This window comes from Geodermatophilus amargosae (assembly GCF_900116515.1).
GTDB classification, from domain to species: domain Bacteria; phylum Actinomycetota; class Actinomycetes; order Mycobacteriales; family Geodermatophilaceae; genus Geodermatophilus; species Geodermatophilus amargosae.
In genome coordinates, this window is sequence record NZ_FPBA01000002.1 from 54187 (window position 1) to 110353 (window position 56167).

Annotated in this window: 56 protein-coding genes and 2 tRNA genes (1 of these 58 cut by a window edge); 19 read left to right on the top strand and 39 right to left on the bottom strand. The window is 75.8% G+C overall.

Annotation, left to right across the window (positions count from 1 at the left end; translation table 11 throughout):
• Positions 1 to 172, top strand: the 3' portion of a protein-coding gene (locus tag BM414_RS02895) for a DUF2795 domain-containing protein (RefSeq protein ID WP_093577965.1). 5 nt of this gene lie to the left of the window's left edge; 172 of the gene's 177 nt are visible here — the last part of the coding sequence; its start codon lies off the left edge, out of view; it ends in the stop codon at positions 170 to 172.
• A gap of 22 nt (positions 173 to 194) precedes the next feature.
• Positions 195 to 1001, top strand: a complete 807-nt coding sequence (locus BM414_RS02900; RefSeq protein ID WP_093577966.1) for an inositol monophosphatase family protein — start codon at positions 195 to 197, stop codon at positions 999 to 1001.
• 79 nt (positions 1002 to 1080) lie between these two features.
• Here BM414_RS02900 and BM414_RS02905 read toward each other — a convergent pair whose 3' ends face one another.
• The 5 genes from BM414_RS02905 to BM414_RS02925 all read right to left on the bottom strand — a co-directional run bounded on the left by BM414_RS02905 (position 1081) and on the right by BM414_RS02925 (position 5030).
• The gene (locus tag BM414_RS02905) at positions 1081 to 1278 is read right to left on the bottom strand and encodes a hypothetical protein (RefSeq protein WP_093577967.1); all 198 of its coding nucleotides are present in this window, start codon (positions 1276 to 1278) and stop codon (positions 1081 to 1083) included.
• A gap of 92 nt (positions 1279 to 1370) precedes the next feature.
• Positions 1371 to 2714, bottom strand: coding sequence for an FGGY family carbohydrate kinase (locus tag BM414_RS02910; RefSeq protein ID WP_093577968.1), 1344 nt, complete (start codon positions 2712 to 2714; stop codon positions 1371 to 1373).
• 2 nt (positions 2715 to 2716) lie between these two features.
• Positions 2717 to 3214, bottom strand: a complete 498-nt coding sequence (locus BM414_RS02915; RefSeq protein ID WP_093577969.1) for an XdhC family protein — start codon at positions 3212 to 3214, stop codon at positions 2717 to 2719.
• On the bottom strand, positions 3211 to 3996 hold the full coding sequence (locus BM414_RS02920; protein WP_093577970.1) for an alpha/beta fold hydrolase: 786 nt from the start codon (positions 3994 to 3996) through the stop codon (positions 3211 to 3213). The genes BM414_RS02915 and BM414_RS02920 overlap by 4 nt, the downstream gene beginning before the upstream one ends.
• Positions 3993 to 5030, bottom strand: a complete 1038-nt coding sequence (locus tag BM414_RS02925; protein WP_093577971.1) for an aldo/keto reductase — start codon at positions 5028 to 5030, stop codon at positions 3993 to 3995. Before BM414_RS02925 ends, BM414_RS02920 begins: the two co-directional genes overlap by 4 nt.
• 99 nt (positions 5031 to 5129) lie before the next feature.
• Here BM414_RS02925 and BM414_RS29045 point away from each other — a divergent pair, with 99 nt between their 5' ends.
• On the top strand, positions 5130 to 5849 hold the full coding sequence (locus BM414_RS29045) for a hypothetical protein (RefSeq protein WP_093577972.1): 720 nt from the start codon (positions 5130 to 5132) through the stop codon (positions 5847 to 5849).
• On the opposite strand, the gene BM414_RS30020 is transcribed toward BM414_RS29045, so the two are convergent.
• On the bottom strand, positions 5842 to 6075 hold the full coding sequence (locus tag BM414_RS30020) for an alpha/beta fold hydrolase family protein (RefSeq protein ID WP_217644513.1): 234 nt from the start codon (positions 6073 to 6075) through the stop codon (positions 5842 to 5844). The two genes, BM414_RS29045 and BM414_RS30020, sit on opposite strands and share 8 nt — an antisense overlap.
• Positions 6076 to 6084: 9 nt before the next feature.
• The gene (locus BM414_RS02935; RefSeq protein ID WP_217644518.1) at positions 6085 to 6642 is read right to left on the bottom strand and encodes an alpha/beta fold hydrolase; all 558 of its coding nucleotides are present in this window, start codon (positions 6640 to 6642) and stop codon (positions 6085 to 6087) included.
• A 46-nt stretch (positions 6643 to 6688) separates the two neighbouring features.
• On the opposite strand from BM414_RS02935, the gene BM414_RS02940 reads away from it, so the two are divergent.
• Together BM414_RS02940 and BM414_RS02945 are read left to right on the top strand one after the other, a co-directional pair.
• The gene (locus BM414_RS02940; RefSeq protein WP_217644520.1) at positions 6689 to 8131 is read left to right on the top strand and encodes a cystathionine beta-synthase; all 1443 of its coding nucleotides are present in this window, start codon (positions 6689 to 6691) and stop codon (positions 8129 to 8131) included.
• On the top strand, positions 8128 to 9279 hold the full coding sequence (locus tag BM414_RS02945; RefSeq protein WP_093577973.1) for a cystathionine gamma-synthase: 1152 nt from the start codon (positions 8128 to 8130) through the stop codon (positions 9277 to 9279). The genes BM414_RS02940 and BM414_RS02945 overlap by 4 nt, the downstream gene beginning before the upstream one ends.
• 3 nt (positions 9280 to 9282) lie before the next feature.
• On the opposite strand, the gene BM414_RS02950 is transcribed toward BM414_RS02945, so the two are convergent.
• From BM414_RS02950 to BM414_RS02965, 4 genes are all read right to left on the bottom strand, one after another.
• Positions 9283 to 9468 carry a ferredoxin gene (locus BM414_RS02950; protein ID WP_093577974.1) on the bottom strand — a complete coding sequence of 62 codons (186 nt, stop codon included), beginning with the start codon at positions 9466 to 9468 and terminating at the stop codon, positions 9283 to 9285.
• A complete protein-coding gene (locus tag BM414_RS02955) occupies positions 9468 to 10757 on the bottom strand; it encodes a cytochrome P450 (protein WP_245784434.1) in 1290 nt (429 codons plus the stop codon). The genes BM414_RS02950 and BM414_RS02955 overlap by 1 nt, the downstream gene beginning before the upstream one ends.
• Positions 10758 to 10853: 96 nt before the next feature.
• A complete protein-coding gene (locus tag BM414_RS02960; protein WP_175551395.1) occupies positions 10854 to 11132 on the bottom strand; it encodes a GNAT family N-acetyltransferase in 279 nt (92 codons plus the stop codon).
• Between the two features lie 98 nt (positions 11133 to 11230).
• Positions 11231 to 11304: transfer RNA gene (locus BM414_RS02965), tRNA-Met, on the bottom strand.
• 128 nt (positions 11305 to 11432) lie between these two features.
• Here BM414_RS02965 and BM414_RS02970 point away from each other — a divergent pair.
• Both BM414_RS02970 and BM414_RS02975 read left to right on the top strand, forming a co-directional pair.
• Positions 11433 to 11999 carry a hemerythrin domain-containing protein gene (locus BM414_RS02970; RefSeq protein ID WP_175551396.1) on the top strand — a complete coding sequence of 189 codons (567 nt, stop codon included), beginning with the start codon at positions 11433 to 11435 and terminating at the stop codon, positions 11997 to 11999.
• 155 nt (positions 12000 to 12154) lie between these two features.
• Entirely contained in the window at positions 12155 to 12916 is a 762-nt protein-coding gene (locus BM414_RS02975; protein ID WP_245784435.1) for an aspartate/glutamate racemase family protein, read from the top strand.
• A gap of 62 nt (positions 12917 to 12978) precedes the next feature.
• On the opposite strand, the gene BM414_RS02980 is transcribed toward BM414_RS02975, so the two are convergent.
• The 4 genes from BM414_RS02980 to BM414_RS02995 form a co-directional block, all read right to left on the bottom strand.
• A tRNA-Met gene (locus tag BM414_RS02980) sits at positions 12979 to 13055 on the bottom strand.
• A gap of 89 nt (positions 13056 to 13144) precedes the next feature.
• Complete coding sequence (gene pgi / locus BM414_RS02985) at positions 13145 to 14809, bottom strand: glucose-6-phosphate isomerase (protein WP_093578335.1); 1665 nt, start codon at positions 14807 to 14809, stop codon at positions 13145 to 13147.
• Between the two features lie 139 nt (positions 14810 to 14948).
• On the bottom strand, positions 14949 to 17918 hold the full coding sequence (locus tag BM414_RS02990; RefSeq protein WP_245784436.1) for a UPF0182 family membrane protein: 2970 nt from the start codon (positions 17916 to 17918) through the stop codon (positions 14949 to 14951).
• Positions 17919 to 18167: 249 nt separating this feature from the next.
• On the bottom strand, positions 18168 to 19193 hold the full coding sequence (locus BM414_RS02995) for a YlbL family protein (RefSeq protein ID WP_093577978.1): 1026 nt from the start codon (positions 19191 to 19193) through the stop codon (positions 18168 to 18170).
• Positions 19194 to 19299: 106 nt separating this feature from the next.
• On the opposite strand from BM414_RS02995, the gene BM414_RS03000 reads away from it, so the two are divergent.
• Positions 19300 to 20679: a zinc-dependent metalloprotease gene (locus tag BM414_RS03000; RefSeq protein ID WP_093577979.1), complete on the top strand. Its 1380-nt coding sequence runs from the start codon at positions 19300 to 19302 to the stop codon at positions 20677 to 20679.
• A 133-nt stretch (positions 20680 to 20812) separates the two neighbouring features.
• Here the strand turns inward: BM414_RS03000 and BM414_RS03005 are convergent, their stop codons facing one another.
• Positions 20813 to 21394: a M48 metallopeptidase family protein gene (locus BM414_RS03005; RefSeq protein WP_175551397.1), complete on the bottom strand. Its 582-nt coding sequence runs from the start codon at positions 21392 to 21394 to the stop codon at positions 20813 to 20815.
• Between the two features lie 370 nt (positions 21395 to 21764).
• Between BM414_RS03005 and BM414_RS29050 the strand changes: the two genes are divergently transcribed.
• From BM414_RS29050 to BM414_RS03015, 4 genes are all read left to right on the top strand, one after another.
• Positions 21765 to 21917, top strand: coding sequence for a DUF5679 domain-containing protein (locus BM414_RS29050; protein ID WP_012950213.1), 153 nt, complete (start codon positions 21765 to 21767; stop codon positions 21915 to 21917).
• 167 nt (positions 21918 to 22084) lie between these two features.
• Complete coding sequence (locus tag BM414_RS03010) at positions 22085 to 22846, top strand: ThiF family adenylyltransferase (RefSeq protein WP_245784437.1); 762 nt, start codon at positions 22085 to 22087, stop codon at positions 22844 to 22846.
• Positions 22843 to 23136, top strand: a complete 294-nt coding sequence (locus tag BM414_RS30550) for a hypothetical protein (RefSeq protein WP_245784438.1) — start codon at positions 22843 to 22845, stop codon at positions 23134 to 23136. The genes BM414_RS03010 and BM414_RS30550 overlap by 4 nt, the downstream gene beginning before the upstream one ends.
• A 54-nt stretch (positions 23137 to 23190) precedes the next feature.
• Positions 23191 to 24513 (top strand): ABC1 kinase family protein, encoded by a 1323-nt coding sequence (locus BM414_RS03015; RefSeq protein WP_093577980.1) that lies wholly within the window; start codon positions 23191 to 23193, stop codon positions 24511 to 24513.
• Positions 24514 to 24664: 151 nt separating this feature from the next.
• Here BM414_RS03015 and BM414_RS29055 read toward each other — a convergent pair whose 3' ends face one another.
• The 4 genes from BM414_RS29055 to BM414_RS03030 all read right to left on the bottom strand — a co-directional run bounded on the left by BM414_RS29055 (position 24665) and on the right by BM414_RS03030 (position 27943).
• On the bottom strand, positions 24665 to 24829 hold the full coding sequence (locus tag BM414_RS29055) for a hypothetical protein (RefSeq protein WP_175551398.1): 165 nt from the start codon (positions 24827 to 24829) through the stop codon (positions 24665 to 24667).
• A gap of 92 nt (positions 24830 to 24921) precedes the next feature.
• Entirely contained in the window at positions 24922 to 25269 is a 348-nt protein-coding gene (locus tag BM414_RS03020; RefSeq protein ID WP_093577981.1) for a WhiB family transcriptional regulator, read from the bottom strand.
• 144 nt (positions 25270 to 25413) lie between these two features.
• Positions 25414 to 25719 (bottom strand): hypothetical protein, encoded by a 306-nt coding sequence (locus BM414_RS03025; RefSeq protein WP_093577982.1) that lies wholly within the window; start codon positions 25717 to 25719, stop codon positions 25414 to 25416.
• A gap of 193 nt (positions 25720 to 25912) precedes the next feature.
• Positions 25913 to 27943: an ATP-dependent helicase gene (locus BM414_RS03030; RefSeq protein WP_093577983.1), complete on the bottom strand. Its 2031-nt coding sequence runs from the start codon at positions 27941 to 27943 to the stop codon at positions 25913 to 25915.
• Positions 27944 to 28162: 219 nt separating this feature from the next.
• On the opposite strand from BM414_RS03030, the gene BM414_RS03035 reads away from it, so the two are divergent.
• The 3 genes from BM414_RS03035 to BM414_RS03045 all read left to right on the top strand — a co-directional run bounded on the left by BM414_RS03035 (position 28163) and on the right by BM414_RS03045 (position 29800).
• Positions 28163 to 28426 carry a mycoredoxin gene (locus tag BM414_RS03035; RefSeq protein WP_217644524.1) on the top strand — a complete coding sequence of 88 codons (264 nt, stop codon included), beginning with the start codon at positions 28163 to 28165 and terminating at the stop codon, positions 28424 to 28426.
• Between the two features lie 121 nt (positions 28427 to 28547).
• Entirely contained in the window at positions 28548 to 29153 is a 606-nt protein-coding gene (locus BM414_RS03040) for an ANTAR domain-containing protein (RefSeq protein WP_245784439.1), read from the top strand.
• A 146-nt stretch (positions 29154 to 29299) separates the two neighbouring features.
• Entirely contained in the window at positions 29300 to 29800 is a 501-nt protein-coding gene (locus BM414_RS03045; RefSeq protein ID WP_245784440.1) for a nucleoside/nucleotide kinase family protein, read from the top strand.
• Between the two features lie 13 nt (positions 29801 to 29813).
• On the opposite strand, the gene nudC is transcribed toward BM414_RS03045, so the two are convergent.
• The 6 genes from nudC to BM414_RS03075 are packed head-to-tail and all read right to left on the bottom strand — an operon-like array spanning position 29814 to position 37496.
• A complete protein-coding gene (gene nudC / locus BM414_RS03050; RefSeq protein ID WP_093577985.1) occupies positions 29814 to 30779 on the bottom strand; it encodes an NAD(+) diphosphatase in 966 nt (321 codons plus the stop codon).
• Positions 30776 to 32155 (bottom strand): M16 family metallopeptidase, encoded by a 1380-nt coding sequence (locus BM414_RS03055; protein ID WP_093577986.1) that lies wholly within the window; start codon positions 32153 to 32155, stop codon positions 30776 to 30778. The genes nudC and BM414_RS03055 overlap by 4 nt, the downstream gene beginning before the upstream one ends.
• On the bottom strand, positions 32152 to 33465 hold the full coding sequence (locus BM414_RS03060; protein WP_093577987.1) for a M16 family metallopeptidase: 1314 nt from the start codon (positions 33463 to 33465) through the stop codon (positions 32152 to 32154). Before BM414_RS03060 ends, BM414_RS03055 begins: the two co-directional genes overlap by 4 nt.
• 41 nt (positions 33466 to 33506) lie before the next feature.
• Positions 33507 to 34418 carry a DUF2510 domain-containing protein gene (locus BM414_RS03065; RefSeq protein WP_093577988.1) on the bottom strand — a complete coding sequence of 304 codons (912 nt, stop codon included), beginning with the start codon at positions 34416 to 34418 and terminating at the stop codon, positions 33507 to 33509.
• A gap of 55 nt (positions 34419 to 34473) precedes the next feature.
• Entirely contained in the window at positions 34474 to 36096 is a 1623-nt protein-coding gene (locus tag BM414_RS03070; protein ID WP_093577989.1) for a serine/threonine-protein kinase, read from the bottom strand.
• Entirely contained in the window at positions 36093 to 37496 is a 1404-nt protein-coding gene (locus BM414_RS03075) for a M20/M25/M40 family metallo-hydrolase (RefSeq protein WP_093577990.1), read from the bottom strand. Before BM414_RS03075 ends, BM414_RS03070 begins: the two co-directional genes overlap by 4 nt.
• A gap of 60 nt (positions 37497 to 37556) precedes the next feature.
• Between BM414_RS03075 and BM414_RS03080 the strand changes: the two genes are divergently transcribed.
• Positions 37557 to 38393 (top strand): alpha/beta fold hydrolase, encoded by an 837-nt coding sequence (locus BM414_RS03080; RefSeq protein ID WP_093577991.1) that lies wholly within the window; start codon positions 37557 to 37559, stop codon positions 38391 to 38393.
• A gap of 107 nt (positions 38394 to 38500) precedes the next feature.
• Here the strand turns inward: BM414_RS03080 and BM414_RS03085 are convergent, their stop codons facing one another.
• The 5 genes from BM414_RS03085 to BM414_RS03105 are packed head-to-tail and all read right to left on the bottom strand — an operon-like array spanning position 38501 to position 46957.
• Positions 38501 to 38995 (bottom strand): GNAT family N-acetyltransferase, encoded by a 495-nt coding sequence (locus BM414_RS03085; RefSeq protein WP_093577992.1) that lies wholly within the window; start codon positions 38993 to 38995, stop codon positions 38501 to 38503.
• Positions 38996 to 39016: 21 nt separating this feature from the next.
• The gene (locus BM414_RS03090) at positions 39017 to 42415 is read right to left on the bottom strand and encodes an ATP-dependent helicase (protein ID WP_093578339.1); all 3399 of its coding nucleotides are present in this window, start codon (positions 42413 to 42415) and stop codon (positions 39017 to 39019) included.
• Positions 42412 to 45600, bottom strand: coding sequence for an ATP-dependent helicase (locus tag BM414_RS03095; protein WP_093577993.1), 3189 nt, complete (start codon positions 45598 to 45600; stop codon positions 42412 to 42414). The genes BM414_RS03090 and BM414_RS03095 overlap by 4 nt, the downstream gene beginning before the upstream one ends.
• Before the next feature lie 41 nt (positions 45601 to 45641).
• Positions 45642 to 46106: an anthrone oxygenase family protein gene (locus BM414_RS03100; protein ID WP_217644526.1), complete on the bottom strand. Its 465-nt coding sequence runs from the start codon at positions 46104 to 46106 to the stop codon at positions 45642 to 45644.
• Positions 46103 to 46957 (bottom strand): Rossmann-fold NAD(P)-binding domain-containing protein, encoded by an 855-nt coding sequence (locus tag BM414_RS03105; protein WP_093577994.1) that lies wholly within the window; start codon positions 46955 to 46957, stop codon positions 46103 to 46105. Before BM414_RS03105 ends, BM414_RS03100 begins: the two co-directional genes overlap by 4 nt.
• 81 nt (positions 46958 to 47038) lie before the next feature.
• Here BM414_RS03105 and BM414_RS03110 point away from each other — a divergent pair, with 81 nt between their 5' ends.
• Complete coding sequence (locus tag BM414_RS03110; RefSeq protein WP_093577995.1) at positions 47039 to 47974, top strand: AraC family transcriptional regulator; 936 nt, start codon at positions 47039 to 47041, stop codon at positions 47972 to 47974.
• Here the strand turns inward: BM414_RS03110 and BM414_RS03115 are convergent.
• From BM414_RS03115 to BM414_RS03145, 7 genes are all read right to left on the bottom strand, one after another.
• Positions 47902 to 48510: a dihydrofolate reductase family protein gene (locus BM414_RS03115; protein WP_175551399.1), complete on the bottom strand. Its 609-nt coding sequence runs from the start codon at positions 48508 to 48510 to the stop codon at positions 47902 to 47904. The genes BM414_RS03110 and BM414_RS03115 overlap by 73 nt on opposite strands.
• A gap of 16 nt (positions 48511 to 48526) precedes the next feature.
• Entirely contained in the window at positions 48527 to 48865 is a 339-nt protein-coding gene (locus tag BM414_RS03120; RefSeq protein ID WP_245784441.1) for an MGMT family protein, read from the bottom strand.
• Positions 48862 to 49773, bottom strand: coding sequence for a hypothetical protein (locus BM414_RS29060; protein ID WP_175551400.1), 912 nt, complete (start codon positions 49771 to 49773; stop codon positions 48862 to 48864). Before BM414_RS29060 ends, BM414_RS03120 begins: the two co-directional genes overlap by 4 nt.
• Positions 49774 to 49860: 87 nt before the next feature.
• Positions 49861 to 50451 carry a TIGR03086 family metal-binding protein gene (locus BM414_RS03130; protein WP_093577997.1) on the bottom strand — a complete coding sequence of 197 codons (591 nt, stop codon included), beginning with the start codon at positions 50449 to 50451 and terminating at the stop codon, positions 49861 to 49863.
• Positions 50452 to 50581: 130 nt separating this feature from the next.
• The gene (gene moeZ / locus BM414_RS03135; RefSeq protein WP_093577998.1) at positions 50582 to 51742 is read right to left on the bottom strand and encodes an adenylyltransferase/sulfurtransferase MoeZ; all 1161 of its coding nucleotides are present in this window, start codon (positions 51740 to 51742) and stop codon (positions 50582 to 50584) included.
• 109 nt (positions 51743 to 51851) lie between these two features.
• Positions 51852 to 52823: a DUF3152 domain-containing protein gene (locus BM414_RS03140; RefSeq protein ID WP_093577999.1), complete on the bottom strand. Its 972-nt coding sequence runs from the start codon at positions 52821 to 52823 to the stop codon at positions 51852 to 51854.
• A 162-nt stretch (positions 52824 to 52985) separates the two neighbouring features.
• A complete protein-coding gene (locus BM414_RS03145; protein WP_245784442.1) occupies positions 52986 to 54113 on the bottom strand; it encodes an alpha/beta fold hydrolase in 1128 nt (375 codons plus the stop codon).
• A 68-nt stretch (positions 54114 to 54181) separates the two neighbouring features.
• On the opposite strand from BM414_RS03145, the gene BM414_RS03150 reads away from it, so the two are divergent.
• Together BM414_RS03150 and BM414_RS03155 are read left to right on the top strand one after the other, a co-directional pair.
• Complete coding sequence (locus BM414_RS03150) at positions 54182 to 54832, top strand: TetR/AcrR family transcriptional regulator (RefSeq protein ID WP_093578000.1); 651 nt, start codon at positions 54182 to 54184, stop codon at positions 54830 to 54832.
• 82 nt (positions 54833 to 54914) lie between these two features.
• Positions 54915 to 55151, top strand: a complete 237-nt coding sequence (locus BM414_RS03155; protein WP_093578001.1) for a DUF3107 domain-containing protein — start codon at positions 54915 to 54917, stop codon at positions 55149 to 55151.
• Positions 55152 to 55454: 303 nt separating this feature from the next.
• Here the strand turns inward: BM414_RS03155 and BM414_RS03160 are convergent, their stop codons facing one another.
• Positions 55455 to 56105, bottom strand: a complete 651-nt coding sequence (locus BM414_RS03160) for a ferritin-like fold-containing protein (RefSeq protein ID WP_093578002.1) — start codon at positions 56103 to 56105, stop codon at positions 55455 to 55457.
• Between the last annotated feature and the right edge of the window lie 62 nt (positions 56106 to 56167).

The following is a 56167-nucleotide window of genomic DNA, read 5'->3' on the forward strand; positions in this document are numbered from 1 at the left end:
GAGCCCGATCGACATCCAGAAGGCCCTCAAGGGCATGGAGTACCCGGCGACGAAGGAGAAGATCCTCGAGCACGCCAAGGGCGGCGACGAGGACGTCGTCACCGCGCTGCAGAAGATCGACGACCGGGAGTACGAGGGGCCCAGCGGCGTGAGTGCCGCGGTCTTCGACTGACGCCCGGCTAGGTTCGGTGCCCATGACACCGGGCCGGGACTTCACGGGGGACATGCACCTCGCGCACGTGCTCGCCGACCAGGCGGACTCCATCAGCATGGAGCGCTTCCGGGCCCTCGACCTGGAGGTCGAGACCAAGCCGGACCTCACGCCGGTCACCGACGCCGACCGCGCCGTCGAGGAGCAGTTGCGGATCACCCTCTCCCGGGCCCGCACGCGCGACGCCGTGCTGGGCGAGGAGTTCGGGGTGACCGGCCACGGGCCGCGCCGCTGGGTGCTCGACCCGATCGACGGGACGAAGAACTTCGTCCGCGGCGTGCCGGTGTGGGCGACCCTCATCGCGCTGTTCGACGGCGACGAGGCGGTCGTCGGCCTGGTCTCGGCGCCGGCGCTGAACCGGCGCTGGTGGGCGGCGAAGGACGTCGGCGCCTGGACCGGCCGGCGGCTGGAGTCGGCCAGCCGCTGCCGCGTCTCCGGCGTCACCGACCTGGGCGACGCGAGCCTGTCCTACTCGAGTCTGTCGGGCTGGGAGGAGCGCGGCCTGCTCGACGGTTTCCTCGACCTGACCCGGTCGGTGTGGCGCACCCGCGCCTACGGCGACTTCTGGAGCTACGTGCTCCTCGCCGAGGGAGCGGTCGACGTCGCCTGCGAGCCCGAGGTGTCGCTGTGGGACCTGGCCGCCCTCGACGTCATCGTGCGCGAGGCCGGCGGGCGCTTCACCGACCTGACCGGCGCCGCCGGCCCGGCCGGTGGGAGCGCGCTGGCCACCAACGGCGCGCTGCACGACGCGGCACTGAGCCACCTCCGGCTCCCCGACCCCGCGGTGTAGGACGCAGACGGTGTAGGACGCAGACGACGACGGCCGCTCCCCGGCTCGGGAGGGGCCGCCGTCGGCCTGCCGTACGGGACTAGACCGCCGGGGGCGTGGTCCCGCCCGTCCCCGTGCCGCCACGGCCACCGGAGAACCGGCGGCGCGCGTCGTCGATCCGCGCCCGCGTCTTCGGGTCCTTCGCCATCTGCTGCGCCTTCGCGGACACCTGCCGCAGGGCCTGCTGGCCCTTGGGGCTGCGGGCGAACTGGGCCACCTTGTCGAACACCGACGCCATCTCGTGCGCCTCCTCTCGCCGGGACCCCGGGATGGGCCCCTCACCGGGATCAACGGTGCCCGGACCGGCGCCGTTCCATGCGGCTGGACCGGTCACGCCCGCGGCGTCACCGGCGGCTGGGGCGCCCGCCGCGGCTCCACGGGCAGGCCGACGCCCCGTCCGGCCAGCACCGCCGCGCCGACGGCCGACGCGCTGCGCAGCGGCAGGTACGCGACCGGCCGGCCGAGGGAGTCGGCGAGCACCTGCCGCACCAGTGGCGAGCGTCCCCCACCGCCGGTCAGCACGACGGGCCCGCCGGGCACCTCCCCGAGCAGCCCGGCCGCGGCGGCCACCGCGGACAGCACGCCCTCGACGGCGGCACGGGCGAGATCGGCGCGGGTCGTGCCGGCGCCCAGGCCGCTCCAGCCGGCGCGGTCACCGGGACCGGCCACGCCGCCGCGCTCGCCAGTGAGGAACGGCCGGAACACCGCTCCCCCGGCCCCGGGCGGCGACGTCGCGGCGAGCTCGAGCAGTTCTGCGGACCCGACGCCGAGCACGCCGGCCACCCACGTCCAGGCCGAGCCGCCGTTCCGCAGCGCGGCCATCGCGTACCAGCCGCACTCGGCGTCGGCGTAGCCGTGCACCGGCGGGTCGTCGGCGGGCGCGGGCGCCCACCCGGGGCGCAGCACCTGCGCCCCGGTGCCGAGGTTGACCTGCAGCCCGCCGGACGTCCCGGCCGCGAGCAGCGCCAGCGGGGTGTCCGCGCCGCCGACGACGACCGGCACCTCCGCGCCGCCGAGCACCGCCGTCCCGGCGACCTCCGCCGAGGGCCGCACCGCGGGCAGCAGCTCCGCCCGCACCCGCGCCGCGGCCCGCGCGGCGTCCGACCAGCCGTCGGCGACGACGTCCCAGAGCAGCGTGGCCGAGGCGTCGCTGCGGTCGGTGACCCGCGGGTCGGCGCCGGGCAGCAGCGTGGCCCGGAACGCGTCCTTGGGGAGCAGCACCGCGGCGGCGCGGTCGACGAGATCGGGACGGTGCGTGGCCAGCCAGGCCAGCACCGGCCCGGTCATCCCGGGGACCAGCGGGTTGGCCAGCGCGGCGCGCTCGCCGGCCGGCAGCGCCCGCCACCGGGCGACCTCCGCGGCGGCGCGCCCGTCGGGCCACAGCACCGCGGGCGCCAGGGCGGCGCCGGCGTCGTCGACGAGCACCGTGCCGTGCATCTGGCCCGACAGACCCAGCCCGGCCACCGGCCGACCGCCCAGCGCGGGCAGCAGCCGGGCCAGCGCGTCGTCGAACGCCGCGCGCCAGGTGCCGACCGCGCACTCGGCCCAGCCCTCCCGCGGGCTGTCCACCGCGTAGCCGGCCTCGGTCCCGGCGACCGTGCCGCCGTCCTCCCCCAGCGCGACGAGCTTGAGTCCGCTGGTGCCCAGGTCCGCGCCGAGCAGGACGCCGGACACCGTCAGCGGCCGTGCGGGGCGCCGGACCGGCCGTTGCGGTCGGCCAGCAGCCCGGCGAGTGTGCTCAGCGCGATCTCGGCCGGAGTGCGCGAGCCGATGTCCAGCCCGATCGGCCGGTGCACCCGGGCCACCTCCTCGGGCGGGACGCCGAGCGCGGCCAGCGCCGCCACGTGCGGGCCCTCGTGCCGCGGGTTGCCCATGACGCCCACCCAGCGCACCGGCCGGGCCAGCGCGTCGCGCAGCACCTCGCCGAGCTCCGGCCGGTGGTGGTCGGTGACCACGACGTCGGCGTCGGACAGGTCCTCGGGGAGGTCGTCGAACGCCAGGACACCGGCTCCGCGGGCGGGGTCGGGGTCGAGCAGCACGATGCGGAAGCCGAGCTCGGGCGAACACCGCAGCAGCACCCCGGCCACCGGGGAGTCGAACACCGCCACCAGCACCCGGCCGGCCGGCTGCTCGGCGGCCAGCCCGTGCGCGACGCCGCAGGCCGGGTCGGTCACGGCTCCCCCAGGAAGTCGACGAGCGCCGCGGCGAAAGCCGGCGCCCGGAGCGCGGTCGTGTGGTCACCGGGGACGACGGCCACCCGGGCACCCGGGATGGCAGCGGCGAGCGTCTCGGGGCGGGCCGCGAGCGGATCGGCATCGCCGGCGAGGACCAGGGTGGGCGCCGTGACGGCGGCCAGGTCGGCACTCCTGGTGTGCACCGCGCGGGCGTGCGCGGCCAGGGCGCGCCGGTCGGCGCCGAGCGCGTCGGCGATCCGGCGGAAGGCGAGTGCGGTGGGGTGGCGCACGCCGGCGACGTCGGCCGCCTCGAGCGCGGCGGCCAGCTCGGCCATCAGGACGGCGTGGTGGCGGGCACCGCCGGGCTCGACGAACGCGGCACCGGCGCCACCGACGACCAGCCGGCGCACCCTCCGGTCGGCGACCGCGACCAGCATCGCGACCGTCGCGCCCATCGAGTAGCCGGCCAGGTCGAAGGAGTCGTGGCCCAGCGCGTCGGCCACCCGGCGCAGGTCGTCGGCCATCCGGAGCTCGCCGTAGGCGGCGGGGTCGTGCGGCTTGTCCGACCTCCCGTGCCCGCGGGCGTCGACGCCGACGACCTGCCGCCCGGCCGACAGCAGGACCGCGACCGTCCCGGTGCCCACCCAGTTGAGCCGGGTGTCCGCGACGAAGCCGTGCTGGAGGTAGACCGGTGGGAGCTCCCCGGGGTCCCCCCACCGGTGGACCGCGACCTCGACGCCGTCGGCGCCGGGCACCCGCAGGGCCGCCAGGGACGCGGTCACGAGGTGCGCTCGGGGCTGTCGCCGTAGGCATAGCCGGCGTCGGCGTACCGGCCACCGACGGCGACCCCCGGCGGGGCGATCTCGCCCAGCCGGGTCAGGTCCTCCGCGGTGAGCTCCACGGCGAGCGCGCCGGCGTTCTCCTCCAGGTAGGACCGCCGCTTGGTGCCGGGGATGGGGACGACGTCGTCGCCCTGGGCGAGCACCCAGGCCAGCGCGAGCTGCCCGGGCGTGCAGCCCTTCCCGGCCGCCAGGTCCCGGACGGCCTCGACCAGGCGCAGGTTCGCCGCGAACGCCTCGCCGGTGAAGCGCGGGTGGGTGCGCCGCCAGTCGTCCTCGGCGATGTCCTCGGGGCCGGTGATGGCGCCGGTGAGGAAGCCGCGGCCGAGCGGGCTGAACGGCACGATCCCGATCCCGGCCTCCCGTGCGGCGCCGAGGACGGCGTCTCCGCCCGCCCCACCACCCCCGCTGCCCTCCAGGTCCCGGGTCCACAGCGACCACTCACTCTGCAGCGCCGCGATCGGGTGCACGGCCACCGCCCGCCGGACGGAGGCGGCCGAGGCCTCGGACAGCCCCAGGTACCGGACCTTGCCCTGCTGCACGAGCTCGGCCATCGCGCCGACGGTGTCCTCGATCGGCACCCGCGGGTCGACCCGGTGCTGGTAGTAGAGGTCGATGACGTCGACCCCGAGCCGGCGCAGGCTGGCCTCGGCGCATGCCCGCACGTTCTCGGGCCGGCCGTCGATGTCCATGCCCCCGCGGTCGTTGCTGCGCAGCGAGAACTTCGTCGCGAGCTGGACCTCGTCGCGCCGGGCGCGGATCGCCTCGCCGACCAGTTCCTCGTTGTGGCCGTCGCCGTAGACGTCGGAGGTGTCGAGGAAGGTCACGCCGAGGTCGAGAGCCCGGTGCACGGTGGCGATCGACTCGTCGCGGTCGGCGGCGCCGTACATCTGGCTCATGCCCATGCAGCCCAGGCCGAGCGCGGAGACCGTCAGGCCGTTCCGGCCGAGCGTGCGGGTAGCGGCGGGAGAGGTCATGTCGGCATCCTCGTCCCGGCGGGAGCGGACCCGCCACCGGCCGTTTCCGGACCGCAGGCCCGGGTAGCCGCCCCGGGCAGCAACCCTCCTGGAGGACCCATGAGCGCGCGCCCCGCCCGCCGCACGGCCCGACTGCTCGGCCTCACCAGTCTCGGTCTCGGGACCTCGATGCTGGTGTCCCCCACCGGCGTCGCCCGCTTCGCCGGGGTCGACGACTCCCCGGTCGCCGTGCCCGTCATCACCGCCGTCGGGGCGCGGGAGCTGGCGCACGCCGCCGGCCTGCTCGCCGGCCGGCCCGGCTGGGCGTGGACCCGCGTCCTCGGCGACGCGGTCGACCTCACCGCCATGAGCGTCGCGCTGTCCAACCGCCGGGGCGCGCGGGAGCAGCAGCTGCGCAACGTCCTCGTCGGCGCCTCCGCGCTGGCCCTGCTCGACCTGCTGACGGCGCTGCGCTCGCGGCGCCGGAGGACCCCGGTGCCGTCCAGTGACGCCCGCCCGGGCGGCACCGGCCTGGTGGCGCCGCTCATCGACGTCCGCCCGGCGCTGGCCGGCGAGCCCCGGCGTCCGGTCGTCCCGGCGTCGGTCGCCGCCACCTCGGACGTGCGTGCGTCGGACGCCCTGGCCCCGGAGGACGCGACGCGGGAGACCGCGACCCCCGACACCCTGACCTCGGACATCCTGACCCCGGGCACCACGGCCCCGGCCACCCCGGTCCCGGCCACCCCGGTCCCGGCCACCACAACGCCGGACACCACGACGCCGGACACCACGACGTCCGACATCGCCGCGGGCGAGCGAGGCGGCCCCGCCGTCAGCTGACGGGGAGGAAGCCGTCCACGACGGTCGCCAGCTCCGGAGCCGAGGCGATGTCGTAGTGGGTGCGCCCGGGCAGGATGGCCAGCTGCGACGCCGGCCGGCCCGATCCGTCCCACCCGGCGTCGCGCAGCCCGCCGCCCAGCAGTGCGAAGAACTCCGCGGCGTGCGCCGACGGGATGCTGTCGGCGTCGCCGTAGACCAGGAGCACCGGCGCCGAGATCGCGCGCACGTCCTCGCGTCAGTCGTACGGGGTGCGCAGCAGGTGGCCGGTCTTGTCCATCAGTGCGGGGAACGCCCCGACGTCGGGCGCCACGGCGGCGTAGGCGGCGTACATCGGGGACTGGCGCATCCACTCGAACCCGGCGCTGCTGACGCCGGCCATCCCCTCGAGGACGTCGGGCAGCCACCCCTCGCGGCGGCACGGCGCGGAGACGACGACCAGCCGGCGCACGACCTCCGGGTGCCGCACCGTCGCACGCTGCACGACGCCGCCGCCGAGGGAGTAGCCCAGCAGGTCGGCCGGCCCGAGGTCGAGGTGGCCGATCAGCGCCGCGACGTCGTCGCCGAGGGGCCGGTCGACGTCGGCGGTGTGCCCGTGGCCCTGCAACTCGACGGCGACCACCCGGCGGCGCGCAGCCAGCCGCTCGAGGACGTCGCCGAACACCGTCGTCACGCCGAAGCCGCCGTGGACGACGACCAGCGGCGTGCCGCCCTCCCCCATGCTGCGCCAGTACATCCGCACGCCCCCGGTCACCGGCGCGTGCCCCTCGTCGACCCGCAGGTCCGTCGTCGTCATGCGGGTAGGACGGCGCGGGCGACCGGAACTCACCGGTGGTGGTGGGATGGGACGGAACACGGCGCCCACCCCGGGTGCCGGCGAGGAGGTCCGCGTGCAGTACGCCGAGTCCGTCGTCGACCTGATCGGCGGCACCCCGCTGGTCCGGCTGTCGAGCGTCACCGCCGACCTCGGCCCGGACGCACCCCTGGTGCTGGCCAAGGTCGAGTACATGAACCCGGGTGGGTCGGTGAAGGACCGCATCGCCGTGCGCATGGTCGACGACGCCGAGGCCAGCGGGGCCCTGCGGCCGGGCGGGACCATCGTGGAGCCGACCAGCGGCAACACCGGCGTCGGCCTGGCGCTGGTCGCCCAGCAGCGCGGTTACTCGTGCGTCTTCGTGTGCCCCGACAAGGTCAGCCAGGACAAGGTCAACACGCTGCGGGCCTACGGCGCCGAGGTCGTGGTCTGCCCCACCGCCGTCGACCCGGCCGACCCGCGGTCCTACTACTCGGTGTCCGACCGGCTGGCCCGCGAGACCCCGGGCGGCTGGAAGCCCGACCAGTACGCCAACCCGGCCAACCCGCGCTCGCACTACGAGACCACCGGCCCGGAGATCTGGGAGCAGACCGAGGGCCGGGTGACCTGCTTCGTCACCGGCGTCGGCACCGGCGGCACGATCAGCGGCATCGGCCGCTACCTCAAGGAGGTGAGCGACGGCCGGGTGCGGGTGGTCGGCGTCGACCCCGAGGGCTCGGTCTACTCCGGCGGCACCGGCCGGCCCTACCTCGTCGAGGGCGTCGGCGAGGACTTCTGGCCCGACGCCTACGACCGCTCGGTCGCCGACGACATCGTCGCCGTCACCGACGCCGACTCCTTCCGCATGACCCGGCGGCTGGCCCGCGAGGAGGGCCTGCTGGTCGGCGGCTCCTGCGGCATGGCCGTCGTCGGCGCGCTGCGCGCGGCCGAGCAGCTCGGTCCCGACGACGTCGTGGTGGTGCTGCTGCCCGACGGCGGCCGCGGCTACCTGAACAAGATCTTCAACGACCGCTGGATGGCCGACTACGGCTTCCTCGACGTCACCACGGGCGAGACCGTGGGCGAGCTGCTGGAGGCCAAGTCACGCGAGGGGGCCGGCGCGACACCGGTGCTCGTGCACACCCACCCCAACGAGACGGTCCGCGACGCCATCGACATCCTGCGCGAGTACGGGGTCAGCCAGATGCCCGTCGTCCGCGCCGAACCGCCGGTGACCGCCGGGGAGGTGGTCGGGTCGGTCGACGAGAAGGTGCTGCTCGACGCGCTGTTCGCCGGCCGGGCCTCGCTGTCCGACCGCGTGGAGAAGCACATGTCGGATCCGCTGCCGATCATCGGCTCGGGTGAGCCGGTGAGCGCCGCGGTGGCCGAGTTCGGCGAGGCCGACGCACTCGTCGTGCACGTCGACGGCAAGCCCGCCGGGGTCGTCACCCGGCAGGACGTCCTCGGCCACCTCGCGGGGGTGACCCGGTGAGCGGCCCCTCCTCCTCCGGCTTCGACACCCGGGCGATCCACGCCGGGCAGGACCCGAACCCGGCCACCGGCGACGTCGTCGTCCCGCTGCACCTGGCCACGACGTTCAAGCAGGACGGCGTCGGCGGGCTGCGCGACGGCTACGAGTACGCCCGCAGCGGCAACCCGACGCGCACCGCGCTGCAGGACCTGCTCGCCTCGCTCGAGGAGGGAGTCGCGGGCCTGGCGTTCGCCTCCGGACTGGCCGCCGAGGACACGCTGCTGCGCACCGTCTGCGAGCCGGGCAGCCACGTCGTCCTCGGCGGGGACGCCTACGGCGGCACGTTCCGGCTCATCTCGCGGGTGGCGTCGCGCTGGGGCGTCGAGCACACGCCGGCCGACCTCAACGACGCCGACGCCCTCCGCGCGGCGATCCGGCCGGAGACGCGGGTCGTGTGGTGCGAGACGCCGACCAACCCGCTGCTCAACATCGCCGACATCGCACGCACCGCCGAGATCGCGCACGACGCCGGCGCGCTGCTCGTCGTCGACAACACCTTCGCCTCGCCGTACCTGCAGCGGCCGCTGACCCTGGGCGCCGACGTCGTCGTGCACTCCACGACGAAGTACCTCGGCGGGCACTCCGACGTCGTGGGCGGGGCGCTGGTCGTCGGCGACGGGGACCTCGCCGAGCAGCTGGCCTACCACCAGAACGCGATGGGGGCGGTCTCCGGCCCGCTGTCGGACTGGCTGGTGGTGCGCGGCATCAAGACCCTCGGCGTGCGGATGGACCGGCACCAGGCCAACGCCGCCCGGATCGCGGAGTACCTCCTCGCCTCGCCCGCGGTCTCGCGCGTCCTCTACCCCGGCCTGCCCGAGCACCCCGGCCACGAGATCGCGATGAAGCAGATGTCCGGCTTCGGCGGGATGCTGTCGTTCCGGCTGGCCGATGGCGAGGAGGCCGCGCTGCGGGCGTGCGAGCGCTTCGGGCTGTTCACGCTGGCCGAGTCGCTCGGCGGCGTCGAGTCGCTGGTGGAGCACCCGCACCGGATGACCCACGCCAGCGCCGCGGGCTCGCCGTTGGAGGTCCCGGCCGACCTGGTCCGGCTCTCGGTGGGCATCGAGGACGTCGACGACCTGCTCGCCGACCTGGAGCAGGCCCTGGGCTGACCCTCAGTCCTCCAGCGACAAAGCCCGGGTCGGGCACTGCTGCGCGGCCTGCCGGACGGCGTCCTCGTCGTCCGGCTCGGCCTGGAGCACCCGCACCGCGCCGTCGTCGTCGACCTCGAAGACGTCGGGAGCGAGCACCTCGCACGCGCCCGAGCCGACGCACAGCTCGCGGTCGACGGTGACCCGCATCAGCGGGTCCCGCCGATCCGGGCCGGCAGCCGCTTGAGGCCGTTGACGAACGACGACGCCAGCCGGTGCGGTGGGCCGGTCACCTCGAGGTCGGGCAGCTGCTCGAAGACCGCGCGGAAGGTGACCTGCAGCTCGCGGCGGGCCAGGTGCGCGCCCAGGCAGAAGTGTGGGCCCTTGGAGCCGAAGCCGACGTGCGGGTTGGGGTCGCGGCCGACGTCGAAGCGCTGCGGGTCGGCGAAGACCTCGGGGTCGCGGTTGGCGGCGTTGTAGAAGAGCAGGAACTTCTCGCCCGCGGTGAAGCGGTGGCCGCCGACCTCGCCGTCCTGCGTCGCGGTGCGGCGCATCCAGGTGACCGGGCTGACCCAGCGCACGACCTCCTCGACGCCGGTGCGGTCCAGGGACGGGTCGGCGGCCCACCGCGCCCGCTCCTGCGGCCACTCCTCGAGCGCCAGCAGGCCCTGCGAGATGGCGTTGCGGGTGGTCTCGTTGCCGGCCACCAGCAGCAGGATGAAGAACGACGCGATCTCCTGGTGCGAGAGGCGCTCGCCGTCGACCTCGTACCGGACCAGCGCCGTGGTCAGGTCGTCCCGCGGGTCGGCCAGCCGCTCGGCCGCCAGCCGCTCCATCAGCGTGGCCATCTCCATGCCGGCGGTGAGGAAGGCGGTGAGCGGGTCGTCGTTCTCGATCAGCTCCGGGTCGCCGCCGCTGAGGACGATGTTCGAGTTGGCCAGCACGCCCGGCCGGTCGGCCTCGGGGACGCCCATCATGTCGCAGATGACCCGCAGCGGGATCGGCGCGGCGAGGTCGGCGACGACGTCGATCGCACCGTCGTCCGCCTCCGCCGTGGCCCGGGCCCGCGCCAGGACGTCGTCGACGATCGTGCGCACCGAGTCCAGCGTCCGCTCGAGCATCCGCGGGGTGAAGGTCTTCGAGACGATCCGGCGGATCTTGGCGTGCCGCGGGTCGTCCATGCTGATCAGCGAACCGTAGAACTCGTGGAGCTCGGCCGGGACGTCCTGCATCGACACCGCGCCCTTGCCGGAGCAGAACACCGCCGGCTGCGAGCTGATCGCCTCGAGGTCGGCGTAGCGGGTGACCGCGTGGTAGCCGGGGCCGGCCGGGATGCCGGGGATCTCGGGCTCGGCGAAGAAGGCGAAGGGCCGCTCCGCCCGCAGCCGGTCCAGCGCCGCGTGCCGCTCGGCCGGCGGGCGCACCCACCACTCACGGTCGGACAGGTCCACGGTCGCCAGATCGACGTCCGCCGGCGGGATCGGGGCCTCGACGCTCACGGTCGACCTCCTCGTCAACGGTCAGCTGTGACCGTCAACCTAGAGAGGCCGCCGTGTGGTGGGCAACACACCCCGGGCGCGTCGCCGGCCGGCCGGTCACACGTCGCTGCGGTCGACCAGGTCGCCGTACTCGGGGTGGCGCTCGATCCAGCCACGCACGAACGAGCAGCGGGGCACCACCCGCTCCCCGCGCGACCGGACGTCGTCCAGAGCGGCGCGCACGAGCTTCCCGCCCAGCCCGGAACCCTCGGCGTCGGGGTCGATCTCGGTGTGGGTGAACACCACCTGGTCGCCGCGACGGCTGTAGGCGGCCAACCCCAGGAGGCGGTCGCCGTCGCGGATCTCGTAACGCTCGGCCTCGGGGGCGTCCTGCACGGTCGGCTCCATGACGTCGGCCAACGGCAGGAGACGCCGGAGTGTTCCACCGGCACGACGAGGGCCCCGGAGCATGTGCTCCGGGGCCCTCGTGCCAGTAGCGGGGACAGGATTCGAACCTGTGACCTCTGGGTTATGAGCCCAGCGAGCTACCGAGCTGCTCCACCCCGCGTCGGTAACTCCGACTGTACACGCCCGCACCGGGGTGCTGCCGCGGGGGTGGGCGGCCGGTCGCCCGGGTACGACAGGCCGTGCCGGGGAGCAGGTCCCGGCGGCACCTCGTACCCCGGGGAGCGACCGATGACCGCGAGCACCGACGACCGGGACGTCGTCGACGTCCTGACCACCGACCACCACGAGGTCCTCGACCTGGTCGGCCGGATACCGACCGCCGAAGCCGCCGCGCGGCGCGACATGGCCGACACCGTGATCGCCGAGCTGATGCGGCACTCCGTGGCCGAGGAGATGTACGTCTACCCGGCGATGCGCGAGCACCTGCCCGGCGGCGAGGCCGCCGTCCAGGACGACATCGAGGAGCACCAGCAGCTCGTCGAGGTGATGAAGGAGCTGGAGGACGTCGACTCGGCCGACCCCCGCTTCCTCGAGGTCCTCGGCCGGCTCGAGGGGGTGCTCCGCCACCACGTCTCCGACGAGGAGACCGAGCAGTTCCCCCAGCTGCGGGCCAGGCTGCCGCGCGAGCAGCTGGTCGAGATCGGCCGGAAGGTGGAGACGGCGAAGAAGGCCGCCCCCACCCGCCCGCACCCGTCCGCACCGCACAGCGCGCTGTTCCACAAGACGCTGGGCCCCGGCGTCGGGATGGTCGACCGCCTGCGCGACGCGCTGACCGGCCGGTCGCGCAACACCTGACCGCCGGGGCGGGGACGCACCGGACCCGGCCCTCCCGTGGGAGGACCGGGTCCGATCCCTGCGCGGCGTCGCGGCAGCACCCCTCGACCTCCGGCCTGCGGGACACGATGATCACCGGCGCCGAGTCCGCCCCTGCCCCTCCGGAGGACGCCCCCGTGTCGCACCCGTCCCCGCCCGCCGGCCACGGCCCGGACCAGAGCCCGGCGCCCCGTCAGCGGGTGGTCGGCATGCTCGGCGGGATGAGCTGGGAGTCCACCGCCGAGTACTACCGGCTGGCCAACGAGCTGGTCCGCGAGCGGCTCGGTGGACTGCACTCGGCACGGCTGCTGCTCGCCTCCGTGGACTTCGCCGAGATCGAACGCCTGCAGGTCGCCGGCGAGTGGGACCGCGCCGGGCAGGTCCTGGCTGCGGAGGCGGCGCGGCTGCAGGCGGCCGGGGCCGAGCTCCTGGTGCTCTGCACCAACACGATGCACCGCGTGGCCGACCAGGTGCAGGCCGCGGTGGACGTCCCGCTGCTGCACCTGGCCGACGCGACCGCTGCCGCCGTGCACGCCGCCGGGCTGTCCACGGTCGGACTGCTGGGCACCGCGTTCACGATGGAGCAGGCGTTCTACCGGGACCGGCTGGCCGGGCGCGGCCTGCGCGTGCTGGTGCCCGACGCCGCCGACCGGGCCGAGGTCCACCGGGTGATCTACGACGAGCTGTGCCTCGGCGTCGTGCGGCCGGAGTCCCGCGAGGCGTACCGGCAGGTCATCGGGCGGCTCGTGGACGCCGGCGCGCAGGGTGTGGTCCTCGGCTGCACCGAGATCGAGCTCCTCGTCGGCGCCGAGGACAGTCCCGTCCCGGTCTTCCCGACCACGAGGCTGCACGTGGAGGCGGCGGTCACCGCCGCGCTCGAGGGTGTGCCGGTCGGCTGACCCGAGTCCTCCCCGGGAGACGACGATGGCCCCCACAGGGATCTGTGAGGGCCATCGTCCGGTGGTAGCGGGGGCAGGATTCGAACCTGCGACCTCTGGGTTATGAGCCCAGCGAGCTACCGAGCTGCTCCACCCCGCGTCGGTGAAGCCGACTCTACACGCCTCCCGCGCGGCGTCGACGCGGGGCCGCGGTCCGACGCGGTCCGACGGGGTCCGCGGCGGCGCTGCCTAGGCCGGGCGGCCGCGGCCCTCCCGCAGCAGCCGCACCAGCGCGTTGGTCGAGGAGTCCGAGTCGTAGTCCGGCGCGCCCTCGCTCTGCAGCTTCGGCGCCAGCTCGTTGGCCATCACCTTGCCCAGCTCGACGCCCCACTGGTCGAAGCTGTTGATCCCCCAGACGACGCCCTGGGTGAAGACGCGGTGCTCGTAGGCGGCGACCAGCTGGCCCAGCGTCGACGGGGTCAGCTCCGGGGCCACGATCGCGTTGGACGGGTGGTTGCCCGGCATGACCTTGTGCGGCACCACGTCCGGCGCCGTCCCGTCGGCGGCCACCTCCTCGGCCGTCCGCCCGAAGGCCAGCGCCCGGGGCTGGGCGAGGAAGTTCGACAGGAACAGGTCGTGCATGCCGTCGAGGTCCCTGTCATGGGCGAGATCGTTGGGCCGGACGAAGGCGAGGAAGTCCGCCGGTACGAGCACCGTGCCCTGGTGCAGCAGCTGGTAGAAGGCGTGCTGACCGTTGGTGCCCGGCTCGCCCCAGACGATCTCCCCCGTCGCGACGTCGACCGGTGACCCGTCCAGCCGCACCGACTTGCCGTTGGACTCCATGCACAGCTGCTGCAGGTAGGCCGGGAAGCGGGCGAGGTACTGCGCGTAGGGCAGCACCGCCTGGGTCCGGGTCCCGAAGAAGTCGATGTACCAGACGCTGATCAGCCCGAGCAGCGCCGGCAGGTTCTCCTCCCACGGCGCGGTCCGGAAGTGCTCGTCCACGGTGTGGAACCCGTCGAGCATCTCGCGGTAGCGCTCCGGCCCGATGGCGACCATCAGGGAGAGGCCGATCGCGGCCGTGAACGAGTACCGCCCGCCGACCCAGTCCCAGAACCCGAACATGTTCTCGGTGTCGATGCCGAAGTCGGCGACCTTCTCCGCGTTGGTCGACACGGCGGCGAAGTGCTTGGCGACCGCGGCCTCGTCGCCGCCCAGCCCCTCCAGCAGCCAGCGCCGGGCCTCGCGGGCGTTGGTGAGGGTCTCCTGGGTGGTGAAGGTCTTCGACGCGACGATGAACAGCGTGCTGGCCGGGTCCAGGTCGCGGGTGGCCTCGGCGAGGTCGGTGGGGTCGATGTTGGAGACGAACCGGAAGGTGATCGACCGGTCGGAGTAGTCGCGCAGGGCCTGGTAGGCCATCGCCGGGCCGAGGTCGGAGCCGCCGATGCCGATGTTGACCACCGCCCGGATCCGCTCGCCGGTGTGCCCGGTCCAGTGGCCGCCGCGGACCCGGTCGGCGAACGACGCCATCCGGTCCAGCACCTCGTGCACCTCGGCGTTGACGTCGCGTCCGTCGACGACCAGCCCGCTGGTGGCCGGGTCACGCAGCGCGACGTGCAGGACGGCGCGGTCCTCCGTGGTGTTGACGTGCTCCCCGCGGAACATCGCCTCCGTGCGCTCGCGCAGCCCCGCGGCGTCGGCGAGCGCGGCCAGCAGCCGGACCGTCTCGCGGGTCAGCCGGTTCTTCGAGTAGTCGAGGCGGAGGTCGCCGGCGGTGACCACCAGGTCGGTGCCCCGCTCCGGGTCCTCCGCAAAAAGATCCCGCAGGTGGCGGTCCCTGATCTGGCCGTGGTGCTCGGCCAGGGCCTGCCACTGCGGGGTCTCGCTGATCCGCTGGTCTCCTCCTGCGCGCATCCGCCCACCCTGGCGCACGGGCGGCTCCGCGGCCACGGAAGCCCGGAGCTCCCCTCCGCCGGGCCGCTGGACCTCGGTCGCAGCGGACCCCGGCCCTCCTCGAGGAGGGTCGGGGTCCGGACTGCTGTGCCCTCGGGCTTCAACCGGTGGGCTCGGCCGGTGCCGCGGCGCCACCCTTGGCCGCCTCGTAGGCCTCGGCGGCCCGCTGCAGGTCCTCCAGCGCCTGACCCTGCGCTGCGAAGTCGCCGTTGCGCTGCGCGTCCTCCAGCCGCTGCAGGGCGGCGTCGAGGTCCTGGACGGCCTGGTCCAGCGTCGGATCGGACCCGGTGCCGCCGTCGGCCGGCGGCGGGGTCGGCTCCGTGGGCGTGGTCGGCTCCGTCGGCGGCGTCGGCTCCTCGGTGTCCGGGGTGGTGCCGGCGTCGTCGGAGTCGGTGGCGGTGGCGCCCGCCCCGGCCCCGAAGACCAGGTCCAGCGCCTCGGACAGGGTGTCGGCGTAGCCGACCCGGCCGCCGTAGTTGACCAGCACCTTGCGCAGCAGCGGGAAGGAGTTCTCCCCCGTCCCCTGCACGTACAGCGGTTGCACGTACAGCAGGCCGTTGCCGCCGATCGGCAGGGTCAGCAGGTTCCCGAACACCGCCCGGGAGTCCCTGCTGTTGAACAGCGTCAGGTCCTGCGCGACCTCGTCGTCGGTGTTGAACGACTGCTGCACCTGCTGCGGCCCGCGGAAGGGCGTGTTCCCCGGCAGGCGGAGCACCTGGATCTGGCCGTAGGTGTCCGGGTCGCTCGACGCGGAGATGAACGCCGAGAGGTTCTGCCGCCGGAACGCGTTGAGCGCGCTGGTCAGCTGGAACGTCGCGCCTGCCTCGTTCGGACGCGCGGCGAGGATGTAGTACGGCGGCTGCGCCTCCTCGGTCTGCGTGTCCTGCGTCGGGTCCGACGGCACCGCCCAGCGGTCGTTCTGGCTGTAGAAGTCGCTGGGGTTGGCCACGTGATAGCGGGTGAGGATGTCGCGCTGCAGCTTGAACAGGTCCTCGGGGTAGCGCACGTGGGCGATGAGCTCGTCGCTCATGTCGGACTTCGGCTGGACGGTCCCGGGGAACGCGGCCTGGTAGGCCTGCAGCACCGGGTCCTCCACGTCCCACTCGTACAGGGTCACGGTGCCGTCCTCGGCATCCACCGTGGCCTTGACCGAGTTGCGGATGTAGTTGAACTGCTCGTTGGGCAGCGCCGAGGTCCCCTGCCCGGTGAGCGCGTCGGCCGCGGCCTCGCCGAGCTCCATCCGCTCGCTGTAGGGATAGGCGTCCGACGTCGTGTAGCCGTCGAGGATCCAGGTCACCCGGCCGCCGATGACCGCCGGGTACGGGTCGCCGTCGACCTCGAGGAACGGTGCGGCCTTCTCCACCCGCTCGCGCGGGTCGCGGACGTAGAGCACCTTCGAGGCGTCGTTGACCGCACCGGAGAGCAGGAAGTTGCGCTCCCGGTAGTAGATGGCGAACGTCAACTGCCGGAAGAAGCTGCCGATCGCGACGCCGCCCTCGCCGTCGTAGGTGTTGTTGACCTCGCCCTCGGAGCCGTCCTCGGGCCGGTCGAACTCGCGCGCGTCGGCGCCCTCGGGCGCCCCGACGACGGAGTAGTTGTCGTTGCCGATCAGCTCGCCGTAGTAGATGCGGCCCTGCTCGACCTCGATGTCGCCGGTGGTGGGCAGGTCGCGGCTGGTGAAGTTCGGCTCGCCACCCTCCGCGCCGGTGACCACCTGGTTGGCCGGCGCGGCCACGAAGCCGTTGCCGTGCGTGTAGACGGTGTGCCGGTTGATCCAGGTGTCCTGGTTCTCCGACAGGCTGTCGCTGTCGAGCTCACGGACGGCGACGACGTAGTCGCGGGTCTCGCCGTTGATCGTGTAGCGGTCGATGTCGAGCTTCTCCGGGAAGCCGTAGACGTTGCGGATCTGCTGGCGCGCGGTGAACGTCCCGGCCAGCACGTTGGGGTCGAGCAGCCGGGCGTTCGGGATCGTCGCGTCGTCGGCCCGCAGCTGGGCGAGCGCGGCGTCGGTGTCGACGTCGTCGCCGGTGGCCTCCTCGGCGAAGTCGGTGTACTCGACCTCGCTGAGGCCGTAGGCGTCGCGGGTCGAGGCGATGGCCCGCTCGATGTAGTCGGCCTCGCGCTCGTTGGCGCTCGGGCGCACGACGAACTGCTGCACGATGGCCGGGTAGGCGACGCCGATGACCAGGCTGGACAGCAGCAGCAGGACCAGTGCGGCGGCCGGCAGCCGGAAGTTGCGGACGACGACGTTGGCGAAGAACGCGACGGCACAGAAGGCCGCGGCGAACACCAGGATCGTCTTGGCCGGTAGCAGCGCGTTGACGTCGGTGTAGCTCGCGCCGCTGAACAGCTCGCCGCGGTCGGAGTAGACCAGCTCGTAGCGGTCGAACCAGTAGGCGAGCGCCTTGAGCGCCACGAACAGGCCCAGCAGCACCGACAGCTGGACCATCGCCGCGCCGGTGAGCTTCTGCCCCGGCGTCTGCAGCCGCAGCCCGCCGAACACGTAGTGGGTGAGCAGCGAGCCGATCAGCGACAGCAGCACGATCGCGAAGCCGAAGCTCAGCAGCAGCCGGTAGAAGGGGTACTCGAAGACGAAGAAGGACAGGTCCAGGCCGAACTGCGGATCGGTGTCCCCGAAGGGCACCGAGTTCCGGAAGGTCAGCCAGGTCTGCCAGCTGCCCTGCGCGGTGAACCCGGCGAACAGGCCGACGACGACGGCGACGGCGCTGAGCACCAGCGTGCGGCGGGGCTCCAGCGACTGCCGGTAGCGCTCCAGGTTCTGCTGTTCCAGCGACATCGGCCGGAACGCCGGCCGGAACCGGTAGGCGAGGTAGATCGCCAGCGCGGTCAGTCCGCCGGTGGCCACGCCGGCCACCGCGAACAGCAGCGCGCGCGTCTGGAGCTCGGTCCAGAACACCTCGGTGTAGCCGGTCTCGTCGAACCAGAGGTAGTCGACGTAGACGTTGGTCAGCGTCCCGATGGCCGTGAACAGCACCAGCAGCACGGCGATGGACCCGATGACCACCTTCGCGCGCCGCGACAGCGTCGGCACGGACACGGGGGGCCTCATGGCCACGAGCGGTCTCCTTCAGTTGCAGGTGCGGCGGGCACCGGGGTGCGCCGTCGCGGTATGGCGACCGCGGGCGGTCGTACGTGAGCGCGGGACGGTCTGCGTCGGCTCGGGCGCCGGGCCGGCACAGGACCATCCGGTGTCGCCCTTGCCAACGCTCGGCACGGCACCGGGTTCCCCGGCGACCCGGTGCTGGCCGACAGCTTCCTCCAAGCCGACGGGTGTGCGCCCGCACGGCCCCCCGGGCGGTCAGCAGCCGGCAGGGGTGCGGCCCTCCCGGACGTCCTCCAGCGCGGTCAGCGCGTCGTCGAGCGTGCCCACCCGGGCGAGGGTCAGCCCGGTGGCCGGTGAGCCGAGGGCGTCGGCGCAGTTGTCGGCCGGGACGAGGAAGAGCTCGGCGCCGATCTCCTGGGCGGCGACCATCTTCAGCTGGATGCCGCCGACCGGGCCGACCGTGCCCTCGGGGGCGATCGTGCCGCTGCCGGCCACCACGGCGCCCTCGGTCAGGTCGGTGTCGCCGACCAGGTCGAGGATGCCGAGCGAGAGCATGAGCCCGGCCGAGGGGCCTCCGACGTCGGCCACGTCGATGTCGACGTCGAAGGGCGCCGAGGGCTGCTCGCGGACCGTGACGCCGAGCACGGAGCCCTCCCGGTCCGGGGCGTCCCCGGCGGTGACGGTGGCTGTGCCCGGCTGCCCGAGCCGGGTGTAGGCCACCTGCACGGACGAGCCGGCCGGGATGGCGGTGAGGACGGCGGCCAGCGTGGCCGAGTCCGGTGTCGGCTGCCCGTCCACGGACTCGATCGCGTCGTTCTCCTCGAGCAGCCCGTCCGAGGGCGAGTCGTCGCCGGCGATGCCGCGGACGACGACCTTCACCGGGTAGCCGAGCTCGCCGAGTGCCGCGGCCTCGGCCGACTCCTCGGAGGTGAGGAAGGCCTGCCGGTTGGCCTGCTCGATCTCCTCCTCGGTCCGGTCCGGCGGGTACACCGACTCCTCGGGCACCACGCTCACCTCGTCGTCGAACCAGCCGCGGACCGCCTCCACCAGGCTCAGCCCCGCCCGGCCGACGCCGACCGTGGTCAGGTTCAGGTTCCCGTCGACGTCGTTGCGGTCGCGGCCGCGGACGGTGATGACGGGGTCGCCGTCGATGTCGCCGAGGGTGTTGAAGGTGGGGCCGGGCACCTGGGCGACGTAGGGCACGGGCAGGGCCGCGCCGAGGATCCCGGCGACCAGGAGCAGCACCACACCGACGGCGAGGACGGCGATCCGACGGGTCACGACCGGCCACTCTAGGTGGGGTCGGGGCCCGGCACGTCCGCCGAGAGCGGACAGGACCGGCCCCGATCCGTCCGCTCCGGCGTGATCACGCGTCTACCGTGGGGGCATGAGCGACGTGCCGTTCGGCTTCGGGCCTCCCGACCGCGACCCGGAGCGCCGGGACCAGCCGGGCTCGGGTGACCCGTTCGGCTTCGGGGCCCTGTTCGGGTTCGGTGGCCCGGGCGGCGCCGGGGGCGGCAGCCCGGAGGACCTGCTGGGCAAGATGCCGCTGTTCGCCGAGCTGCAGAAGCTCATGAACTGGTCGGGCGGACCGGTCAACTGGGACCTCGCCCGCCAGGGCGCGATCAGCTCGCTGGCCACCGGCACGCAGCCGACGTCGGAGGCCGAGCGGGGCGCCGTCGCCGAGGCGCTGCGCCTGGCCGACCTGTGGCTCGACCAGGTCACCGACCTGCCCTCCGGCGCCGACCGGCCGCTGGCCTGGTCGCGGGTCGAGTGGATCGAGCAGACGCTGCCGGCCTGGAGCGCGCTCATCGACCCGCTGGCCGAGAAGGTCGTGGCCGCGATGACCGCCGCGCTGCCGCAGGAGGCCATGGCGATGGCCGGCCCGCTGGCCGGGATCATGGGCCAGATGGGCGGGCTGATGTTCGGCGCCCAGGTCGGCCAGGCCCTCGGCCGGCTGGCCGGTGAGGTGGTCACCGGCACCGAGGTCGGCCTGCCGCTGGCGCCGGCCGGGTCGGCGGTGCTCGTCCCGCAGAACGTCGCGAGCTTCGCCGAGGGCCTCGACCGCCCCGCCGACGAGGTCCGCCTCTTCCTCGCGCTGCGCGAGGCCGCCTCGCTGCGGCTGTTCGCGCACGTGCCGTGGCTGCGCCAGCAGCTGCACGACGCCGTCCACGCCTACGCCCGCGGCATCACCATCGACCGCGAGGCGATCGAGCGCGGCCTCACCGACGCCATGGGCTCGATGGAGGGCGGTTTCGACCCGTCCAACCCCGAGGCCATCCAGGAGCTGCTCGGCAGCGGCCTGCTGGAGCCGGAGGAGACCCCGGAGCAGCAGATGGCGCTGCGCCGGCTGGAGACCCTGCTCGCGCTGGTCGAGGGCTGGATCGACGCCGTCGTGGCCGCGGCCGCCGGTGAGCGGCTGCCCGGGCACGGGGCGCTGGCCGAGACCATGCGCCGCCGTCGCGCCTCCGGCGGGCCGGCCGAGCAGACCTTCGCCACGCTGGTGGGCCTGCAGCTGCGCCCGCGCCGGCTGCGCGACGCCGCGACCGTCTGGGGCGCGATGGCGCAGCGCTACGGCACGGCCGAGCGCGACCGCCTGTGGTCGCACCCGGACCTGCTGCCGACGTCGGACGACCTCGACGAGCCGATGGACTTCGTGGCCCGCCAGGGTGTCGACGACGAGCTGCGTGCGCTCACCGCCGAGGCGGAGGACGCCGGCACGGACACGGACACCACCCCGCCGGACGACGACTCCCCGGCTCGCTGAGGACGCCCTGCGAGGCGCCGCGAGGAGTGGGGGCCGGAGGCTCCCGCGATCGAGTGGCGGGAACGGCTCCGTGCACGTCGGGGACGGCACCTGGCCGCGGTGTCGGCCGGTAGGCCGACGAGGTGAGCAGTGCTCAGTCCACGAGGTCGCCGTCGTCCCCGCCGGCGCCGTCGGCGCGGACGGACTCCACGCCCTCGAGGAAGCCGCGGGCCCGCTCGGCGCGCGGGTAGCGGGCGACCAGCGCCCAGAAGCGGGCGTCGTGGCTGGGCTCGATCAGGTGCGCCAGCTCGTGGACGAGCACGTAGTCGACGACGTACTCCGGCATCGACCGCAGCCGGCTCGACAGCCGGATGCTGCCGTCGGCCGGGGTGCACGAGCCCCAGCGGCGCTGCTGGTTGCCCACCCACCGCACGCTGGCCGGCTGCGGGACGCCGTCGAGGTGGGCGGCCGACAGCGCCCGCGCCCGGCCCATGAGCTCCTCGTCGCCGCCCAGCGACCTGCGGCGGCGCTCCTCTCGGGTCTGCAGCTTGGCCACCATCTGGGCCACCCAGCGCCGCTCCTCGGCGGGGGTGAAGGCCGCCGGGATGAGCACGACCGTCCGCCCGGACTCCTGGTACGCGGTCACCGTCCGACGGCGGCGCGCACTGCGGCGCACCTCCACCGGCCCGCTCGTCGAGAGGGGGCCGCGCGAGGAGTCGGAGGTCGAACCGGGCACGGGACGACCGTAGCCACCGGCGGTCGCCGACGCGCCCGGGGGCGCCACCCGCTCGGGTACGAGTCGCACGGACGGTGGACAGCCGGCGCGCGCGCCGGGGGGCGGTCCGTCCACAACCGCCCGGGGAGCATCCCCGCAGGTGACGGCCGTGCGACGTGCGCATGACGGCCGGGTGGCCGACGGCCCCTCCCCCGGCTGCGCACAGGGACACGCCGACGGGTCCCCACCGTCTCCACAGGCCTGTCCACAGGCTGTGGGAACCACGTCCCCGGAGGTCCCCCGGCCGCTCCGAGCGGACGGCACGGTCCGGGTAGCGTTCCGCGAAGGACGGCGCTCGCAGGGGTGCCGAGCAGCCGAGGGAGGAGGCACCGTGGCGGAGAGCTACAACGGTTACTGCGTGAAGTGCAAGGAGAAGCGGGACTTCGACGGCGAGGTCAAGGTCAGCGAGTCCGGCCGCCGTATGGCCCAGGGCACCTGCCCGGTCTGCGGCACCAAGATGAACCGGATCCTCGGCAAGGCCTGAACGAGAACCCTCCTGCCCCCACCGCTCGGGCACCCGCGGCGGGACCCTGCAGGAGCCAGAACGCCCGACGGCGGCGTCCCCCACGGCGGGGCGCCGCCGTCGTGGTCCCCGGGTACGCCTGTGGACGACGACAGCGGGGCCGGGTGCGCTGCTGCCACCCTGCCCGGGTGTCCGACACCGCCCACCCCCTCCTGCCCCCGGGCACGCCGCTGCTGCGCCGCGCCACCGACGCCGTCCAGGTCGGCGGGGTCGACGGCGGGGACGGAGTCCTGGTGGGGCCGGCCCCGGGCGCGGTGACCGAGCTGCTGCGGGGCCTCGACGGCCGGCGCACGCAGGGGGCCGTGCTCGCCGACGCCGCCGGTGCCGGCCTGGAGCCCCGCTCGGTCGCCGCCCTGCTCGACCACCTGCGGGTGACCGGAGCGCTGGTGGACCTCGACGCCGCCGACCTGCTGGCCGCCGACGCCGGACCGGCTGCTGCGGCCCGCACCGCCGCCGAGGTGCCTGCCGCCCGCGATCCGGACGGCGCGGTGCGCTGGCACGCCCGGCGCCGCGCGTGCGTGGTGGTCGAGGGCGCGACCCGGGTCGGTGTCCCCGTGGCCACGCTGCTCGCCGCCAGCGGCGTGGGCCGGGTCAGCGTCCGCGACGAGGGCGTGGCCACCGCGGGCGACACCGTCGCCGGAGGGCTGACCGCGGCCGACGAGGGCCGCCCCAGGACGCTCGCCGCCGCCGACGCCGTCCGCCGCGCGAGCCCGCTCACCGACCTGCGCCCGCTGCCGCCGGGCACCACTCCCGACCTCGTCGTCCTCGCCCGACCGTGGGGAGCCTCCGACCCGCTCCTCGCCGGGCTGCACGACGCCGGCGTCACGCACCTGGTGGCCGCCGTCCGCGGGGACACCGGCGTCGTCGGGCCCTGGTGGTGCCCGGCGTGACCAGCTGCCTGCGCTGCGCCGACCTGCGCCGCCGCGACGCCGATCCGCACTGGCCGGTGCTCGCCGCCCAGCTCACCGCGGCCGACGCACCGGGCGGGTCCACGCTCACCTGCTGGGCGACGGCGCTGGTCGCGGCCCAGCAGGTCCTGGCCTACCTCGACGGCAGCGGCAGCCCCGCGGCGCTCTCGGCGTCGGTGGAGCTGTGCCCACCGGGGCTCGTCCCGCGGCTGCGCCGCTGGCCACCGCACCCGTCCTGCGGGTGCACGGGCGCCGCCCGCCCCTCCGGGTGACGGCGGACACGCCTCCACCAGCGGTCCGGGCTCCGCGTCGGGGACAATGGCACCGTGACCGACGACGCACAGGGGATCCCCAGGGGCTCGATCTCGCGCACGGCGCGGCTGGCCTCGCTGCCCCTCGGTGCGGCGGGCCGCGCCACGCTCGGCATCGGCAAGCGGCTGTCGGGCCAGTCGCCCGACGCCGTCACGGCCGAACTGCAGCAGCGCACCGCCGAGCAGCTGTTCGCCGTCCTCGGCCAGCTCAAGGGCGGCGCGATGAAGCTCGGCCAGACGCTGTCGGTGTTCGAGGCCGCGGTGCCCGAGGAGGTGGCGGCGCCCTACCGGCAGGCGCTGGTCAAGCTCCAGGAGGAGGCGCCGCCGATGCCGGTGCGCACCGTCCACGCGGTGCTCGCCGAGCAGCTCGGCGGGACGTGGCGCACCCGCTTCCGCGAGTTCGACGACCAGCCGGCCGCGGCGGCGAGCATCGGCCAGGTGCACCGCGCGACCTGGCGCGACGGCCGCGACGTCGCCGTCAAGATCCAGTACCCGGGTGCGGCCACCGCGCTCATGGCCGACCTCAACCAGCTCTCCCGCTTCGCCCGGCTGTTCGCCGCGGTCTTCCCCGGCATGGACGTCAAGCCGCTCATCGCCGAACTGCGGGCCCGCGTGGTCGAGGAGCTCGACTACGGCTTGGAGGCCGACGCGCAGCGGCAGTTCTCGGCCGCGTACGCCGGTGACCCGGAGATCGTCGTCCCCCGCGTGGTGGCCAGCGCGCCGAAGGTCATCGTCTCCGAGTGGCTGGAGGGCCTGCCGCTCTCCCGGGTCATCACCGACGGCACCCGCGAGCAGCGCGACCGCGCCGGTCACCTGATGGCCCAGCTGCACTTCTCCGCGCCGCACCGGGCCGGGCTGCTGCACGCCGACCCGCACCCGGGCAACTTCCGGCTCGTCGACGGCGACCGGCTCGGTGTCATCGACTTCGGCGCCACGGCCCGGCTGCCCGACGGGCTGCCCGAGCCGATCGGCCGTCTGGTGCGGTGGGCCCTGGAGGGGCGCGCCGAGGAGGTGCTGACCGACCTGCGCGCCGAGGGGTTCGTCCGGCCGGGGATCCAGGTCGACGCCCAGGGCGTGCTCGACTACCTGAGGCCCCTGCTCGAGCCCATCGAGAACTCCACCTTCCGCTTCACCCGCGCCTGGATGCAGGAGCAGGCCGCCCGCCTCGCCGACCCCCGCAGCGAGGCCAACAAGCTGGGCCGCCAGCTGAACCTGCCGCCTGCCTACCTGCTCATCCACCGGGTGACGGTCGGCTCGATCGGCGTCCTCTGCCAGCTGGACGCCGCCGCCGGCTACCGCGGCGTCCTCGAGGAGTGGCTGCCGGGCTTCAAGGCCTGACCGGACGACAGGAGGCCAGGCCCCCGACGCACCGGGAGCGTCGGGAGCCCGGCCTCGACCGGGAGGGGCTCGGCGCGCCGCCGGGCCCCGGAGTGGCCCCGCTGCAGGAGCCCACCGCGAGCCTGCGAGCGGTGGGGGGGCAGCGGGGTGTCTATCGGACGGCGGCGCTGGCCCGCGCGGCTCGCCGCGTCGCGTACTCCGCGCGACGGGCCCACCGGCGGGCGGCCCGCAGCCGGCGCACGCGGCCGGCGTTGTCGGCCTCGGCGCGCAGCTCGCGCAGCCGCGTGGTGGCCAGGTCGTACTCGTAGCTGTTCATGGCTGGTCCTCGGTGCTCACCGGGCGTCGGTGCCCGATCGGATGGGGATCGCTGCTGCTGGCTGTCGGTGGTCCGGGTCGTCGCCGTCACGGTCACGCCGCGACGACCTTGCGGGGACGGCCCCGCGGGCGCTTGCGCGGGATGACCACACCCCGCTCGAAGATCTCGCCGCCCCACACGCCCCACGGCTCGCCGCGGTCCAGCGCACCGGTCAGGCAGGCGTCGCGGACCGGGCACTCCCCGCACAGGACCTTGGCCTGCTCGAGCAGCGCGGGGCTCTCGGCGAACCACAGGTCCGGGTCGTCGGTCCCGCGGCACGGCAGGGGACGCCGCACCGGTGCCGGGGCCAGGGGGGTGTGCGGTGTCCTCGGGGTGGCATCGCCGGTCCGGGGGAGCCCGGGTCGGCGGTGGGACGTCGGGCGGTCGATCGTCTGCTGCACTGCCGCTCCTCCTCGTACTCGTCGTCTGCGCGGCCGGCGGGGGCCCGCCGACCGGGTGGTCGGGGCCGGGTGCCGCAGAAAAAGACGAAGGCCGCGGATCCCGGGGTTCGGGTTCCGCGGCCTCGAGGAGGACCGGTCGAGCAGTCAGCTCTGCGGTCTCCCCGGGGGGTGGATCCCGAGGGTGTGGCGCTGGGTGGAGATGTCGGTGGTGGGCGCATCGGTGCCGCCGACGCCGGTGCCGAACTGGCCGGCGATGGGCAGACCGGTCCCCGAGAACGGAGCGGTGGGCGCAGCAAGGGCCGTACCGGTCAGGTCGAACGGCGTCATGGACCGGACGAGGGCGTAGCGCGGACGGGCGGTCGGGACGGCGTCACCGGCAGCCGGACGCACGACGAGGGCGCCCCAGGCGGAGACCCCGGCGGGGGCGAAGGCGCAGCGCATGTCGATCATCGTTCCCCCTCCTCCCGGGGTCGGAGTCCGGCTGTCGGGCCGGGCTCGGTCTGGCGCGCCCGCGGGTGTCCGTCGAGCGCGATCAGGACAGTAGGGAAGGTCACCGGAGCGGCGCAACGCAATTAACCGGCACTCTCCCCCGTGACGGGGAACACGCCGGAGGAGCCGTGCGGTCTGCACGCGCGGTGACCGGTCAGCCGCTGACGGTGGCGAGAACGTCCTCGGCGTACATCTCGAGCTTGCGGGCGCCCACACCGGGCAGGCCGGACAGCTCGCGGACGCTCGTGGGCTTCGACTCGGCGATGGCCTGCAGGGTGGCGTCGCTGAAGACGACGTAGGCGGGCACCGAGGCCGCCTGCGCCGTGCTGCTGCGCCAGGCGCGCAGCCGCTCGAAGATCTCGGCGGCCTCGCCCTCCAGGACGACCTTGGTCTTCTTCGCCTTGCGCTGCGGGGGCGGTGCCGTCGGCGTCGAGCCCGGCACCAGGCCGTCGAGGAACCGGCTGCGCGGGCGGGCCCGCTTGGCGCCGGGGTTGCGCACCAGCGACCACGAGAGCGTGAGCTGCTCGCGGGCCCGGGTCACCGCGACGTAGAGCAGCCGCCGCTCCTCCTCCACCGCCTCGGGGCGCGACAGCGACTGTGCGATGGGCAGCACGCCGTCGACGAGGCCGACGACGAAGACCGCGTCCCACTCCAGGCCCTTCGCCGCGTGCATCGACGCCAGCGTGACGCCCTGGACGGTCGGCGCGTGCTGGGCGTCGGCGCGCTCGGCGAGGTGGGCGACGAAGCGCGGCAGGTCGGTGGTCGGGTCCTCGGCCACGAGGTCGACGGCGAGGTCGACCAGCGCGGCCAGCGACTGCCAGCGGTCCCGCGCCGCACCCCCGGCCGGCGGGCGGTGCTCCACCCACCCGGTCGAGGCCAGCACGTCGCGCACCGTGGGCACCAGGGCGCCGGGGTCGCTGCCACCGGCGGCCGCGCCGCGCAGCAGGACGACGGCCTCGCGGACCTCGGGTCGCTCGAAGAACCGCTCGCCGCCCTTGAGCACGTAGGGCACACCCGCGTCGGCCAGCGCCGACTCGTACACCTGGGACTGGGCGTTGATGCGGAACAGGACGGCGATCTCCGACGCCGGCATCCCCGCCTCGACGAGTGCCCGGCACGCCTGGGCGACGGCGGCGGCCTCGGTCGGCTCGTCGGGGTGCTCGAAGAACCGCGGCGCCGGGCCCTCGGGGCGCTGGCCGAGCAGCCGCAGCCCGGGCAGCCCCCGGCGCGGCGGCGCCTGGCCGATGAGCTTGTTGGCCAGCGCGACCACCTGCGGCGTGGAGCGGTAGTCCCGCTCGAGCTTGACCACCGCGGCGTCGGGATAGCGGTCGGCGAAGCCGAGCAGGTGGTCGGGGTCGGCGCCGGTGAAGGAGTAGATCGTCTGGTTGGGGTCGCCGACGACGCACACGTCGGCCCGGCCGCCGAGCCAGGCGTCGAGCAGGCGCTGCTGCAGCGGGTTGACGTCCTGGTACTCGTCGACGACGAAGTGGCGGTACTGCCCGCGCACCTGCCGGGCGACGTCGGGGTGCTCCTCCAGCGCGAACGCGGTGACCAGCAGCAGGTCCTCGAAGTCGAGGGCACCGTCGCGCTGCTTGGCCGACTCGTAGGAGGCGTACACCCGCGCGACCGTCTCGGCGTCGAACGGCGGCTCGCGCCCGGCGGCCGCGGCGCGCGCCGGGTAGTCCTCGGGCGTGGCCAGCGTGGTCTTGGCCCACTCGATCTCGCTGGCGAGGTCGCGCAGGCTGGTGCGGTCGGTGGTCAGCCGGTTGCGCGTGGCGGCGGAGGCGACGACGCGGAGCTTGTTCTCCACCAGGGGCGGCAGCGGGCCGCCGAGCACCCGTGGGGCGAAGTAGCGCAACTGACGCATCGCCGCGGCGTGGAACGTCCGCGCCTGCACGCCTCCGACGCCGAGGGCGGCCAGCCGGGTGCGCAGCTCGCCGGCCGCGCGGGCGGTGAAGGTCACCGCGAGCACCTGCTCCGGGACGAACGCGCCGGTGTGCACGCCGTAGGCGATGCGGTGGGTGATGGTGCGGGTCTTCCCCGTACCGGCGCCGGCGAGGATGCACACCGGGCCGGTGACCTCCGACGCGGCGGTGCGCTGCTCCTCGTCCAGGCCGGCCAGCACCGCCTCGGCGCCGGCGGAGGTCCCCGGGGACCCGGGGGGCGCGTCGGCTGTCCGGGGCATGCGGTGCTTCCTCCAACGGGACGGTTCTCGGAGCGGGGATCCGGCGGCCGGCGGGCCGCACCCGCGAGTGTCCCAGCCGGCGCCGACAGACGACGGGGACACCCCGCACCGGTGGACGGCGGGGACGCCTGGGGAAGAGGGGACGCGACCGGGGCGTTGCCTCCCCGTCGGGACGTCGTCCGTCCCGCACCGACCGACCCGTCCCTGGGAGGACCCCGAGTGACTGCCGCACCCGCCGCCGTGACCATGTACACCACCACCTGGTGCGGGTACTGCGTGCGGCTGAAGAAGCTCATGCAGGTCGAGGGCATCGACTACGCCGAGGTGGACATCGAGCGCGACGCGGGCGCGGCCGACGTCGTGATGCAGGCCAACGGCGGCAACCGGACCGTCCCGACCCTGGTCTTCGCCGACGGCAGCGCGCTGACCAACCCGAGCATCGACCAGGTGAAGGCCCAGCTGGCGCAGCAGCAGGGGGCCTGACCGGCGGGTGCTGCACGGGACACGATCCCCGGCGGTGCATCATCGTCCCCCGGCGGGTCGCGACCGTGACGCGCCGACCGTCCCCCGGCCACCGGCCGGAGCACCCGCGGGAGCCGCTGTCGTGACCTCGGACGCCGTGCACCGCCCCGCGCCCGGACCGGCCGCGGAGGAGGTCCCCGCCGACCGTCCCTCCGTCGTCCTCGCGCGCACCTGCCGGGGGTGGAGCGTGCTCTCCCCCGGGAGGGCCGACGACGTCGGCGACCTGATGGAGGGCCTCTCGCTGGCCGACCTCGTCGCCGAGGAGCTCGGCTGCCCCGCCGAGCCCGACCGCGCCACCCGCCGGGCCGCGCGCGGGAGTGCCGACGACGAGGCCGCGGGTGACCCGCGGGACACCCGGATCGCCGCGCTCGAGCGGACCGTCGCCCAGCTCGAGCACGCGCTGGCCGCCCGGGTCTCCACCGAGCGGGCGATCGGCGTGCTCGCCGAGCGCGACGCCACGTCGCCGCGGGCGGCGTTCGAGACGCTGCGGGGACAGGCCCGGTCGCTGGGGCGGCCGGTGCACGAGCTGGCCCGTGAGGTGCTCACGGCCCTCGAGCGGGCCGCCGCGGTGCCGTCCGCCGCCGAGCCGGCCACGGGCCTGCCGCCGGCCCCCCGCCGCACGCCCGGCCGGCGGGTCGAGCGCGGCGCCGCCCGGCACGCCTCGGTCCCGGCGGACGGCCGCCGCTGAGCGGTCCGGAGCCGCTGACCCCGGGCGCGCTGGCCGACCGGCTGGCCGCCCTCCTCGCCGACGTCGAGCCGCTGCCCGGAGCGGCCGCGGTACGGGTCGCCGTCGACGGGCCCGACGTCGCCGCGCCCGCCGACCTCGCCTCCGCGGTGGCCGAGCGGCTCCCCGCGCTGGGCCGGCCGGCCGTCGCCGTCCCGGCCGACGGGTTCCTCCGGCCCGCGTCGGTGCGCCTCGAGCACGGCCGCACCGATCCCGACGCCCGCTACACCGACTGGCTCGACGCCGGCGCGCTGGCCCGCGAGGTGCTCGACCGGGTGGGGCCCGGCGGGCCGGCGGAGTACCTGCCGGTCCTGTGGGACGTCACCCGTGACCGGGCCGCCCGGGCCGCCTACCGCCCGATGCCGCCACGCGGGGTGCTGCTCGTCCCCGGCCCGCTCCTGCAGGGCGTCGGGCTGGCGTTCGACGTCGTCGTGCACCTGCGGGTGGCGCCGGCCGCCCGGCGGCGGCGGTTCCCCGCCGAGCAGGCGTGGGAGCTGCCCGTCTTCGACCGCTACGACGACGAGGTCGACCCGGTCCCGCTCGCCGACGCCGTCGTGCTGGCCGACCGCCCCGAGCACCCGGCGCTGGTGCTGCAGAACCGCTGGTCGTAGTCCGCCGGCGTGCCTAGTCGAGCTCGCCGGCCACCCAGCGGTCGATGATGTGCCGGGCGATCGACACCGGCGGCGGCAGCGCCTCGGGACCGCGGCCCGAGCGGAGCTCGTCGCGGGTCCACCAGCGGGCCTCCTCGATCTCGGTCGGGTCCAGCCGCAGGGTGTCGTCGCCGTCGAGGCGGGCGGTGAAGCCGAGCATCAGCGACTGCGGGAACGGCCAGGGCTGGCTGCTCACGTAGCGGACGTCGGTGACCTGCAGCCCGACCTCCTCGGCGACCTCGCGGGCCACCGCGCCCTCGGCGGACTCCCCCGGCTCGACGAACCCGGCGAGGATCGAGAAGCGCCCGGGCGGCCACACCGCCTGCCGGCCGAGCACGCAGCGGTCGCCGCCGTCGTGGACCAGCATGATCACCGCGGGGTCGGTGCGGGGGAACAGCTCGGCGCCGGTGACCGGGTCGCGCTGCACCCAGCCGGCCCGCTCGATCGTCGTCGCGGCGCCCGACAGCGGGCTGAACCGGGCCCGCTCGTGCCACTCGAGGATGCCGACGGCCTCGGCGAGCAGGCCGGCGTCGAGGTCGCCGAGCTCGCTGCCGACCTCGCGCAATCCGGTCCACAGGTCCACCGGCCGGCCGTTCACCGTCAGCGCGCGCTCCCCGCGGACCGCGGCGTAGGGCACGCCGTCGGCCTCGCCCAGGTACACCGCACCGAGCGGCAGGGTCGGCTGCTCGTCCCAGACCAGCAACGGGCCGCCCTCGCCCTCGTGCACGGGGACGGCGCGGCGCTCGTCGACGGTGAGCACCCGCACCGGGCGCCCGCGGGTGGGGTCCTCGAGCGCGCGGCCGAGGTGGTCGCGGTCGTGCGCCGAGCGGGACAGCACCGGGACCGTTCCGGTGGTGTCCGGCGTGCCGGCCGGCCAGAAGCCGCGCACGGCCTCCGGCGGGTTGTCGGCCGGGGTGCTGCCGCCCGGCGGGACGCTCACGCGGGGTCCGGCGCGGCGGCCGCGCTGGCGGTCACGTCGACCGGGCCGAGGGCCCGCAGCGCGTCGGTCACCCGCTCGGCGTCACCGACGACGACGGCGGTCAGCGCGGCCGGCGCCAGGTAGCGGCGTGAGGCCTCCTGGACCTGCTCGACGGTGACCTCGGCCAGCGCCCGCTGGTGCCCGGCGAGCCACTCCACCGACAGGCCCGACCCGGCCAGTGCCGAGAGCGTGCTGGCCAGCCCCGCGTGGGTGGACGTCGACAGCGCCATGCTGCCCAGCACGTAGCGACGGGCGGCGTCGAGCTCGGCCTCGGTGACCGGCGCCAGCGCCATCCGGCCGAGCTCGGCCCACGTCTCGAGGAAGGCCGCGCCCGTCACCTCGGTGGCGACGTCGGCCTCGACGAGGAACGACGAGGCCGCGGCCAGGTGGTCGACGGCGCTGCGCGGGCTGTAGGAGTAGCCGCGCCGCTCACGGATGTTCTCGACCAGCCGCGAGGAGAAGTAGCCGCCGAACACCATGCTGGCCAGCCGGACCGCGGGCAGGTCGGGGTCGGTGCGGCCCGGCGCCGGCCCGCCGAGGCGGATGTTGGACTGCACCGCGCCCGGCCGGTCGACGACCTCCAGGTGCCCCGGCGCCAGGGTCGGCGCGGGCGGGGCGCCGGCGGCGGTGCCCTCCCCCGTCCAGTCGCCGAGCGCGGTGGCGACGGCGTCGGTGGCCGCGGCGGGATCGAGGTCGCCGACGAGGACCATCGTGCTGCCGGCGGGCAGCAGCCGCTCGCGGTGCAGCTTGCGCAGCGCGGCAGCGGCGACCTTGCCGACCAGGTCCGGGGCGGGGAGCTGCGCGGCGTAGGGGTGGGTGCCGTAGCGGCGGGCGGCCAGCGCGCTGCGGGCGATGACGCCGGGCTGTGAGCGGGCGATCGCGATCCGCTCGGCCACCCGGTCGCGCTCGGCCTCGACCTGGTCGCCGGGGTAGGCGGCCTGGGTGAGCACCTCGGCGAGCACGCCGAGGACCGGTGCGAGGCCCTCGGCGAGCAGCGTGGTCGAGAGCAGCAGCCGGTCGGGGTCCGCGGCCACCGACAGCTCTGCCCCGTGGCCCTGCAGCGCCTCGGCGATGCCCATGGCGTCGCGCTGCGCGGTGCCGAGCAGCACCGCGCCGGAGAGCACCGAGGCCCGGGCGACGTGCTGCAGGGCACCGCGCGGGGAGGTCGCGGCGAACGGGACGCGCAGCCGCAGCTCCACCAGCGGGACGCCGGGCCGCGGGACGACGACGACGGTCAGCCCGCTCGGCAGCGTCGTCGTGGCGACCTCCGGGACCGGGTGCGGCCGCGGCTCGCCCAGCGGCGGGACGAGGTCGAGGTCGAGCACGGGGGCGCTCACTTGGCTCCTCCGGTGGCCCGCAGCTCCAGCACGGCGGCGGTGCCGGGATCGAGTCCCTTCGCGGCGGCCTGCACCGCGTCGGGGGGAACGGCGGCCAGCCGGGCGGCCAGCTCGCCGGCCAGCTCGGCGCGGCCGTGGACGAGCTCGGCACCGGCGAAGGCGAGGGTGCGGCCCAGCACCGAGTCGGCCTGGCGCAGCAGCTGGGCACTGGTGCGCGCCTGCACGCGGGCCAGCTCCTCGACACTGACGCCCTCGGTGGACACCCGGCCGATCTCGTCGTGGACGGCGGCCAGCACGTCGTCGACACCGATCGCGGCCGGGTGGTGCACCTGGGTGGTGAGCAGCGTGGCGTCGCGGACGTCGAACGGGTCGCCGAAGAGCCCGACGTAGCTGGCCTGCGCCACCGCCAGGCGGTCGTCGTGCACCAGCCGGCGCTCGAGCCGGGAGGCGTCGCCCTCGCTGAGCAGCTCGGCCAGCAGCACGGTGCCGAGGTAGGTGTCGAGGTCACCGACCGGGTCGGGCACCCGCCAGCCCAGGGCGACGGCAGGCGCGGGGGCCAGCCGGTCCTCGACGACGTCGCGGCGCACGGTCGTGGGCGAGGGCTCGCCGGTGTTCGGCGTCGGCGGCACCTCGCGGGCCTCGACCTGGCCGAACCAGCGGCGGACCAGGCGCTCGGTCTCGCCGACGTCGAGGTCCCCGCCGATGCACAGCACCGCGTTGCCCGGCGCGTAGTAGCGGGAGAAGAAGTCCGTGGCGTCGGCGACCGTGGAGCTCTCCAGGTCGACGAAGGAGCCGTAACCGTCGTGGGTGTTGGCGAAGCTCTCGAACGCCACCTGCGGCAGCTGCAGCCAGGGGAAGGCGCCGTAGGGCCGGTTGAGCACGTTGACCCGGATCTCCTCCTTCACCACGTCGATCTGGTTGCGGAGGTTCTCCTCGGTGATGGCCGGGGCGGCCATGCGGTCGGCCTCGAGGAACAGCGCGCGCTCCAGCGCCTCGGACGGCAGCGCCTCGTAGTAGTTCGTGTAGTCCTGGTGGGTCGAGCCGTTGAACGTGCCACCCGCGGCCTGCACCAGGCGGGCGTGCTCCATCTTCGGCACGTGCGCCGAGCCCTGGAACATCACGTGCTCGAAGAGGTGGGCGAACCCGGTGCGGCCCTCCGGCTCGTTGCGCATGCCCACGTCGTAGAAGACGCTCACGGCGACGACCGGCACGCTGCGGTCGGGCGCGAGGACGACGCGCAGCCCGTTGTCGAGGGAGAAGCGCTCCACCGGGTGCCGCAGTGTCAGGTCGGCCCCAGTCGCTGCTGTCACGGACCGACCCTAACCACGCGGGACGACGCCCCGCCGGGCGGTCACAACACGTCGATGTCGGCGACGAGCCGGTCGATGGTCCCGTACAGCTCCGCGTGCGTGTTCGGGATGGAGACGTAGAGCAGCGCGGGGTCGGGCCGGCCGACGTCGACGACCAGCAGCGCCGCGCGCTCGCCGGTCGAGTCGTAGCCCTCGACGTCCCAGGTCAGCTGGAACTCGATCAGGTGCGCGGCGTGGCCGTCGACGGTCAGGGCCTCGTCGCGCAGCACCTCCCGCTCGTTCGGGTACGGGTAGTAGGCGGCGCGCACGCTGTCGGCCAGGGCGGTGACCGTGGCCTGCTCGCTGCCCGGGCCGGTCCAGCCGTAGCCGTCGGCGACCGGCCCCGAGGTGCACTGGGCGATGAAGATGCCGCCGTCGGGCGTCTGCTCCTGGGTGATGAAGTACTGCCCGGCGATGGTGCGGGTCTCGGGCATCGGGCCGCGGTCGTACTCGTACCAGCCGTTGCCGAGGAACGGGTACGAGATCCCCGACTCCTCGTCGATGATCCGCACGGTGCCCGGCGGGAAGGTGCTGCCGGCCGGCGGGGAGCTCGCCACGGGTGGGTCGGTGACGGCGCCCGGGCCGGTGGGGCTGCCGCCGGACAGCCCGACGACCAGCGCGACGACGACGACGGCCACCACGGCGAGCACCGAGCCGCCGATCCACCAGGCCGTGCGGGCACCCCGGCGCGGCTCCGACGCCGGCCCGGGTTGCCAGGCGTCGCTCCCCCACGTCGACGGCGCCGGCGGGCGGGGCGGGGCGGGCACCGGGGACGCCTGGACGGCGACGCCCGGGCCGGCCGGCGTCGTGACGTCCGACCAGCTCTCGCCGTTCCACCAGCGCACCATCCCGGTGGCACCGTCGGGGTCGGGGTACCACCCCGCGGGTGCGGCCGTCAGCCCAGGTCCGGTCACGGGGGTCAGGGTAGGACGGGGAGCCCGCCGATCCTGGTTCCCGCGGCGCGGGCGGTCAGCTGTAGCCGCGGTCGGCGTTGCTGTCCCACCAGCTGCGCAGGTTCGACAGCTGCGAGTCGCCGCCGCCGCGCACCTCCGCGACGCCGTACGTGCCCAGGTCGTCCCAGGTCCAGGCGAACACCGCGTCGCCGTCGCCGTCGACCCAGCAGGCCGCGCGGCCGACCTCGGTGCCGCCGTCGTCGAGGTCGCCGTCCGCGATCGGGAACCAGCCCACCGGGCCGCTGCTGCTCGACCCGCACCCGAAGCGGTCCTCGAGCGGCTCGAGCCCCTGCTGCTCGATGTCGGCGGCCAGGGCCTGCGGGGCGCCGTCGTCCTCGTGGGCGGTGAACGTGCTGCTGGTGACCCCGGTCCCCGGGTCGGCCGGGCAGGCGACCTCCCGCAGCACGCCGTCGGCGGGCTCCTGCCCGGTGCAGTCGCCGAGCTCCACGCCGGCCGGGAGGGTGGCGGCCACGAGCCGCTGCCCGGCTCCGGCAGCAGCGTCGCCGGCGTCGTCGGACCGGAGGGCGACCAGCACCAGGGAGACGGCGAGGACGAGGGAGAGGACGGCCCCGAGTGCCGCGAGCACCCACGGCAGGCGGGCGGCCCGCTGCCCAGCGGGTGCGGCCGGCGGTCGCGGTCCGACGGTGGTGGGCGGCGCGAGCGGCCGCGGCGCGGCCTGCTGCCGGGTGACCGCCCGCCCGTTCCCGCCCCCGGGACCCGGGCCCACCGTCGTCCCGGCGTCGCCGCTGGGCACCGGGACGCCACTGTCGGCCAGCGCGGCACGCGCGGCGGCGGCCATGGCCCCGGCCGTCGCCCAGCGCTGCTCGCGGTCCTTCGCCAGGCCGCGCAGCACGACGCCGTCGAGCGCCGGCGGGATGCCGGGCGTCAGTGACGACGGCGGGGGCGGCGGCTGGTGCATGTGCGCGGCCATGAGCGCCACGGGGTCGGCGCCGGGGAACAGCCGGCGGCCGGTGAGCGCCTCGAAGAGCACGCAGGCGAGGGAGTAGACGTCGGCGCGGGCGTCGAGCGCGGTCGAGCCGAAGCGCTCCGGCGCCATGTACTCGGTGCTGCCCACGGCCATGCCGGTGCCGGTGAGCGCCGGGCCGGGAGCGTCCTCGGAGGTGCGGGCGATGCCGAAGTCGGCGAGGTAGCAGAAGTCCTCGCCGGGCGCGGAGCCGGCGAGGTCGCCGCCGTCGGAGCGGGCGACCAGCAGCACGTTGGAGGGCTTGACGTCGCGGTGCACCAGCCCGCCGGCGTGCGCGGCGTCGAGCGCCCGGGCCACCTGCCCGACGACGTCGACGGCGCGCGCCGGGGCCAGCCGCCCGGCGCGGCGCAGCAGCGAGGCGAGGTCCTCGCCCTCGACCAGCCGCATGTCGAGGAACAGCTGCCCGTCGATCTCGCCGAAGCGGTGGATCGGGACGACGTGCGGCTCGTTGAGGCGGGCGGCGATGCGGGCCTCGCGGCGGAAGCGCTCGCGGTAACCCTCGTCGGCGGCCCACTGCTGGTGCAGGACCTTGAGGGCGACGTCGCGCTCGTGCTCGTCGTCGTGCGCCCGCAGCACCGACCCCATGCCGCCGCTGCCCAGCAGGCCGAGGACGCGGTAGGGGCCGAAGCGCCCGCCGGGCTCGGGAACGGTCACCGGGCCGCCAGCTCCCGCCACAGGTGGGCCGCCGCCTCGGCGCCGCGGTACAGCATCGGCAGCAGGACCCGCTCGTTCGGCGAGTGGATGCGGTCGGTGGGCAGCCCCGCGCCGAGGAAGACCAGCGGGGCGCCGAGCACCTCGACCAGGTCGGCCTCGGGGCCGCTGCCGCCCTCGCGGGTGAACAGGACGTCGTCGGGCGCGGTGTCGAAGGCCTGCGCGATGGCCCGCAGGAGGGCGCCCGTGTACGGGGAGTCGAGGTCGCTGGCGCACGGGGAGACGCCGCCGGGCGGGGTGTGCACCTCGGCCACGATGCCCTCGGGCACGCGCTCGTCCACCCACTGCCGCAGCAGCGGGCCGACGTCCCCGGGGTGCTGGTCGGCGACCAGCCGGAAGGTGAGCTTGGCGTGCGCCTCGGCCGGGACGATGGTCTTGTGGCCGGGGCCGGTGTAGCCGCCCCACATGCCGTTGACCTCGGCGGTCGGCCGGGCACCGATCCGCTCCAGCGTGCTGAAGCCCTCCTCCCCCGCGGTGGCGCGGGAGGCGGCCGGGCCGGCCAGCCAGGCGGCCTCGTCGAAGGGCACGCGGGCCATGAGCTCGCGCCCGCGGTCGGTCAGCGGCCGCACCTTGTCGTAGAAGCCCGGCAGCGTGACCCGGCCGTGCTCGTCGTGCAGCGCGGCCAGCAGCTCCGCCATCGCGTGCAGCGGGTTGGGCACGCCGCCGCCGAAGGAGCCCGAGTGCAGGTCGACGGCGGGGCCGCGCAGGGTGATCTCGGCGTCGGCCAGGCCGCGCATGGCGACGACGGCGCTCGGCACGTCGGGTGCGGCCATGCCGGTGTCGCTGACGACGACCACGTCGCAGGCCAGCCGGTCGGCGCGCTCGCGCAGCAGGTCGGCGAAGTGCGGCGAGCCGGACTCCTCCTCGCCCTCGACCAGCAGCTTCACCGTGACGGCGGGGGTGTCGCGGCCGGTGGCGGCCAGGTGCGCGCGGATGCCGAGCAGGTGGAAGGCGACGTTGCCCTTGTCGTCGATGGCGCCGCGGGCGTGCAGCTCCGGGCCGTCGAGGGTCTCGACGCGGGTCGGCTCGAAGGGCGGGCGCTCCCACAGCTCCAGCGGGTCGACCGGCTGCACGTCGTGGTGGCCGTAGACCAGCGCGACCGGCGCAGCGTCGTCCGCGCTGGGCCACTCGGCGTAGACGGCCGGCGCGCCCGGGGTCGGCCAGATCTCGACGACGGGGAAGCCGGTGCGCCGCAGCGCCCCGGCCAGCCACTCGGCGCTGGCGGCGACGTCGCCGGCGTGCGCGGGGTCGGCCGAGATCGACGGGATGCGCAGCCAGGCGTCGAGGTCGGCGTGGAGGTCGTCGAGGTGGGCCTGCACGAAGGCGCGTTCCGGGCTGGTCACGAGCGCCGACCGTAGCGGCGCGCGGGTGGCGCGTCCGCCCCGGCCACTAGGTTCGGCGACATGGGCGGAGAGCTGCTGCGGGTCGACGTCGGTGACCTGACCTTCGACGTGCGGGCCGACGGCCCCGGGGACGGGCGGCCGGTGGTGCTGCTGCACGGCTTCCCGGAGACCTCGGCGTCGTGGGCGGCGGTGACGCCGCGGCTGGTCGAGGCGGGGCTGCGCACCTACGCCGTCGACCAGCTGGGCTACTCCCCCGGCGCCCGGCCGCAGGAGGTGGAGGCCTACGCGCTGACCAACCTCGCGCAGGTCACCGCCGACCTCATGACGGCGATGGAGGTGCCGGTCGCCGACGTCGTCGGGCACGACTGGGGCGCCAACGTCGCGTGGGCGCTGGCCGCCTGGCACCCCGACCGGGTGCGCTCGCTGACCGCCGTCTCGGTGCCGCACCCGACGGCGTTCACCGCCGCCTTCCGCAGCGATCCCGAGCAGAAGGAGCGCTCCGCCTACATCCGGCTGTTCTGGCAGGCGGGCAAGGCCGAGGAGGTGCTGCTCGCCGACGACGCCCGCCGGCTGCGCCGCATGTACGGCGACGGCGTCGACCCGGAGTCGATCGACGAGTACGTGGCCGTGCTGTCGGCGCCGGGCGCGCTGACCGCCGCGCTGAACTGGTACCGGGCGATGAGCTCGGCGACGCCGGTGGACGACGTCGCGGTGCCCACCACGTACGTGTGGAGCGACGCCGACATGGCGATCGGCCGCACCGCCGCCAAGGGCTGCGCCGCGCACGTCACCGGCGACTACCGCTTCGTGGAGCTGGCCGGCATCAGCCACTGGATCCCCGAGCAGGCACCCGACCGGCTCGCCACCGCGATCCTCGACCGGGTCGCCTCCAGCTGACAGCTGCCCGCTGCGGTGGGTCCGCCGCCCTCACCGCCCGGTGCCCGACCTCGCGCCGCGGGGTGAGGTCGGGCACCGCACGGTGAGGGCGGAGAGCAGAAGAGGGGTCAGAGCAGCCGATAGTAGCGGACCAGCGGCAACGGCGTGAAGCCGGCCGCCTCGTAGGTCCGGCGGGCCGGCGCGTGCCCGGGGTCGCCGCCGGTACCGATGACGGCCAGCCGCACGCCGGCGTCCCGGAGCACGGCCAGCCCGGCCTCCAGCAGCCGCGCGCCGGTGCCGCGCCGCTGGGCGGCCGGGTCCACGGCGAGCATCTCGACCTCGCCGCTGCCCGGCTCGTCGTGCGTCTCGCCGTGGACGACGACGGCCACGAAGCCCACCGGCCGGTCGTCCTCGGTGGCCACCAGCACCTGCATCGCGGGGTCGCGGCAGGTCCTCTCGACCGCCGCGGCCTGCGACCGCTCCCAGTCCGGGTAGAGGTGCCGGTGGACCGCCGGGCCCAGGACGGCCGCGAAGGAGGCGAACACCGGCGCCCACGCCTGCAGCGACAGGTCCACGACCGCGGCGACGTCGGCGTCCTCGAGGTCCCGGATCACGACGGTCACCCGGTCAGGGTCGCGACCGCGTCAAACGGGTTCGAGGTCGTCCTCGGGCGGCGGGGGCAGCTCGTCATCGGGCTCGGGCGGCAGGTCGTCGCCGGCGGCCTCGCCGGTGACGAGGGCCAGCAGGCCGGCCTCGTCGAGCAGGTCGACCGGGCGCACGGTCACGCCCGCGGCGACGTGGTGGAAGCCCGCGCTGACCCTCTCGACCGGGACACCGGCCAGCCGCGACCAGCCGAGCCGGTAGGCGGCCAGCTGCACGGCGGCCGCCGCCAGCTCAGCGCCCGAGGGCGGCGGGCCGGTCTTCCAGTCGACGACCTCGAACCCGCCCGCGTCGTCGGCGAAGACGGCGTCGATCCGGCCGCGGAGGGTGAGCGGGCCCAGCGGCGTCTCGAACGGCACCTCGACCTCGACCGGCTGGCGGTCGGCCCACGGGCCGGCGAGGAACGCCTCCTGCAGGGCCGCCAGCGCGCCGTCGGGAGGCGCGGACTCATCACCGGAGCCGGGCAGCTCGTCGAGGTCGAGCAGCCGGGAGGCGCCGAAGCGCTCCTCCAGCCAGGCGTGGAACGCGGTGCCGCGGCGGGCCAGCGGCGCGGGCGCGGCCGGCATCGGCCGCCGCAGCCGGCGGGCCAGCTCGGCCGGGTCGCGGCGCAGGGCCACCAGTTCCGACACCGACAGGTGGCTGGGCAACGGCACCTCGACGGTCGGGCGGGCGGTGCGCCGGCGCTCGCGCAGCAACAGGTCGGCGTCGCGGACCCAGTCCTCGACCACCGGGTCGCCGGCGCCGAGCACGGTGCCGGCGTCGAGCGGGTGCGGAGCCGAGTTGGCGACCAGCTCCGCGGCGGCGGTGAGCGCCCGGCGGCGCGGCTCGGACAGCGGGTCGGCCGGCCACGTCCCGACCGGCCACTCCTCCAGCGCGGGGTTGGTGGCGCCCTCCTCGGGCCGCTCCGCCCACGCCACGACGACGCCGGCCCCGGCGGTGCACGCCCGGCGGACGGTGTCGAGCAGCACCGAGGGGCCGTTGGGCTTCACGCCCTCGCGCCACCAGCTGCCCGAGCACAGCAGCAGGGACTTGGCGCGGGTGACCGCGACGTAGCCGAGCCGGATCTCCTCGGCCTCGCCGAAGTCCTTCCACTCCTGCACGTAGTCCTCGAGCGCGGCGCGCACCACGGCCTGGTCGCCCGAGCCGGGCACCGGCAGCCGCAGCCGCGGGAGGTCCTCGCGGTCGGTGGTGCGCAGGTCGACCGGGACCGCGCCGGGGTCCTTGACCCAGGAGTCGCTGGTGTCGGTGCGCGAGGGGAACTGGTCGGCGGTCATGCCGGGGACGGCGACGACGTCCCACTCCAGGCCCTTGGCCGAGTGCACGGTGAGCAGCTGCACCGACTCCGGGTCGACCGCCACCTCGCCGGGATCGAGGCCCCGCTCGCGCTCCTCGGCGTCGCGCAGGTAGCCGAGGAAGGCCGGCAGCGAGGGCAGCTCGGCCAGCTCGGTGAACTCCGCGGCGACGGCGTACAGCGCGTCCAGGTGTGCCCGCGCCGCACCGGGGCTGACGCCGGGCGCGCTGGCCAGCTCGGTCTCCAGCCCCAGGGTGCGGGCGACCTCGTCGACCAGGTCAGGGAGGGACTCCCCCAGCCGCGCCCGCAGGGAGGACAGCTCGGCGCCGAGTCGCCGCAGCCGCCGGTGGGCCGCGGCCGAGTAGGCGCCCGGGTCGCCGAGGTCGTCGAGCGCCTCCACGATGCTGCCGCGCTCGGAGGGGCGGGGAGCCCCGTCGTCGTCCTCGGGGGCGGGCCTGCGGGAGTGCACCAGCGCGCGGGCGCGGGCCTCCAGCGCGGCGAGGTCGCGGGGGCCGATCCGCCACCGCGCGCCGGTGAGCAGCCGGCCCAGGGCGTCACCGGCGGTGGGGTCGACCAGCACGGTGAGGGTGGCGACGACGTCGGAGACCTCGGGCACCTCGAGCAGCCCGCCGAGCCCGACGACGGTCACCGGCAGCCCGCGGGCGCGCAGCGCGGCGGCGATCCCGGGCAGCTGCTTGCGCGTGCGGACGAGCACCGCCGTCGTCGGGGGGCGGCCGTCGGGCCGGGCGGGCAGCAGCGGGTCCTCGCCGCGCCAGCAGGCGGCCAGCCGGTCGGCGAGCGCCTCTGTCTCCTCGGCGACCGTGGAGTACAGACCGGCGAGGACGGTGCCCCGGCCGGCGCCCGGGCGGGCGGTGAGGTCGGGCAGCTCGACGACCGGAGCGGGCAGCATCCCCGCGACGGCGTTGGCGACGTCGAGCACCGCGGCGTCGTTGCGCCAGCTGGTGGCCAGCGTCAGCCGCTGCGCCTCCTTCCCGCGGGCGCCGGGGAAGGTGCGGTCGAAGCGCTCGATCGTCCCGGAGGAGGCGCCACGCCAGCCGTAGATGGACTGGCGGGGGTCACCGACGGCGAGCACCGGGTGGCCGGCGGCCCGGCCGAACAGCGCCTCGAGCATCCGCAGCTGGCCGACGCTGGTGTCCTGGTACTCGTCGAGCAGGACGATCTGCCAGCGCGTCCGCTCGCGGCGGCCCACCTCGGGCGCGGAGACGGCGATCCGGGCGGCGTGCGCGACCTGGTCGGAGTAGTCGATGGCCCCGGCGGCCCGCTTGCGCGCCTCGAAGGCCTCGACCAGCGGCAGCAGCGCCACCCGCGCCCGCTGCCGGGCGAGCATGTCGGTGACCGGCTTGTACGGGCCGCGCTTGCCCTTCGCGTCGGGGTAGCCGGCCACCTGCGCCTCGAGGCGCGCGGTCCACGCCCGCAACGCGGCCGGGCTGACGTCGTGCTCGCCCAGCTCGGCGGCCAGCGCCAGGACGTCCTCGGTGGTGGTCAGCGGGGTGAGCGGGACGTCGTCCATGTCGCCGGTCCAGCCGGTGACGACGGCGGCCGCCTGCCCCCAGCACATGGCCGGGCCGAGCACGCCGGCGCCGGGCTCGACGCCGATCCGCAGCCCGTGCTCGGCCACCAGCGAGGCGGCGTAGCCGTGGTAGGTCGACACCGTGGGCACGGCGACGGCGAGGCGGTCGCGCAGCCGCTCGTCGGTCTGGGGGTGGCGGGCCAGCGCACCCAGCCGCAGCCGGATCCGCTCGTTGAGCTCGCTGGCGGCCTTGCGGGTGAAGGTCAGCCCGAGGACCTCCTCCGGGGCGACCAGCTCGTTGGCCACCAGCCAGCAGACGCGGGCGGCCATGGTCTCGGTCTTGCCCGACCCGGCTCCCGCGACGACGACCAGCGGCCGGTCGGCCGGGGCGGACACCACGCCGGCCTGCTCGGGCGAGGGCGCGTGGGACAGCCCGCAGCGGGCGGCGACCTCTGCGGGGTCGAGCAGCCGGCGCTCCCGCACCGGCTCGGGTGCGCCACCGAACAGGTCGTCGTCGAAGGAGAGCTGGTCCTCGACCGGCGTCGGTGTCCTCCGGCTCACGACGTGACCTGGCGGCCGCGCTCGTGCAGCGGGCAGCTGCGCCGCGCCGGGCACCGCGAGCAGTGGCTGCCGGTGCGCACCTCGAAGGTGGCCGCGCCCATGCCCTCGCCCACCTCGGCGACCAGCTGCCCGGCCCAGGTCTCGCCCACCGGCACCTCCGGCGGCAGCGGGTCCTGCGCCTGCTCCTTGGCCTTCGCCCCCGTGCCGACCTGCAGCAGCGCGGCTCCGCCGGGCGCGCTGCCGTGGTCGCCGAACGCGCCGGCGGCGACGGCCACCTGATAGGCGGCGAGCTGCCCGTGGGTGTCGATCTCCTTCGCCTGGGTCCGGCCGGTCTTGAGGTCGACGACGACGAGGCGGCCGGCGCCGTCGCGCTCCAGGCGGTCGACCTGGCCGCGGATGCGGGCCCGGCCTACGGTGACGTCGAAGTCCGCCTCGGCGGCCAGCACTTCGCGGCGGTTGGCGGCGTGCCAGCCGAGGAAGCGCTCGAGCATGTCGCGGGCGGCGATCCGCTGCCGCTGGTCGGCCCAGCCGGGACCGAGGTCCAGGGCGTCGAGCTCCTCGACCAGCGCGGCCCGCGCCTCGGCGGCCGGCAGTCCCTCGGCCACCTTCTGCGCGACCGAGTGCACCGCCGAGCCGACGGTGCGGGTGGTGTCCGGGGCGGCCTCGGCGCCGACCGCGCCGAGCACCCACTTCAGCGGGCAGCGCTGGAAGGTCTCGATCGCCGAGGGACGCACCCGCACCGGGTCCTCGGCCGGCACCAGCGGGGCGTCGTCGGACAGCGGCGCGAGACCCCACCAGTCGGCGGGCGAGGCGCCGGGGACGCCCTCGGCGGCCAGCCTCTGGAGCACCGCCGCGGCCGCAGAACGGCGGGCGGGGTCGGTCTGCGGGTCGCTGACCGCGCGGCGCAGGTCGGCCACCAGCGCCGGCAGCCGCAGCGAGCGCGGCAACGGCGTCAGCGGGCGCCCCTCCTCCGGCGAGGGGACGACGAGGTCGAGGAAGCGCGAGGCGGTGGCCCCGGCGTCGGCACCGTCGAGGGCGCCCTCGACGGCGGTGACCACGAGCCGGCGACGGGCGCGGGTGCAGGCGACGTAGAACAGCCGCCGTTCCTCGGCCAGCATCTGCGTGCGCCGGTCGACCGAGGTGCCGTCGATGCCGGCCACCCGCTCGACGAGCAGCTCGGTGCCCAGCAGCGTGCCGCGGTCGCGCAGGTCGGGCCAGATGCCGTCCTGCACGCCGGCCACGCAGACGACGTCCCACTCCAGGCCCTTGGACGCGTGCGCGGTCAGCAGCCGGACGGCGTCGCTGGCGGAATCGCGCTCGAGGCCGGTGAGGCCGGGCAGCTCCTGCGCCGAGAGGTGCTCGACGAAGGCGGCGACGGTGGCCGAGGGCAGCCGGTCGACGAAGCCGGCGGCGGCGTCGAAGAGCGCGACGACGGCGTCGAGGTCGCGGTCGGCACCGGCGCCGGCGGCTCCCCCGGCGGCGCTGGCACGGGCCCACCGGCCGGCCAGGCCGCTGCGCTGCCACATCGCCCACAGGACGTCCTCGGCCGTGCCGTCGCGGGCCAGCGCGATCCGTCCGGCGGCCAGCACCGCGGCGACCCGGCGGGCCGGACCGGCCAGCGCGGGGGACAACTCCTCCAGCAGCGCCTCGTCGGCGAGGGCCGTGGCCAGCGGCGCGCCCCGCTCGTCGGCGTCCACGCCGCGCTGGGCCTGGGCGATGCGCACCGCCCGGCGAAGCCGGCGCAGGTCGAGCACGGTGGCGCCGCCCAGCGGGGACGCCAGCAGCGCCTCCGCGCCCGCCTCGTCGAGCGCGAGGGTGCCCGGCCCGGCGCCCGGCCGGGGCAGCAGCGCGCTCAGCGCCGTCAGCAGCGGCGCGACGGCCGGCTGCGCAGCGAGCGGGAGGTCGTCGGCGGACACCTCGACCGGCACGCCCGCCGAGGTGAGCGCGCGGCGCAGCGGGCCGATGGCCAGCACGGTGCGGACGACGACGGCCATCTCCGACCACGGGACGCCGTCGACCAGGTGCGCCCGGCGCAGCGTGTCGGCGACGTAGGCGGCCTCGACGGCGGCCGAGCCGAACACGTGCACCTCGGCGCGGCCCTCGTCGGCGCCCCCGGCCGGCTGCAGCCGGCGGTGCTCCCACGGGCCGGGCAGCGCCTCGGCGACCCGGCGGCTGACGTCGAGCAGCACCGGGCCCGAGCGGCGGCAGACGCCGAGCGAGAGCCGCTGCGCCGGTCGGCCGTCGGCGGTGCGGAAGCGGTCGGGGAACTCGACGATCCCGCGCGGCTCGGCGCCGCGGAAGGCGTAGATCGCCTGGTCGGGGTCGCCGACGACGACCAGGTCCCCGCCGCCGCCGGCGAGCAGCTCCAGCAGCTCGACCTGCGCAGGGTCGGTGTCCTGGTACTCGTCGACGAACAGCCAGCGGGCCCGCGCGCGCTCCTGGCGCAGCAGCTCGGGGTCGTCCTCGAGCTCGGCCATGGCGGCGCGGACCAGCTCGGCGGGGTCGTAGCCGGACGCGTCGCCGCCGCCGGCGGTGGAGAAGGCGGTGACCGCCTCGTACTGCTCCAGGAACGCCGCGGCGTGCAGCCACGCCTCGGTGCCCGTCTCGCGGCCCCAGGCGGCCAGCAGCTCGGGGTCGACCCCGCGCTCGGTGGCCCGCAGCAGCAGCTCGCGCAGCTCGCCGCGGAAACCGGCGGTGGCCAGCGCGGGCAGCAGCGACGCCGGCCAGCGCACCGCGCCCTCCCCGGCCAGGTCACCGCGCAGCAGCTCGGCGACGACGGCGTCCTGCTCGGCGGCGGTGAGCAATCGGGGCGGCGCCTCCCCGCGCAGCAGCGCGGCGCGGCGGAGCACGCCCCAGGCGTAGGAGTGGAAGGTGCGGGCCAGCGGCTCGCGGATGGTGCGGTCGACCCGCGCGGTGATGCGGGTGCGCAGCTCCGCGGCGGCCTTGCGGCTGAAGGTCAGGACCAGGATCTGCTCGGGGTCGACGCCGCGGTCGATGCGGGCGGCGACCGCCTCGACGATGGTCGTCGTCTTGCCGGTGCCGGGCCCGGCGAGGACGAGCAGCGGGCCGCCGGCGTGGTCGACGACGGCCTGCTGGGTGGGGTCCAGCAGCGGCGGCCGGACCGGTTCGGGGTGCAGCTGCACGAGCCGGTAGACCGGCGCCGACTCGTCCCCCCGGAGTGCCACCCTCCGATGACACCACGATCCGCCGACAACGGCGGGCACCCTCAGACGAACGGCGCGGACCCCAGCGCGGCGGCCGCTCCGGTGCAGGCGACCACCCGCACCGTGTTCCACCGGGTCCAGACGCGCAGGTACCGGGCCCAGACGGCGTCGCCCTCCGGTGTGCCCGGTACCGACCGCCGCAGCTCCTCGTTGAGCGGCACGTTCGCCCCCGCGGTGACCAGGACCGCACCCGCGAGGTAGGCCGCGGCCCCGGTCAGCACCGGCGCCACCGGTCCCCCGCCGGACAGGACCGCCACGGCCGCCGCCACGCACAGCGCGGCGGTGCCGGAGAGGGCGGTCATGAGCGGCGGGCGCAGCGCCGTGACGTCGACCGCCTGCATCGCGGCGGCGCCCGTCGCCGGGGGCAGCGCCCCCAGCGCGCGCATGACGAAGCCGGAGAACGTGGCGAAGACCCCGGCCACGACCGCGCTGCCGAGGGCCGCGGCCAGCACGAGCGCCGTGGTCACCCCACCGGCTCCGGGTGCAGCGCACCGGCGAGCACGGCGGCCCGGAGGTGCCCGGCCACGTCGGCCGGGCGACGGCCCAGGGCGTGCGGCACCCCGTCGCCGACCGCGCTGTTGCGGCCGTCGAGCACGGTGGTGAACAGGTACGTCATCAGCGCGACCTCCTCCGCCGGGACGCCGAGCCCGGCCAGCTCGGCGGCCCAGGCGTCGGCGGGCACGCGCTCGTACCGGACCGCCGGCCCGCCGGCCCGCCCGACCTCCGCCGTCAGCTCCGCGAAGGTCAGCGCCCGCGGCCCGGTGACCTCGTACACGCGGCCGCCGTGACCCGCGTCCGCCAGCGCCGCGGCGGCGACGTCGGCCACGTCGTCGGCGTCGACGAAGGGCTCCGCCACGTCGCCCGCGGGCAGCGCCAGCAGGCCCGCGGCGACGGCGTCGCGGAAGGCGCCCTCGGTGAGGTTCTGCACGAACCACGACGCCCGGACGACGGTCCACGCCGCCCCGCCGGACTCCGCGACGGTCCGCACCCGGGCCTCGGTCTCCTGCGCCTCGGGCTCTCCCCGGCCGGACAGCAGGACGAGCCGCTCGGCGCCCGCCGCGACGGCGGCCGAGGCGAGGTCGGCCACGGTCTCCGGCGCACCCGGGACGGCCAGGTCGGGCGCGAAGCACAGGTACACGGCGCGGACACCGGCGACGGCGGCCGGCCAGGTGGCGCGGTCGGCCCAGTCGAAGGGAGGCGTGCCGCCGCGGGAGGCGACGCGGACGCCGACGCCGCGGGCACGCAGCCGGGCGGCGACGCGGCGGCCGGTCCTGCCGGTGCCGCCGAGGACGAGGACGGGTCGGTCGGTGTCTGTCATGACCCGAGCCAACCGCCGCGGGACGAGACGCGGAATGGTCCAGGAGCTTAGGGACATGCGCGAGCGTCTACGCTGCGCCCCGTGGACGCCGTCGCCGCGCTGCTCGACGGCCCGCGGGCGCGCGGGGCGTTCGTGCTGCGCTCGCTGCTCGCGCCGCCGTGGTCGCTGCGGATCGAGGACCGGGCACCGCTCACCCTCGTCACCGTGGTCAGCGGCCGGGCGCACCTGCGCTGCGACGTCGGCGAGGAGACGACGCTGACCGCCGGCGACGTCGCGGTGCTGCGCGGCCCGGACGGCTACACCGTCGCCGACGCCGCCGGCACCCCGCCGCAGGTGGTGATCGGCCCCCGCCAGGTGTGCACGCCCGTCCCCGGCTCCGGCGCACCGCCGATGACCGACCTCGGCGTGCGGACCTGGGGCAACACCGCCGAGGGCGGCGACGTCCTGGTCACCGGCACCTACCAGGCGCACGGCGAGGTCAGCCGGGGCCTGCTGGCCGCCCTGCCGCCGCTGCTCGTGCAGCGCGCCGGCACGGTCGAGGGGCCGGCCGGTGCGTGGCTGGCGCGCGAGGCCGGCCGGGACGGGCCCGGTCAGGGCGCGGTGCTCGACCGCCTGCTCGACCTGCTGCTGGTGGCCACGCTGCGCGCCTGGTTCGACCGGCCGGAGGCCGAGCCGCCGGGGTGGTACCGGGCTGCCGCCGACCCCGTCGTGGGTCCCGCGCTGCGGGCGCTGCAGTCCTCCCCGGCACGTGCGTGGACCGTGGCCGCCCTCGCCGCCGAGGCGGGGGTCTCGCGGGCGGCGCTGGCCCGGCGGTTCACCGAGCTGGTCGGTGAGCCGCCGATGGCGCACCTGACGTCGTGGCGGCTGGCGCTGGCCGCCGACCTGCTGCTCGAGCCGGGCGCCACGGTGGCCGCGGTGGCGCGGAAGGTGGGCTACGGCAGCCCCTACGCGCTGTCGGCGGCGTTCACGCGGGTGCACGGCGTCAGCCCGCGGGACCACCGCGCGCGGGCCGGCTGACCCCGGCTCGGTACCGGACGCGGTACCAGTGCTCCGTCTCGCCGGGGACCCGGGTCCAGGAGCACCTGTGTCCCGCCGGGGGAGTCGAAGACGCGCACGCCGTCGCCGAGCAGGACCGGCGCGAGGAACAGCAGGACCTCGTCGAGCAGCCGCGCCTCGATGCACTGCCGCGCGACGTCGGCTCCGAGCACGTCGACCACGCCGTCCCCGGCGGCCTCCGAGGCCAGGGCGACGGCGTGGTGCAGGTCGCCGGCGAAGGTGACGCCGTCGGGTGCCGTGTCCGCCGGCCGGTGCGTGAGCACCACTACGGGCCCGTCGTACTGCCCGCCGAAGGCGCCCTCCTGCTCGGTGCCCCGGTTCGGGTCGTCGCCGCCGAAGGTGGTCGCGCCGGCGAGGATCGCGCCGACCCGGGACAGCAGCCGGTCGGCGGTCGGGTTCGGGCCGGCCAGGTGCGGGGTCAGCCAGGACATGTCGCCGCCGGGACCGGCGATGAAGCCGTCCAGCGACGCGGTCGCGGAGTACAGCAGCGTGGCCACGGCCCGATCCTGCCGCTCAGGGCCAGGCGACGGCGGCCAGGTCCACCCGGCCGTCGCGCACGGGCACGCCCTCCCCGGCGAGCAGTTCGAGCTGGCGCACCCGCACCGGCTCGGCGCACGTCCCGTCGGCGCGGACCACCCGGTACCAGGGCACCGCTCCCCCGCCGCCGGACAGCGCCCGGGCGACCCGCCGCGGCCCCACACCCACGAGCCGCCCGATGGCCCCGTAGGTGCTCACCCGCCCCGGCGGGATCGACTCGACGACGTCGTAGACGGCCTCGTCGACGTCCGCGGGGTCCACCGCGGGCGGGCGGGCGCCCGGGGGCCGCGGCTCCCCGGGCGCCCGCGGGCTCACAGCTGGTAGTCGCTGTTCGCCGTCCACCACGCGTACAGCGCGGCGAGGTCGCCCTGGGTGGTGCCGGGTGCCGCGACGATGCCCTCGACGAGCGCCGCGTCGTCGGTCCAGGTGATGACCACCGCGCCGTTCTCGGTGTCGATGGCGCACGCCACCAGGCCGGTGTTGCTCCCGCCGCCCCACGCGCCGACGCCGGTCGTGGTGGTGCAGTCCTGACCGTCGGGGACCTCCGACAGGCCCTGCGCCGAGACGTCGTTGGTGAAGACCGAGTCCATCGTCGCCTGGTCGGGGTACTGGAAGAACTCGGCCTGCTGCGGGCCGGGTTGCGTGGTGCTCGCGCCGCAGGAGGCGTGCGCGACGTCGCCGTCGCCGGCCAGCTCCGCCTCCGCGCAGTCGGGGAAGTCCGCCGGGACGATCGCCAGCAGGTTGCCCCCGGATCCCGGTGCGCCGGTGGACGGCGACGCGCTGGTCGACGACGGGGAGCTCGACGAGGGACGGGACGTCGAGCTGCTGCTGGAGGAGCCGGCCGACGAGCTCGACGACGTGGTCGCCGCCGCCGGGGCGGGGTCGTCGTCGCGGAGGACGAAGAACAGGGCGACGGCGGCGGCGACGACGAGCACGACCAGGCCGGCCACGAGGGCGACGACCGGGCCGCGCTTGCGCGGAGGCTGCTGCCCGGGACCGCCCGGCTGGCGTAACGGCGGCTGCCCGTACTGCCCGGGCTGGCCGTACTGACCCGGCTGGCCGTACTGACCCGGCTGCCCGTACTGCCCGGGTTGCCCGTACTGCGGAGGCTCGCCGGGCTGGCCGTACTGCGGGGGCTGGCCGTACTGCCCGGGCTGGCCGGGCTGCCCGTACGGCGGCTGGCCGGGGCCGCCGGGGTACTGCCCAGGGGGCGGCTGGCTCATGGGGACCTCCTGCTGACGTGGAGTCGCAGGATACGAAGGCCCGGGTGCCCGCGGGATGGTCCGCCACGGCTCGGGCACCCTGACGAGCTACCCCCTGCGGCCCAACCGGGCCAGCAGCCGCTGCTGGGGCGAGGCGCCGTCGGGGAGCTCGACCGGCGGCGCGAACAAGCCGGGGACGCCGTCGCCGGGCAGCCGGCCGGCCATCCGCTCGGCGGCCCGCACCAGCGCCGGGTCGAGCTCCTCGTCCCCACCGGTCGCGTGGGCGAGGTCCCAGGAGTGCACGGTGAGGTCGGCCGTCAGCTCCTCCACGTACTCCCACGCCGGCGTCGGCCCACGGGAGAGTTGCACCGTGCCGGACCGCAGGTCGGCGGCGGCCACGGCGGCCAGCGCCTCGTCCGCGACGGCCTCCCACGCGGTGAGCGGGTCCTCGCCCAGCAGGGTCCCGGTCCCGGCCGGCACCCGCGCCGCGACGTCGTCGAGCGGCTCACCGGCCAGCAGGCCGGGCACCCAGTGCGCCTCGCCGACGAGGTGGGCGACCAGGTCGGCCACCGTCCAGCCCGGCAGCGCCTCGAGGTCCCACTGCCCCGGCTCGACGGCGTCGACGCGGTCGGTGAAGGCGGCCTGCGCGCGCTGGAACAGCTCGAGCAGCTCGGTCGGGGACGGCGTCGCGTCGGGCACGGCCCCAGTCAACACGGACGCCGAGCGCCCGGCACCCGCGACGGGTGCCGGGCCCGGTGAGCTACCGGAACGGCCTCGTCCCAGGGTCCCCCGGCGCGCGAAGCGTGTCGTGGGGAGGGACGAGGTCCTTCTAGTAGGTGGGGAGCGTCTTGTCGATGCGCGTCGCCCACGCCGTCACGCCGCCCTGGACGTGCACGGCGTCCTTGAAGCCGGCGTTCTTGACCGCGGCCAGCGCCTCGGCCGAGCGCACACCGGTCTTGCAGTGCAGCACGATCGGCCTGTCCTGCGGCAGCTGTGCCAGCGCCCGGCCGGAGAGGATCTCGTCCTTGGGGATCAGCGTCGCGCCGGGGATGGAGACGATCTCGTACTCGTTGGGCTCGCGGACGTCGATGAGCTCGAAGTCCTTGCCCGCGTCCATCATGTCCTTGAGCTCGTCGACGGTGATCGTCGAGCCGGCGGCCGCCTCCTGGGCCTCGACCGAGACGACGCCGCAGAAGGCCTCGTAGTCGATGAGCCCGGTGATCGGCTCACCCTCGGGGTCCTTGCGCACCTTGATCGTGCGGAAGGTCATCTCCAGGGCGTCGTAGACCATCAGCCGGCCCAGCAGCGTCTCGCCGATGCCGGTGATGAGCTTGACCGCCTCGGTGGCCTGGATGGCGCCGATGGTCGCGCACAGCACACCCAGCACGCCGCCCTCGGCGCAGGAGGGGACCATCCCGGGCGGCGGGGGCACCGGGTAGAGGTCGCGGTAGTTGGGCCCGTGCTCGTTCCAGAAGACCGAGACCTGGCCGTCGAAGCGGTAGATCGAGCCCCAGACGTAGGGCTTGTCGAGCAGCACGCAGGCGTCGTTGACCAGGTAACGGGTGGCGAAGTTGTCGGTGCCGTCGACGATCAGGTCGTACTCGCGGAAGATGTCGAGCACGTTGTCGCTGTCCAGCCGCACCTCGTGCAGGCGGACGTCGACGTAGGGGTTGATCTCCTCGATCGAGTCCCGGGCGCTCTCGGCCTTCGACCGGCCGACGTCGGACTGCCCGTGGATGATCTGCCGCTGCAGGTTCGACTCGTCGACGGTGTCGAACTCGACGATGCCCAGCGTGCCGACGCCTGCGGCGGCCAGGTACATGAGCACCGGCGAGCCGAGACCGCCGGCGCCGACGGCGAGCACCTTGGCGTTCTTCAGCCGCTTCTGCCCGTCCATCCCGACGTCCGGGATGATCAGATGGCGGCTGTAGCGGCGGACCTCGTCGATCGACAGGTCGGCGGCGGGCTCCACCAGGGGTGGCAGGGACACGCTTGCTCCTCGGGTCTCGACCAGCGGCCCCGGTCGGCGGGGCCTGCGTTCGTCGGTCCAACAGGGTGGCACGCGGCTGTGTTCCCGCCCCGGCCCGCCCGTGACGGGCTCAGGGATACGGCCAGGCGTTCCTGGCGCAGCCGTCGAGGCCCAGGGTCTGCTGCTGCATCACCGGGGCGACCTGGCCGGCGCCCGGACAGGGCTGGTGGCCGTTGCCCAGCGCGTGCCCGACCTCGTGGTTGACGACGTACTGGCGGTAGGTGGCGACGTCGCCCTCGTAGTGGGGGACGGCGGTCTCCCAGCGGGCCAGGTTGATGACCGCCCGCTCGCCGTAGCGGCAGGAGGTGTAGCCGCCGGTGCCCACGCCCGGGCAGTACCGCTCCATGCTGCCGGGGCTGACCAGGCTCACGCGGAACTCGTAGGCGCCCGGGTCGGTGCCGTCGACGCGCTGGAAGGACATCCGGCCGCCGCTGCCCCACGAGCGCAGGTCGCCCAGCGTGGCCTCCACGGCGGCGGCGAAGGTCGCGCCGTCGACGCCGATGCCGTCCTCGACCTCGACGACGAAGCGCTGCAGCGGACCGCTGCCGTAGACCGCCGAGGTGCCCGGGACGACCGCCACGCTGCCCGCGCCCTGCTCGGCGTAGGTGCCGGCCGCGGGCGCGCCGGGCACCTCGGCCGGTCCTGCGTCGCCCTCGGCCGGCGCCGTGGGGGTGGCCGTCGGGGCCGGCGCCGTCGTCGGAGGAGCCGGTGACGGGGCGTCCGTCGACCGGGGGGCCGACGCCGTGCTGCCCGCCGTCGTGCCGACCCGCGCCGCGGACTCCCCGGCCGGGCCCAGCAGGTCGACCAGCGCCAGCACGGTCGCCACGGTGAGCAGCGGGATCGCGTAGGCGCGCCAGCCCCAGCGGGCGGCGAACCGGCGCAGCCGGCCCCGCGGGCGACGGGACCGTCGCGGGTCGGGCGGTCCGGGGGTGCGGTGCTGCACCGGTCGCGCGGGGGGCAGTGGCGGGAGCGGGGACAGGCCGCGCGCCGGCTCCCGGCCGGACCGGGTCCCGGGCGGCTGGCCGGACGGGGGACCTGCCACGGTGCCGCCTCCTCGCCGCGTCGGGTCCCGCAGCCGTGCGGCCGCCGGTCCCCTGCCGGTCACGTCGTCCTGCGGTCACGCAGTGTCGTGGAGCACGTCACCGCGCGTCCAGATCAGGCTCTCACGCGCCCCACCCGACACGCGGAACCCACCGGCGGCGCGTCAGCCGGCGCGTGCCTCGTCGAGGTCGCCGTCGAGGTCGCCGTCGAGGTCGCCGTCGAGAGCGCCGTCGATACCGCCGTCGAGAGGGGTGGTCCGCGGTGTCCGGAGGTCCTCGAGCAGCCCCAGCACCGCGCGGGCGGTCTCCTCCGGCGCCTCGAGCATCGCCACGTGCCCGACGGTCTCCAGGACCAGCAGCCGCGCCCGCGGCACGACGGCGGCCAGCCGCGGGGCCAGCCGGGGGTCGACCAGGCGGTCGCGGTCGCCCCACACCACGAGGGTCGGCATCGGCAGCGAGTGGGCCAGCCGCCAGGCGTTGGCGCGGCCGACGCGCAGGTAGGACGCGATCAGGCCGCGCATGCTCCGGGTCAGCGCCCGGTTGGCCCACTCATTCGCCGCCCGCTCGCGGGTCTCCTCCACAGCGGCGTCGATCCGCTCCGGCGGCACCCGCGAGGGCTCGCCGAAGCACATCTGCAGCATCCCGCGCACCGACTGCTCCGGCGTCACCCCGGCCAGCCGGCGCTCGGCGATCGTGGGGACGCCGGGGAGCAGGAGCAGCAGCAGGGCGCGGCCGAAGGCCTGCGGCACCCGGTAGACCGGCATGGCCGGCGAGACCAGCGTCAGCGACGCCACGAGGTCCGGGCGCCGGGCGGCGACGAGCAGGCTGACCAGCCCGCCGAGGCTGTTGCCGAGCAGGTGCACCGGCGCGCCCTGCCCCTCCCCGGGCTGGTCGCGCACGTGCTCGAGGACGTCGACCACCGCGCGCACGTGCCCGCGGATCGAGTACGACCCGCGCGGCGGCGGCTGGGAGCGGCCGAAGCCGGGCAGGTCGACGGCCCAGCCGGCACAGCGGACGGCGAGCAGCGCGGCCAGGTCGGTCCAGTTGGTGGACGCGCCGCCGAGCCCGTGGACGTAGAGGGCGCGTTCGTGCGGGCCGCCGGGCGTCCCCGCCCACGGCGTGGTGCGGACGTACACGGAGCCGCCGCGGACCGGCACGTCCTCGCCGGGCCACGCGTCCGGCGGCGGGTCGGTGCTCGGCAGGGCCGCCGTCGACAGCCGGGCGGTGGACGACGGGGCGACGGACGGGGGCACCGGCAGACGGCGGGCGCGCGCGCGACGGGCCTCGGGCACCCGGCGACGGTATGTCAGACCGACGGGACGCGTGCGGCGCGTGACCCGCCGGTAACATCCCCGGCGCCATGCAGTCCTCGCGCCCGGTCCCCGTCCGCCGCACCTCGCGGCTGCCGCGTGGTGCCCGGCGGCTGCAACTGCTGCAGGCCGCGCAGGAGGTCTTCGTCGCGCACGGCTTCCACGCCGCCGCGATGGACGACATCGCCGACCGCGCCGGCGTCAGCAAGCCCGTGCTCTACCAGCACTTCCCGGGCAAGCGGGAGCTCTACCTCGCGCTGCTCGAGCAGCAGGTGACCGAGCTGACCGACCGGGTGCGCGAGGCCATGGCCGGCACCGAGGACAACCGGCAGCGGGTCCACGGCGCGGTCGGTGCCTACTTCGACTTCGTCGACGCCGACGGCGGCGCGTTCCGGCTGGTCTTCGAGTCCGACCTCCGCAACGACGACGACGTCCGCACGCTGGTCGACCGCGGCAACCGAGCGTGCGTCGAGGCGATCGCCGAGGTGATCGCCGGCGACACCGGCAGCTCGCCGGAGCAGGCGCACCTGCTGGCCTCCGGGCTGACCGGGCTGGCCGAGACCAGCGCCCGCTGGTGGCTGGCGCAGAAGGGCACCGTGTCGCGGGACGAGGCCGTGTCGCTCATGTCGGCGCTGGCCTGGCGGGGCATCTCCCGCTTCCCGCGGGTCGAGGGCGAGCCGGCCGACCCCACCGTTCGCTGACGGCGCAGCTCCGCGCCGGGGCCGGGTGCCCGCCGCTGGACTAGCGTGGTCGGCAGCCGTGCAACCCGAGGAGGCATCCCGAGTGGAAGTCAAGATCGGTGTCCAGCACTCCCCCCGGGAGCTGGTCGTCGACAGCCCGAACACCCCCGAAGAGATCGCCGCCGCCGTGGCCTCCGCCATGTCCGGTGGCACGAAGGACGGGTTGTTGACCCTGGAGGACGACCGGGGCCGTCGCGTCCTCGTCCCGGTCGACCGGATCGCCTACGTCGAGATCGCCCAGCCCGACCAGCGCCGGGTGGGCTTCGTCGCGGGCAACTAGCGCCCAGCACGTCCCGACGGGGCGTCCCCGCACTCCGCGGGGGCGCCCCGTCGTCGTGTCGGGCCGAGCGGGCCCCGAAGGGGTCCGCGCAGGCGCGACAGAGACGCCGTGCGCGACAGGGGGACGGCGCCCGGCCGCGGCACGTGACGTGAGTCGCCCCGCGAGGCGTGTGCGAGGCGTGTGCGAGGCGTGTGCGAGGAGTGGGGGCCGGAGGTCCCCCGACGAGTGCGCGGGTGGGGCTCAGCTCGGCCGGGGGACGCTCCCTGGCCGCGCTGCGATCCGGAGGATCGCCATGCCATCGCGTCAGGGGTTCAGGCCGAGGGCCTTCATGCGCTCGGTGTGCGCGGCGGTGATGCGCTCCTGGAGCCGGACCACGCCGGTCAGGTCGCCGGTGCCGCCCATGATCAGCCGGGCCAGGCCGTCGCGCTCGGCGATGACCGCCTGCGACTGGGAGATCGCCTCCCCCACCAGGCGGCGGCCCCACAGCGCCAGCCGCCCGGCCAGCGTGCGCTGCGCGGCTATCGCGGCCCGCACCTCGCGGACGGCGAAGTCGGCGTGCCCGGTGTCGGCGAGCACCTCGAGGATCAGCGAGCGGTCCGGCTCGGCGAGGAAGCCGGCGATCTCGCGGTAGAAGTCGGCGGCCAGACCGTCGCCGACGTAGGCCTTGACCAGGCCCTCGAGCCAGGTGCGCGGGCGGGTGCCCTCGTGGAAGCCGTCGAGCGCCGCGACGAACGGGCTCATGGCCTCGGTGGGGTCGGCGCCGAGCTCGGTCAGCCGCTGCGCCAGGCGGTCGTGGTGGCCCATCTCGGCGGCGGCCATGCGCGCGAGGGCGGCGCGGCCGGCGAGGGTCGGTGCCATCCGCGCGTCCTCGGCGAGCCGGTCGAACGCCGTCAGCTCCGCGTAGGCCAGCACGCCGAGCAGGTCGACGACGGCTCGGGTGTCGACCGTGGTCACGTGCCACCTCCGGGTAGTGGTCGGGGCGGGTGGCCCGCGCGGCGACCGAGGCTAACCGCTGT

Coding starts and splice junctions, on each gene's coding strand:
- BM414_RS02990 (WP_245784436.1), bottom strand. CDS start 17,918: ATGAGGCCCCCCGTGTCCGTGCCGACGCTGTCGCGGCGCGCGAAGGTG.
- BM414_RS03025 (WP_093577982.1), bottom strand. CDS start 25,719: ATGATCGACATGCGCTGCGCCTTCGCCCCCGCCGGGGTCTCCGCCTGG.
- BM414_RS03105 (WP_093577994.1), bottom strand. CDS start 46,957: ATGACAGACACCGACCGACCCGTCCTCGTCCTCGGCGGCACCGGCAGG.
- BM414_RS02950 (WP_093577974.1), bottom strand. CDS start 9,468: ATGCGGGTCACCGTCGACCGCGAGCTGTGCGTCGGCTCGGGCGCGTGC.
- BM414_RS03080 (WP_093577991.1), top strand. CDS start 37,557: ATGGGCGGAGAGCTGCTGCGGGTCGACGTCGGTGACCTGACCTTCGAC.
- BM414_RS02935 (WP_217644518.1), bottom strand. CDS start 6,642: ATGACGACGACGGACCTGCGGGTCGACGAGGGGCACGCGCCGGTGACC.
- BM414_RS03000 (WP_093577979.1), top strand. CDS start 19,300: ATGAGCGACGTGCCGTTCGGCTTCGGGCCTCCCGACCGCGACCCGGAG.
- pgi (WP_093578335.1), bottom strand. CDS start 14,809: ATGCGCGCAGGAGGAGACCAGCGGATCAGCGAGACCCCGCAGTGGCAG.
- BM414_RS29060 (WP_175551400.1), bottom strand. CDS start 49,773: ATGAGCCAGCCGCCCCCTGGGCAGTACCCCGGCGGCCCCGGCCAGCCG.
- BM414_RS02905 (WP_093577967.1), bottom strand. CDS start 1,278: ATGGCGTCGGTGTTCGACAAGGTGGCCCAGTTCGCCCGCAGCCCCAAG.
- BM414_RS03150 (WP_093578000.1), top strand. CDS start 54,182: ATGCAGTCCTCGCGCCCGGTCCCCGTCCGCCGCACCTCGCGGCTGCCG.
- BM414_RS02925 (WP_093577971.1), bottom strand. CDS start 5,030: ATGACCTCTCCCGCCGCTACCCGCACGCTCGGCCGGAACGGCCTGACG.
- BM414_RS29055 (WP_175551398.1), bottom strand. CDS start 24,829: ATGAACAGCTACGAGTACGACCTGGCCACCACGCGGCTGCGCGAGCTG.
- BM414_RS29045 (WP_093577972.1), top strand. CDS start 5,130: ATGAGCGCGCGCCCCGCCCGCCGCACGGCCCGACTGCTCGGCCTCACC.
- BM414_RS02970 (WP_175551396.1), top strand. CDS start 11,433: ATGACCGCGAGCACCGACGACCGGGACGTCGTCGACGTCCTGACCACC.
- BM414_RS02940 (WP_217644520.1), top strand. CDS start 6,689: ATGGGACGGAACACGGCGCCCACCCCGGGTGCCGGCGAGGAGGTCCGC.
- BM414_RS02900 (WP_093577966.1), top strand. CDS start 195: ATGACACCGGGCCGGGACTTCACGGGGGACATGCACCTCGCGCACGTG.
- BM414_RS03030 (WP_093577983.1), bottom strand. CDS start 27,943: ATGCCCCGGACAGCCGACGCGCCCCCCGGGTCCCCGGGGACCTCCGCC.